Annotated in this window: 52 protein-coding genes (2 of these 52 cut by a window edge); 28 read left to right on the top strand and 24 right to left on the bottom strand. The window is 65.7% G+C overall.

The window, feature by feature from the left end; all coding sequences use genetic code 11:
• Positions 1–161, top strand: partial view of an acetyl-CoA C-acetyltransferase gene (locus DIZ22_RS05415; RefSeq protein WP_048936604.1) — the 3' end only. Its footprint begins 1,039 nt before the window's first position; the window shows 161 of its 1,200 coding nt (coding positions 1,040–1,200); its start codon lies off the left edge, out of view; it ends in the stop codon at positions 159–161.
• A 67-nt stretch (positions 162–228) separates the two neighbouring features.
• On the opposite strand, the gene DIZ22_RS05410 is transcribed toward DIZ22_RS05415, so the two are convergent.
• Positions 229–1,107 carry a DMT family transporter gene (locus tag DIZ22_RS05410; RefSeq protein WP_240626812.1) on the bottom strand — a complete coding sequence of 293 codons (879 nt, stop codon included), beginning with the start codon at positions 1,105–1,107 and terminating at the stop codon, positions 229–231.
• 125 nt (positions 1,108–1,232) lie between these two features.
• Here DIZ22_RS05410 and DIZ22_RS05405 point away from each other — a divergent pair, with 125 nt between their 5' ends.
• The 5 genes from DIZ22_RS05405 (at position 1,233) to DIZ22_RS05385 (ending at position 6,351) form a co-directional block, all read left to right on the top strand.
• Positions 1,233–1,619, top strand: coding sequence for a cytochrome c family protein (locus DIZ22_RS05405; RefSeq protein ID WP_048936606.1), 387 nt, complete (start codon positions 1,233–1,235; stop codon positions 1,617–1,619).
• 141 nt (positions 1,620–1,760) lie between these two features.
• Complete coding sequence (locus tag DIZ22_RS05400) at positions 1,761–3,014, top strand: CaiB/BaiF CoA-transferase family protein (RefSeq protein ID WP_048936607.1); 1,254 nt, start codon at positions 1,761–1,763, stop codon at positions 3,012–3,014.
• Positions 3,011–3,793 (top strand): SDR family NAD(P)-dependent oxidoreductase, encoded by a 783-nt coding sequence (locus tag DIZ22_RS05395; RefSeq protein ID WP_004212325.1) that lies wholly within the window; start codon positions 3,011–3,013, stop codon positions 3,791–3,793. The genes DIZ22_RS05400 and DIZ22_RS05395 overlap by 4 nt, the downstream gene beginning before the upstream one ends.
• A gap of 12 nt (positions 3,794–3,805) precedes the next feature.
• Positions 3,806–4,672, top strand: coding sequence for an enoyl-CoA hydratase (locus DIZ22_RS05390; RefSeq protein ID WP_048936608.1), 867 nt, complete (start codon positions 3,806–3,808; stop codon positions 4,670–4,672).
• A complete protein-coding gene (locus DIZ22_RS05385) occupies positions 4,669–6,351 on the top strand; it encodes an acyl-CoA dehydrogenase family protein (RefSeq protein WP_048936609.1) in 1,683 nt (560 codons plus the stop codon). The genes DIZ22_RS05390 and DIZ22_RS05385 overlap by 4 nt, the downstream gene beginning before the upstream one ends.
• A 46-nt stretch (positions 6,352–6,397) precedes the next feature.
• Here the strand turns inward: DIZ22_RS05385 and DIZ22_RS05380 are convergent, their stop codons facing one another.
• The 7 genes from DIZ22_RS05380 to DIZ22_RS05350 form a co-directional block, all read right to left on the bottom strand.
• The gene (locus DIZ22_RS05380) at positions 6,398–7,570 is read right to left on the bottom strand and encodes an acetyl-CoA C-acetyltransferase (RefSeq protein WP_122928021.1); all 1,173 of its coding nucleotides are present in this window, start codon (positions 7,568–7,570) and stop codon (positions 6,398–6,400) included.
• A 72-nt stretch (positions 7,571–7,642) separates the two neighbouring features.
• Positions 7,643–8,221, bottom strand: coding sequence for a 2-phospho-L-lactate guanylyltransferase (cofC, locus tag DIZ22_RS05375; protein ID WP_048936611.1), 579 nt, complete (start codon positions 8,219–8,221; stop codon positions 7,643–7,645).
• Complete coding sequence (gene cofD / locus DIZ22_RS05370; RefSeq protein WP_048936612.1) at positions 8,218–9,159, bottom strand: 2-phospho-L-lactate transferase; 942 nt, start codon at positions 9,157–9,159, stop codon at positions 8,218–8,220. Before cofD ends, cofC begins: the two co-directional genes overlap by 4 nt.
• A complete protein-coding gene (gene cofE / locus DIZ22_RS05365) occupies positions 9,156–9,878 on the bottom strand; it encodes a coenzyme F420-0:L-glutamate ligase (RefSeq protein ID WP_234415553.1) in 723 nt (240 codons plus the stop codon). The genes cofD and cofE overlap by 4 nt, the downstream gene beginning before the upstream one ends.
• 60 nt (positions 9,879–9,938) lie before the next feature.
• A complete protein-coding gene (gene npdG, locus DIZ22_RS05360; protein WP_048936614.1) occupies positions 9,939–10,604 on the bottom strand; it encodes an NADPH-dependent F420 reductase in 666 nt (221 codons plus the stop codon).
• Positions 10,594–13,014, bottom strand: a complete 2,421-nt coding sequence (gene cofH / locus DIZ22_RS05355) for a 5-amino-6-(D-ribitylamino)uracil--L-tyrosine 4-hydroxyphenyl transferase CofH (protein ID WP_048936615.1) — start codon at positions 13,012–13,014, stop codon at positions 10,594–10,596. Before cofH ends, npdG begins: the two co-directional genes overlap by 11 nt.
• A 51-nt stretch (positions 13,015–13,065) precedes the next feature.
• Positions 13,066–13,785 (bottom strand): TetR/AcrR family transcriptional regulator, encoded by a 720-nt coding sequence (locus DIZ22_RS05350; RefSeq protein WP_048936616.1) that lies wholly within the window; start codon positions 13,783–13,785, stop codon positions 13,066–13,068.
• Between the two features lie 95 nt (positions 13,786–13,880).
• Between DIZ22_RS05350 and DIZ22_RS05345 the strand changes: the two genes are divergently transcribed.
• The 10 genes from DIZ22_RS05345 to DIZ22_RS05300 are packed head-to-tail and all read left to right on the top strand — an operon-like array spanning position 13,881 to position 26,638.
• Positions 13,881–14,903 carry a phosphotransferase family protein gene (locus tag DIZ22_RS05345; RefSeq protein ID WP_048936617.1) on the top strand — a complete coding sequence of 341 codons (1,023 nt, stop codon included), beginning with the start codon at positions 13,881–13,883 and terminating at the stop codon, positions 14,901–14,903.
• A gap of 22 nt (positions 14,904–14,925) precedes the next feature.
• Positions 14,926–15,666, top strand: coding sequence for an SDR family NAD(P)-dependent oxidoreductase (locus DIZ22_RS05340; protein WP_048936618.1), 741 nt, complete (start codon positions 14,926–14,928; stop codon positions 15,664–15,666).
• A gap of 44 nt (positions 15,667–15,710) precedes the next feature.
• The gene (locus DIZ22_RS05335) at positions 15,711–16,940 is read left to right on the top strand and encodes an acyl-CoA dehydrogenase family protein (protein ID WP_004212312.1); all 1,230 of its coding nucleotides are present in this window, start codon (positions 15,711–15,713) and stop codon (positions 16,938–16,940) included.
• Between the two features lie 28 nt (positions 16,941–16,968).
• Positions 16,969–18,321, top strand: a complete 1,353-nt coding sequence (locus DIZ22_RS05330) for an MFS transporter (protein ID WP_170978340.1) — start codon at positions 16,969–16,971, stop codon at positions 18,319–18,321.
• 11 nt (positions 18,322–18,332) lie between these two features.
• A complete protein-coding gene (locus DIZ22_RS05325; RefSeq protein WP_048936619.1) occupies positions 18,333–19,868 on the top strand; it encodes an AMP-binding protein in 1,536 nt (511 codons plus the stop codon).
• Positions 19,869–19,873: 5 nt separating this feature from the next.
• On the top strand, positions 19,874–21,961 hold the full coding sequence (locus DIZ22_RS05320; protein ID WP_122928020.1) for a PQQ-dependent dehydrogenase, methanol/ethanol family: 2,088 nt from the start codon (positions 19,874–19,876) through the stop codon (positions 21,959–21,961).
• Entirely contained in the window at positions 21,948–24,023 is a 2,076-nt protein-coding gene (locus tag DIZ22_RS05315) for a 3-hydroxyacyl-CoA dehydrogenase NAD-binding domain-containing protein (protein ID WP_048936621.1), read from the top strand. The genes DIZ22_RS05320 and DIZ22_RS05315 overlap by 14 nt, the downstream gene beginning before the upstream one ends.
• Complete coding sequence (locus DIZ22_RS05310; RefSeq protein WP_234415552.1) at positions 24,020–25,171, top strand: thiolase family protein; 1,152 nt, start codon at positions 24,020–24,022, stop codon at positions 25,169–25,171. The genes DIZ22_RS05315 and DIZ22_RS05310 overlap by 4 nt, the downstream gene beginning before the upstream one ends.
• A 2-nt stretch (positions 25,172–25,173) precedes the next feature.
• Positions 25,174–25,590 carry an OB-fold domain-containing protein gene (locus DIZ22_RS05305; protein WP_048936623.1) on the top strand — a complete coding sequence of 139 codons (417 nt, stop codon included), beginning with the start codon at positions 25,174–25,176 and terminating at the stop codon, positions 25,588–25,590.
• A 7-nt stretch (positions 25,591–25,597) separates the two neighbouring features.
• Positions 25,598–26,638, top strand: a complete 1,041-nt coding sequence (locus DIZ22_RS05300; RefSeq protein WP_234415551.1) for an SMP-30/gluconolactonase/LRE family protein — start codon at positions 25,598–25,600, stop codon at positions 26,636–26,638.
• A 102-nt stretch (positions 26,639–26,740) separates the two neighbouring features.
• On the opposite strand, the gene DIZ22_RS22360 is transcribed toward DIZ22_RS05300, so the two are convergent.
• From DIZ22_RS22360 to DIZ22_RS05260, 9 genes are all read right to left on the bottom strand, one after another.
• Positions 26,741–26,863, bottom strand: coding sequence for a hypothetical protein (locus DIZ22_RS22360; RefSeq protein ID WP_272939628.1), 123 nt, complete (start codon positions 26,861–26,863; stop codon positions 26,741–26,743).
• A gap of 29 nt (positions 26,864–26,892) precedes the next feature.
• Positions 26,893–27,870, bottom strand: a complete 978-nt coding sequence (locus tag DIZ22_RS05295) for an NADPH:quinone oxidoreductase family protein (protein WP_048936624.1) — start codon at positions 27,868–27,870, stop codon at positions 26,893–26,895.
• 3 nt (positions 27,871–27,873) lie between these two features.
• Positions 27,874–28,515 (bottom strand): nuclear transport factor 2 family protein, encoded by a 642-nt coding sequence (locus DIZ22_RS05290; RefSeq protein WP_048936625.1) that lies wholly within the window; start codon positions 28,513–28,515, stop codon positions 27,874–27,876.
• 2 nt (positions 28,516–28,517) lie between these two features.
• A complete protein-coding gene (locus DIZ22_RS05285) occupies positions 28,518–29,525 on the bottom strand; it encodes an LLM class flavin-dependent oxidoreductase (protein WP_048936626.1) in 1,008 nt (335 codons plus the stop codon).
• 36 nt (positions 29,526–29,561) lie between these two features.
• Positions 29,562–31,961: a CoA transferase gene (locus DIZ22_RS05280; RefSeq protein WP_048936627.1), complete on the bottom strand. Its 2,400-nt coding sequence runs from the start codon at positions 31,959–31,961 to the stop codon at positions 29,562–29,564.
• Between the two features lie 141 nt (positions 31,962–32,102).
• Positions 32,103–32,744: a flavin reductase family protein gene (locus tag DIZ22_RS05275; protein WP_099233436.1), complete on the bottom strand. Its 642-nt coding sequence runs from the start codon at positions 32,742–32,744 to the stop codon at positions 32,103–32,105.
• Positions 32,745–32,747: 3 nt separating this feature from the next.
• Positions 32,748–33,569 carry an enoyl-CoA hydratase/isomerase family protein gene (locus DIZ22_RS05270; protein ID WP_122928019.1) on the bottom strand — a complete coding sequence of 274 codons (822 nt, stop codon included), beginning with the start codon at positions 33,567–33,569 and terminating at the stop codon, positions 32,748–32,750.
• A gap of 94 nt (positions 33,570–33,663) precedes the next feature.
• Positions 33,664–34,401 carry a TetR/AcrR family transcriptional regulator gene (locus DIZ22_RS05265; protein WP_010338988.1) on the bottom strand — a complete coding sequence of 246 codons (738 nt, stop codon included), beginning with the start codon at positions 34,399–34,401 and terminating at the stop codon, positions 33,664–33,666.
• Positions 34,402–34,603: 202 nt separating this feature from the next.
• Positions 34,604–36,649, bottom strand: a complete 2,046-nt coding sequence (locus tag DIZ22_RS05260) for a PQQ-dependent dehydrogenase, methanol/ethanol family (RefSeq protein ID WP_206364617.1) — start codon at positions 36,647–36,649, stop codon at positions 34,604–34,606.
• 247 nt (positions 36,650–36,896) lie between these two features.
• On the opposite strand from DIZ22_RS05260, the gene DIZ22_RS05255 reads away from it, so the two are divergent.
• The 3 genes from DIZ22_RS05255 to pncB all read left to right on the top strand — a co-directional run bounded on the left by DIZ22_RS05255 (position 36,897) and on the right by pncB (position 40,495).
• Positions 36,897–38,342 (top strand): carboxylesterase family protein, encoded by a 1,446-nt coding sequence (locus tag DIZ22_RS05255; protein ID WP_048936631.1) that lies wholly within the window; start codon positions 36,897–36,899, stop codon positions 38,340–38,342.
• Positions 38,339–39,106, top strand: a complete 768-nt coding sequence (locus DIZ22_RS05250) for an enoyl-CoA hydratase-related protein (RefSeq protein ID WP_048936632.1) — start codon at positions 38,339–38,341, stop codon at positions 39,104–39,106. Before DIZ22_RS05255 ends, DIZ22_RS05250 begins: the two co-directional genes overlap by 4 nt.
• An 84-nt stretch (positions 39,107–39,190) precedes the next feature.
• Positions 39,191–40,495 (top strand): nicotinate phosphoribosyltransferase, encoded by a 1,305-nt coding sequence (gene pncB, locus DIZ22_RS05245; RefSeq protein ID WP_048936633.1) that lies wholly within the window; start codon positions 39,191–39,193, stop codon positions 40,493–40,495.
• Here the strand turns inward: pncB and DIZ22_RS05240 are convergent.
• From DIZ22_RS05240 to DIZ22_RS05220, 5 genes are all read right to left on the bottom strand, one after another.
• Positions 40,492–41,502 carry an alcohol dehydrogenase catalytic domain-containing protein gene (locus DIZ22_RS05240; RefSeq protein WP_048936634.1) on the bottom strand — a complete coding sequence of 337 codons (1,011 nt, stop codon included), beginning with the start codon at positions 41,500–41,502 and terminating at the stop codon, positions 40,492–40,494. The genes pncB and DIZ22_RS05240 overlap by 4 nt on opposite strands.
• Positions 41,499–42,692, bottom strand: a complete 1,194-nt coding sequence (locus DIZ22_RS05235) for a sulfotransferase (protein WP_048936635.1) — start codon at positions 42,690–42,692, stop codon at positions 41,499–41,501. The genes DIZ22_RS05240 and DIZ22_RS05235 overlap by 4 nt, the downstream gene beginning before the upstream one ends.
• Positions 42,693–42,709: 17 nt before the next feature.
• Positions 42,710–43,882, bottom strand: coding sequence for a hypothetical protein (locus DIZ22_RS05230; protein ID WP_048936636.1), 1,173 nt, complete (start codon positions 43,880–43,882; stop codon positions 42,710–42,712).
• A 110-nt stretch (positions 43,883–43,992) separates the two neighbouring features.
• A complete protein-coding gene (locus DIZ22_RS05225; RefSeq protein ID WP_048936637.1) occupies positions 43,993–44,952 on the bottom strand; it encodes a transporter in 960 nt (319 codons plus the stop codon).
• A 67-nt stretch (positions 44,953–45,019) separates the two neighbouring features.
• Complete coding sequence (locus DIZ22_RS05220; RefSeq protein WP_080993522.1) at positions 45,020–46,579, bottom strand: inorganic phosphate transporter; 1,560 nt, start codon at positions 46,577–46,579, stop codon at positions 45,020–45,022.
• 199 nt (positions 46,580–46,778) lie between these two features.
• Here DIZ22_RS05220 and DIZ22_RS05215 point away from each other — a divergent pair, with 199 nt between their 5' ends.
• The 8 genes from DIZ22_RS05215 (at position 46,779) to DIZ22_RS05180 (ending at position 52,940) form a co-directional block, all read left to right on the top strand.
• Complete coding sequence (locus tag DIZ22_RS05215) at positions 46,779–48,413, top strand: Na+/H+ antiporter (protein WP_080993520.1); 1,635 nt, start codon at positions 46,779–46,781, stop codon at positions 48,411–48,413.
• Entirely contained in the window at positions 48,410–49,039 is a 630-nt protein-coding gene (locus DIZ22_RS05210; protein WP_048936639.1) for a TetR family transcriptional regulator, read from the top strand. The genes DIZ22_RS05215 and DIZ22_RS05210 overlap by 4 nt, the downstream gene beginning before the upstream one ends.
• A 98-nt stretch (positions 49,040–49,137) precedes the next feature.
• Complete coding sequence (locus DIZ22_RS05205) at positions 49,138–49,920, top strand: sterol desaturase family protein (RefSeq protein ID WP_048936640.1); 783 nt, start codon at positions 49,138–49,140, stop codon at positions 49,918–49,920.
• Positions 49,921–49,923: 3 nt separating this feature from the next.
• Positions 49,924–50,388 (top strand): VOC family protein, encoded by a 465-nt coding sequence (locus DIZ22_RS05200; protein WP_048936641.1) that lies wholly within the window; start codon positions 49,924–49,926, stop codon positions 50,386–50,388.
• Positions 50,389–50,467: 79 nt separating this feature from the next.
• Entirely contained in the window at positions 50,468–51,331 is an 864-nt protein-coding gene (locus DIZ22_RS05195; protein ID WP_048936642.1) for an SDR family NAD(P)-dependent oxidoreductase, read from the top strand.
• A gap of 93 nt (positions 51,332–51,424) precedes the next feature.
• Positions 51,425–51,940 (top strand): nitroreductase/quinone reductase family protein, encoded by a 516-nt coding sequence (locus DIZ22_RS05190; RefSeq protein ID WP_010338973.1) that lies wholly within the window; start codon positions 51,425–51,427, stop codon positions 51,938–51,940.
• A 16-nt stretch (positions 51,941–51,956) separates the two neighbouring features.
• On the top strand, positions 51,957–52,370 hold the full coding sequence (locus tag DIZ22_RS05185; RefSeq protein ID WP_122928017.1) for an EthD domain-containing protein: 414 nt from the start codon (positions 51,957–51,959) through the stop codon (positions 52,368–52,370).
• Between the two features lie 15 nt (positions 52,371–52,385).
• Entirely contained in the window at positions 52,386–52,940 is a 555-nt protein-coding gene (locus DIZ22_RS05180) for a nuclear transport factor 2 family protein (protein WP_048936643.1), read from the top strand.
• A gap of 174 nt (positions 52,941–53,114) precedes the next feature.
• Here the strand turns inward: DIZ22_RS05180 and DIZ22_RS05175 are convergent, their stop codons facing one another.
• Complete coding sequence (locus tag DIZ22_RS05175; protein ID WP_048936644.1) at positions 53,115–53,990, bottom strand: LysR family transcriptional regulator; 876 nt, start codon at positions 53,988–53,990, stop codon at positions 53,115–53,117.
• Positions 53,991–54,105: 115 nt separating this feature from the next.
• Between DIZ22_RS05175 and ilvD the strand changes: the two genes are divergently transcribed.
• Entirely contained in the window at positions 54,106–55,959 is a 1,854-nt protein-coding gene (ilvD, locus tag DIZ22_RS05170; RefSeq protein ID WP_010338969.1) for a dihydroxy-acid dehydratase, read from the top strand.
• 44 nt (positions 55,960–56,003) lie between these two features.
• Here ilvD and DIZ22_RS05165 read toward each other — a convergent pair whose 3' ends face one another.
• Positions 56,004–57,671, bottom strand: the 3' portion of a protein-coding gene (locus DIZ22_RS05165; protein ID WP_048936646.1) for a S9 family peptidase. Its footprint extends 480 nt past the window's final position; 1,668 of the gene's 2,148 nt are visible here — the last part of the coding sequence; its start codon lies off the right edge, out of view; its stop codon occupies positions 56,004–56,006.

Genomic DNA, 57,671 nt, shown 5'->3' with positions numbered 1-57,671 from the left:
GATCGGGCATTTCGCTCGGCCATCCGATCGGCGCGACCGGCGGACGCATCCTCGCCAATCTGCTGCGCGAGTTGCAGCGGCGCGACGGCCGCTATGGCCTGGAAACCATGTGCATTGGCGGCGGTCAGGGCCTGGCCGCCATCTTCGAACGGGCGGTCTGACCACCGCCTTTCGGAAGCCCCCTGGGCCGGCGTCGAGGCATGCGACGCCGGCCCATTTTTTATGTGGTCAGTCGACCGGCCTGCGGTCGGGCGAGAAGGCAATGATCGTCACGCCCAGCAGCGCCACGGTCCCACCTGCAATCATGCCGACCGTGATCGGCGTGCCGAAATAGAGCGAGGCGAAGACCGTCGACATGACCGGCGATGCCAGCATCAGCGGCATGATGGTCGAGATCGGATAGCGTTGCAGCAGCCAGGCGAGCGTCCCCTGCCCCAGCACCGTCGCGCCCAGGCAGGAAAAGGCGAACCAACCGGTCGGCACCCAGCCGACATGGGCCAGCCCCGCAATCGCCGGCCGTTCGAAAATCAGGGCAAAGGGCGCCAGCACCGCCGCGCCCATCAGTCCGTTCCACGCCTGGCCGTTCATCACGCTCACCCTGGTCAGCTTGCGCTGCACCAAGGTCGCGCCGCCCCACACCATCGCCGCGCTGGCCATCACCAATACGGCGGGCACCTCCGCCAATATATGCGGGTCGAACACCAGCGCCACGACCCCGGCAAAGGCCAGCAGCACGCCGACAATCTTGCGCCGGTTGAGCCGCTCGCCCAGCAGCAGCGCGCCCAGCAGCAGCGAGAAGGGCACGCTGAGTTGCCCGGCGATCGCCAGTGCCCCGACATTGGTCGCCATGAACAAAGCCAGGTTCAGCAGCAGCAGGAACAGCCCGCCATTGAGGAAACCATAGAGCATCAGCCAGCCGGTCCGCCCCGGCAGTGGACGCAGCGCCGGCGCACAGATCAGGAAGACCGTCCCCATGCGCAGCGCCACCGACAGCAGTGGCGCGGTCGCGTCCACCACCACCTTCATCGCGATCACGTTGAGCGCGAACATGATATTCACCAGCAACGCCAGTGCCATGCCGCCCGGTCCGAACCGATGGTTCGCCATGGGTCCGCCATCGGCCATTTCCGCATCCTTCCCGCTTCAACCGCCGTTCAGACTCAGACGGCTATTGGTTTATTTATGCACACTGGTATAGATTTTAGCCAGAGAAGAAGGGAAGAGGATTGAGGATGTCGATGAAGCATGTTTCGCGCGTGATGATGTTCGCTATGGCGGTCGCGACCACCGGCCCGGCGCTCGCCCAGGCTGGCGATGCGACCAAGGGCAAGGCGGTCTTCGCCCGCTGCGCCGTCTGCCACTCGGTCGATCCGGGCGTGAAGAAGCTTGGCCCTTCGCTCTCGGGCATATTCGGGCGCACGTCGGGCACCGTGCGCGGCTTCACCTATTCCCCGGCGATGCAGAAGGCCAAGATCCGCTGGGATGCCAAGTCGCTGGACGGCTTCCTTGCCAAGCCCAGCGCCGCCGTCCCCGGCAGCCGTATGGTCTTTGCCGGCCTGCCCAACCCGGCCGATCGCGCCAACCTGCTCGCCTATCTCGCCGGCGCCACCAAGAAATAGCACCAAAAGTATCCTATAGTGCAATAATTCTTGCCCTCCATTCCTGCACCCGCTATCAGAATCATCAACCGATGCAGCAGATAGACGGGGACAGGAGCGGATGGCGATGACAGCGGTCATGACGGACAAGGCAGGCAGCCGATGAGCGGCCGTGCGCTTGAAGGGATCAAGGTTCTCGACCTGTCGCGCGTGCTCGCGGGGCCATGGTCGACCCAGATACTCGCCGACTTCGGTGCCGACGTCATCAAGATCGAACTGCCCGGCCATGGCGACGATACCCGCGCCTGGGGGCCGCCTTTCCTGACCGGCGCGGATGGCCAGCCGGAAATCGGCACCAGCGCCTATTATCTGTCCTGCAACCGCAACAAGCGCTCCGCCGCGATCAACCTGGCGACGCCGCAGGGCGCCGAGCTGATCCGTCGGCTGGCGGCGGAAGCCGACATATTGGTCGAGAATTTCAAGGTCGGGGGCCTGCGCAAATATGGTCTCGACTATGCCAGCCTGAAGGCGATCAACCCGCGCCTCGTCTATTGCTCGATCACCGGCTTCGGCCAGACCGGTCCCTATGCCGACCGGGGCGGCTATGATTTCGTCGCCCAAGGCATGGGCGGCTTCATGAGCATCACCGGCGAAGAGGATGGTGGCCCGCTGCGCGCCGGCGTCGCCATGGCTGACCTGTCGACCGGCATGTTCGCCACCGTCTCCATCCTCGCCGCCCTGCGCCATGCCGAACGCACGGGCGAAGGGCAGCAGATCGACGTGTCGCTGCTCGATACCCAAATCGCGATGCTTGCCAATCAGGGGATGAACTGGCTGGTCGGCGGCATCGTGCCCGGACGCCTGGGCAATCGCCATCCCACCGTCGTCCCCTACAAGACGTTCGAGGTCGCCGACGGCATGATGATCATCGCGATCGGCAATGATCGCCAGTTCCGCGCCTTCTGCACGGAAATGGGCCATGCGGAACTGGGCACCGATCCGCTCTACGCCACCAGCGCCCAGCGCCTCATCAACCGCGACGCGATCGAGGCGAAGGTGCAGGAAATCGTCCGCCCCTTCGCCCGTGACGACCTGATGGCGCGCTTCGTGGCCGCTGGCGTCCCCGCCGGCCCGGTCAACAGCATCCAGGATGTGTTCGAGGACCCGTTCATCGACGCGCGCCAGACCGTCCATCGCTATCGCCGGGAAGAGGATGGGGTCGAGATCCCGACCGTCGCCTATCCCGGCAAGCTGTCGGCGACGCCGGCCGATTATCGTCATTGCCCACCGCGCGTGGGCGAACATAGCCGCGAAATATTGGGGGAATGGCTCGGCCTCGACGACGGTGTGCTTGACGCGCTGACGAGCGACGGCGCGATCGCCCAACGCCCCGTGAAGGAGAGGACACAGGCATGAAGATCGACCAGGGGGTAGCCGCCATCGTCACCGGCGGGGCATCGGGTCTGGGTGAGGCGACGGCCCGCGCCATTGCGGCGCAGGGCGCCAAGGTCGCGCTGTTCGACTTCAACGAGGAAACCGGGACGAAGGTCGCTGCGGACATCGGCGGCACCTTCTGCAAGGTCGATGTCACCGACGAGGCCTCGGTCGATGCCGGCTTTGCCAAGGCACGCGCCGCCCATGGCCAGGAGCGTATCCTGGTCAATTGCGCCGGCACCGGCAATGTCATCAAGACCGCCAGCCGCGACCGCGAGACCGGCGAGATCAAGGCCTTCCCGACCGACCAGTTCGAACGGATCATCCAGATCAACCTGATCGGCACCTTCCGCTGCTGCGCCAAGTCGGCCGCCGGCATGCTGAGCCTCGATCCGCTGGAGGACAAGGCGCGCGGCGTCATCATCAATACTTCCAGCGCGGCGGCGGTCGACGGCCAGATCGGCCAGGCGGCCTATTCCGCGTCGAAGGGCGGCATCGTCAGCCTGACCCTGCCGATGGCGCGTGACCTGATGGGCGAAGGCATCCGCGTAAACGCGATCCTGCCCGGTATCTTCGACACGCCGCTGATGGCGCGGGCCAGCGACAAGGTGCGCGATGCGCTGTCGGCCACCGTTCCCTTCCCCAAGCGTTTCGGCAAGCCCGAGGAATTTGCCGCGATGGCGCTGGCGATGATCGAGAATGACTATTGGAACGGCGAATATGTGCGGCTCGACGGTGGCCTGCGCATGCCGCCGCGCTGAGGGAGAGGGACGATGTCCGAAGAAGCGCAGCCCGAATTCGTGACCTACAATGTGGTGGACGGCGTCGCCTGGGTAATGCTGAACCGCCCCCAATATGGCAATGCCCAGAATTACCGGCTGCTCGGCCAGCTCGACGACGCCTTCAAGCGCGCGGTCGAGGATGACGGGGTCAAGGTGATCGTGCTCGGTGGCGAGGGCAAGCATTTCTCCGCCGGCCATGACATCGGCACCCCGGACAAGGACAGCCACATGCCGCGCACGCGCACCAGCATGTGGTGGGACCATCTGAACAAGGGCGGCGCCGAACGCCAATATGTGCTGGAACAGGACGGCTATCTGGGCCTGTGCCGGCGCTGGGCCGACATCCCCAAGCCGATGATCGCCATGGTGCAGGGCGCGTGCATCGCCGGCGGGCTGATGCTGGCCTGGGTCTGCGACCTCATCATCGCCTCGGAAGACGCATTCTTCCAGGATCCGGTGCAGCGCATGGCCCAGCCGGGGGTCGAATATTTCGCCCATGCCTTCGAACTGCCGACCCGCGTCGCGCGCGAACTGCTGCTGCTCGGCCGCCGCATGCCGGCCCAGCGCGCCTATAATTTCGGCATGGTGAACGAGATTTTCCCGCGCGAAACGCTGCGTGAGGAAGTGGCCAAGATCGCCGGCGAAATCGCCCAGCATGAACGGTTCGGCCTGGCCCTGACCAAGCAGGCGTTCAACTTCGTCGAGGATGCGCGCGGCAAGCGGCAGGTGATGGATAGCGTGTTCCATATGCACCATCTCGCCCATGCCCATAATCAGCTGATGACCGGCAATCTGGTCGGCGGCCTCGATGCCAAGGCAATGGCATCGGCGAACAAGAAGCAGGCGGGGGAAGGATGAGCGCGACCATGGAGATGGACAAGAATATCCTGGTCCTGCCCGATCTGCCGGCGCTGCTGTCCGGTGCGGCCGATGCCGCCCACGCCTTCGCCGCCGCCGCCCGCCCGCATGTGAAGACGCGGATCAGCAATGCGGACGGCAAGGTCGATCGCGTCCTCGCCGATGTCGAGCAGCATGTCGTCCACGGCTTTGGCTGGTTCGCCGCCTATGCCGAAATGCTGCGCGAAGTCGCCAGCTGGGCGGCCAGTCTCGACGCCCAGGGCAGCTTCGGCGAGATAGAGGCACTGCTCGCCCAGTTGCTCTTCGCCGAATATGGCGCGCAGATGCTGGGCGGCATCCCGATGAACCAGGGCGAAGTGATCCGCCCCACCGACCTCACCGACGATCTCTCTGCGCTCGACGCCCCGGCCTTGCGCACCCTCATCCGCAGTGGCGGCGGCCAGGCGGTGAAGAGCGCGATTGCCGGCCACCTGGTCGATGCGCGCGGCCGGGCGACGCTGGAAAATTGCGGCCTGGACGAGATGTTCGACATGGTGCGCGACCAGTTCTTCGCTTTATCGAACGAGAAGGTCGCGCCTTTCGCCCATGAATGGCATCTCAAGGACGAACTCATCCCGTTGCCGCTGGTCCAGGAACTGGGCGAGATGGGCGTGTTCGGCATGACCATTCCGGAGGAATTTGGCGGCCTTGGCATGGGCAAGACCGCGATGTGCGTCGTGTCGGAAGAATTGTCGCGCGGCTGGATCGGCGTCGGCAGCCTCGCCACCCGGTCGGAAATCGCGGCAGAACTGATCCTGACCGGCGGTACCGCCGAGCAGAAGGCCCATTGGCTCCCGCAGATCGCCAATGCCGCGATCCTGCCGACCGCCGTCTTTACAGAGCCTGACACCGGCTCCGACCTTGGCGCGCTGCGCACGCGCGCGACGCTCGCCGACGGCGAATATCGGGTCAGCGGCAACAAGACCTGGATCACCCATGCGGCCCGCGCCGACGTGATGACCCTGCTGGTCCGCACCGATCCCGACACCCGCAACTATAGCGGCCTGTCGATGCTGATCGCGCCCAAGCAGCGCGGCACCGTCGACGCCCCCTTCCCCACGCCCGGCATGAGCGGCGGCGAAATCGAGGTGATCGGCTATCGCGGCATGAAGGAATATGAGATCGGCTTCGACGATTTCCGCGTGCCCGCCGCCAATCTGCTCGGCGGAGTCGAGGGCCAGGGCTTCAAGCAGTTGATGGCAACCTTCGAAAGCGCCCGTATCCAGACCGCTGCCCGCGCCATCGGCGTCGCCCAGGCGGCGCTCGACATCGGCCTTTCCTACGCGCTCGACCGCAAGCAGTTCGGCCGGCCGATCTTCGACTTCCCGCGCGTCGCCAACAAGCTGGCGATGATGGCGGCGGAGATCATGGGCGCGCGCCAGCTCACCTATTTCGCCGCCCGGCGCAAGGATGAGGACAAGCGCTGCGATCTGGAGGCCGGCATGGCCAAGCTGATCGGCGCGCGGGTCGCCTGGGCGGCCGCCGACAATGCGCTGCAGATCCATGGCGGCAACGGCTTCGCCACCGAATATCAGGTCAGCCGCCTGCTGGCCGACGCGCGCATCCTCAACATCTTCGAGGGCGCCGGCGAAATCCAGGCCCAGGTCATCGCCCGCCGCCTGCTCGACGAAGCCAATTGAAGGATCGGCCCTTCCCCGCCACCGGGGAAGGGCCGATCCATTCCCCTCAGAGCCGTTCCACGATCGTCACATTGGCCATGCCGCCGGCCTCGCACATGGTCTGGAGGCCATAGCGCGCGCCACGATCGTGGAGGGCACTGACCAGCGTCGCCATCAGCTTGGCGCCCGATCCGCCCAACGGATGGCCCAGCGAAATCGCCCCGCCATGCACGTTGAGCCGCGCCGGATCGGCGCCCAGCGCCTTGGCCCAGGCCAGCGGCACCGGCGCGAACGCTTCGTTCACTTCATAGAGATCGATCTCGCCCAGCGTCATGCCCGCCCGTGCCAGCGCCCGCTCGGTCGCCGGGATCGGCGCCTCCAGCATGATGATCGGATCATGCCCCAGCACGGTCATTTCATGCACCCGCGCCAGCGGCGTCAGGCCATGGGTCTTGAGGCCCCGTTCATTGACGATCAGCAGCGCCGCGGCGCCATCGCAGATCTGGCTGGCATTGGCGGCGGATATCACCCCGCCCTCCTGCAACAGCTTGACGCTGGCAATCTTCTCCAGGCTGGCGTCGAAGCGAATGCCCTCATCCACCTTGTGGACCAGCTTTTCGCCCTCGGCGGTCTCGACCTCCAGCGGCACTATCTCCGCGTCGAACTTGCCGGCCTGCGTCGCCGCCGCCGCGCGATGATGGCTCTCCAGTGCATAGGCGTCGAGCGTCGCACGGTCGAAGCCATATTTGCGGGCCATCATCTCGGCCCCGCCAAACTGGCTGAACGGCGTGTCGGGATAGCGCGCCTCGATCCCCGGACTGCGATAGGTGCCGAACCCATGCTTGGCCGCCAGCGTCCAGGGCAGCCCCATCGGCACGCGCGTCATGCTCTCGACACCGGCGGCGATCACCACGTCCTGCACTCCCGCCATCACCGTCGCGGCGGCGAAATGCAGCGCCTGTTGCGACGAACCGCACTGGCGGTCGACATGGGTGCCGGGCACGGATTCGGGCAGGCCGCTCGCCAGCACGGCGTTGCGGGCGATGTTCGCCCCCTGCTCGCCGCCGGGACAGGCACAGCCCATGATGACATCCTCGATCGCGGCCGGATCGATCCCGCTGCGGCCCACCAGTCCCGCCAGCACGCGCCCGGCCAGGTCGGCAGGATGCACCCCTGCCAGCCTGCCGCCCCGCTTGCCACCGGCGCTGCGCGCCACGGCCGCAATATATGCCTCCGCCATCCGACTCCTCCAATTATATACCTAGATGCAATTTTATTGCCTTACCCCGCCCGTTCGGCAGGACCAAGGCAATTATGCACCAACGGAAAATATTTGGAGGTGCTCGGGCAGGTCGACATCGTCGGCGAGACCGGGCCGCCGGAGGATCGACACGCGATGCCCGGCTCGTTCCGCCTCCCCGAGATGGGCGGCACAGCTGCCCGGCCCGAAACGCAACGGGATAAGGCCGGGCCGTTTCAGCAACAGCGCGTTGGTCCCCTGCCCCTCTCGGTCGGTGGCGATCACGACATCGGCGGGTTCCTGCACCATCGCGCGCAGGTCCGCAGCCGCCAGCATCGGCAGGTCCGCGCTCAGGATCAGCACCGGGCGATCGGCCGGCAATGCCTGCATCGCCGCCATCAGCGCCGGCACATGGCCGGGTTCCCGCTCAGTCAGAACCCTCGCGCCCCGCTCGGTCGCGAAACCGCGTACCTCCGGGCAGACGCTGACGACATGCACGGCCGCATCCGGGATCGCATCGCGCGCCACTGCCAGCACATGCCCCAATAATTGCCGGCACAGCGCCGCCCGATCCCGTGGCCCCAGCACCTGCGACAGCCGGCTCTTGCCCTGCGCGAAGCTCTTGGCCGGGATCAGGATCGACAGGGTCATGGCGCCGCGCGCCGCAAGGCGGCCGCAAAATCGATCATCTGAGCGGCCAATGCCCGCTGCTGATCGACATTGCGCATCAATATGTCGGCACTGCGCACCGCCAGTCCATCGTCAGACCAGCCCTGCGCATCGACACCGTCCACCATCAGCCCGTCGATCAGCCCGTCATAATGGCGGGCGATCGTCGCCGGGGTCGTCGGCAGGCCCAGTTCGGTCATGATCTTGGCCGCCGGCCCCTTGACCGCCTGCCCGGCGATGAAGGGCGACAGCGCCACGCACGGTACGCGCCGCGCCACCAATCTGTCCCGCACACCCGGCACCGCCAGGATCGGGTCGATCGACAGGATCGGGTTGGACGGACAGAGGATGATCGCCTCCAGCGCCGGATCATCCAGCGCCGCCACCAGACCGGCACTCGGCCGCGCCGCTGCTGCGCCGTCGAACCGGATCGATTTGAAGCGCGGCCCGCATTGATGGCGCACGAAATAATCCTGGAAGGCCATTTCGCCCTGGTCGGTATCGATCATCGACCGGACCGGATCGTCGCTCATCGGCACGATCGCGGGCCCGATGCCCAGCCGCGCGGCGATGTCCGCCGTGACCGAAGACAGCGTGCCCTCGCGCAGCAACGCCGTGCGCAGCACATGGGTCGCCAGATCCCGATCGCCCAGGTTGAACCAGCTTTCGCCGCCCAGCCGCCTTGTCGCGTCCATGAAGGCCCAGCTTTCATCGGCCACGCCCCAGCCCCGCACGCTATCGTTCATGCCGGCGAGCGCATAGGTGACGCTGTCGATGTCGGGCGAGATATGCAGCCCCATATGGACGAAATCATCGCCCGTGTTGACGGCAATGGTCAGTGCGCCGGCCGGCACGACGCCGGCCAGGCCATTGGCCAGCTTGGCGCCGCCGACGCCCCCGGCCAGGGCCAGCACGCTCATGGGAACAGGTCCATCGCCGGTTCGCGGATCAGTTCGGCCGCGCTGCCCTCATTGCGGCCCCGCGCAATGCCCCGCGCCACGACGATCGGCCGGCCTTCGCCGGCCTGCCCCATGATCAGCGAGGCGGCGGCCGCCACCTCGTCGGCCAGGCCCAGTTCGCTGGTCTGCAACGGCCGACCATGCAGGTCCGGCTCGCCGCGCAGGTCGAGCAGGCCGCTCATGCCGGCGACGCCGATCGCCACGCCACAGGTGCCCTTGCGCCAGGCCCGGCCCAGGCTGTCGATGATGACCACCGCGATGTCGACGCCCAGCGCATCACGCACTGCCTGCCGCAGCGCCGCAGCGCTGCCATCGGGATCGAGCGGCAGCAGCAGCGCGACACCATCCTCATCCTGCGCGATATTGGATTGGTCGATCCCGGCATTGGCCAGAACCAGACCCAGCCGATGGCGCACGATCAGCACGCCCGGCCGGACCCGCATCAGTTTCTCGCTCTCCGACAGGATCAGTTCGACCAGCCTGGGATCCTTGTGGCATTGCGCTGCCAGATCGATCGCCTCGTCCGAGGGCGACACGCTGGCCAGCGGCACCGCGCGGCCCTCCGCCTTGGATATGATCTTCTGCGCCAGCACGACGATGTCGCCATCCTGCAGCGACAGGCCATTGGCATGGCAGGCCGACAGCAGCATGGCCGACAGATCGTCGCCCGGCGCAACCATGGGAACCCCGTTCAGGGCCGATAATGTGACGGCGGCCGGTGCGACTATCATGGATGCAGCTTACACTCCGGTGATGCGAATACCCGATCCGGGCACCTTGTACCGCCGATTGAGCGCAATCAAGACCGACGTAAGTCCTTCTGCAACAACCGAATTGCACAAAGGCCCGGCATTCCAGGCGCGCAGGCCGATTTCCTGCGCCAGTGCGACCACCTGGTCCGCCGCCTCGCTGTCGTCGGCACAGACCAGCACGTCGCACTCGATCTCCTCGTCCAGCTTGGTCAGGTGATGCGCGCTGATATTCTGGAAGGCGGACACGACGCGGACGCCATCGCCCAGCATCTTCTGCACCGCCTCGACCGCCGATCTGCCATCGGGCAACTGCACCCGGCTGACCTTGGGCGGCACCAGCGGCACGGTCACGTCGATCAATATCTTGCCCGCCAGCGCGTCGGCGACATCCTTCACCGTCGATTGCTGCGCAGCATAGGGCACGGCCAGCACGATGATGTCCGCCTGCGCCGCCGCATCGGGATTGGCGGCGCCGACGACCGAACTCCCGCCCAGCGTCGCGTTCATCGCATCGGCCGCTTCCTGCGCCCGCTCGGCGGTGCGGCTGCCGATGATGACCTTGTGCCCCTTGTGCGCCCAGCGCAGCGCCAGGCCGCCGCCTTCCTTGCCGGTCCCGCCAAGCACGGCGATCGTCGCCAAAGCCTCATTCTGCATATTCAAACCTCTCCTGGTTCGTATCGGCCTCGCGCCGCCGCTTGCGCGGGGGCGTCAGGACCATGGGTGTCAGTTCCGCCGCGGTCATTCCGCGTGCATGGATATCCTCGCTCACCCCGCCATAGGCGGTGCTGCGCTGCCGGGGCGTGCGGTCGATCGACCGGATCAGCGCCTCCATCGCGGCGGGTGGCATTTCCTGGCCATGCTGGGTGCCGGCCGCGCGCGAGATGCTCTCGTTCATCAGCGTGCCACCCAGGTCATTGGCGCCGCCCTCCAGGCAGGCCTTCACCCCTTCCGGCCCCAGCTTGACCCAGCTGGTCTGGATCGACCGGATATGCGGGTGCAGCGCCAGCCGCGCGACCGCATGCATCAGCCGCACCTCGCGGAAGGTCGGGCCATGGCGCGACTGGCCACGCACGCCCATCGGCGCTTCCATATGGACGAAGGGCAAGGGCACGAATTCGGTGAAGCCGCCGGTCCGCCGCTGCAGGTCGCGGATGCGGATCAGGTGCCTTGCCCAGTGGCGCGGCGTATCGACATGGCCGAACATGATCGTCGCGGTGGTGGTGAAGCCGACACGATGCGCGGTCTCGATCACCTCCAGCCATTGCGCCGTGTCCAGCTTGTCGGGGCAGATGATCGCCCGCACCTCGTCATCCAGTATCTCGGCCGCCGTGCCGGGCAGCGTGTCGAGGCCCACCGCCTTCAGCCGGCGCAGAAAGTCCTCGACCGGCAGGCCCAGCGTCGCCGCCCCCTGCCACACTTCCAGCGGGGAAAAGGCGTGGATGTGCATCTCGGGCACCGCCGCCTTCACCGCTCGGGCCAGGTTCAGATAGGTGTCGCCGGTATAATGGGGGTGGATGCCACCCTGCAGGCAGACTTCGGTGCCGCCCCGCTCCCACGCCTCGCGGGTGCGGCGGACCACTTCCTCCAGGTCCAGGTCATAGGGCTTGCCGCGCAGCGCCTCCGCCTTGTCGCCCTTGGAAAAGGCGCAGAAGCTGCATTTATAGGCGCAGATATTGGTGTAGTTGATGTTGCGGTTGACGACATAGCTGATCGTGTCGCCCATCTCCTGCATCCGCAGTGCGTCCGCACTGGCGCAGACATGTTCCAGGTCGGTTTCGCGCGCGGTGAACAGCGTCTCGATCTCGGCTTCTTCCAGCAGCGCCCCGGCCATCGCCCGGTCGACGATCGCCGCGATCACCGGATCGACCGGCAGCGCCGACGGACGCGTGACGCGCGGCTCCAGCGCGATGCCCGGCGACCAGCTATCCTCGCGCGCAAAGCCCATCGCATCGGCATGGGCCAGCACATGGCGGACCATCGCCTGGTCCTGCCAGCGGTCATTATCCTGCGCATAGGCGGGATAGACCGGCAGCCGGGCGACCAGCATCCGCCCTTCGCCCTCGGTCGCGGCGCGCAGCCGCTCGACCGCCGGCCAGGGGGCTTCCGGGTTCACATGGTCGGGCGTCACCGGCGACACGCCGCCCCAATCGTTGATCCCCGCCGCCATCAGCCGGGGGAAGTCCGCCGCCGACAGGTTGGGCGGCGCCTGGATATTCATCTCTGGCCCCAGGATCAGCCGCGCCACCGCGATCGTCCACAGCAGATCGTCCATGTCCGGCTCGGGCGCATTGGCCATCACCGTACGTTCCTTGGCCCGGAAATTCTGGACGATCACTTCCTGAATATGGCCATAGCCATCCTGCAGGTCGCGGATCGCCTCCAGCGCCTCGATCCGTTCCTCGCGCGTCTCGCCTATGCCGATCAGGATGCCAGTGGTGAAGGGAATGGCCAGTTCACCCGCCAGCCGGATCGTCTCCAGCCGCGCCGCCGGTTCCTTGTCGGGCGAGCGATAATGGGCGCCGCCCTTGCGGCACAGCCGGTCGGACACCGACTCCAGCATCAGCCCCTGCGACACCGATACCCGGCGCAGACCGGCCATTTCCTCGCGGGTCATGACCCCGGCATTGATGTGCGGCAGCAGCCCGGTCTCGTCGCGCACCAGCGCCGCCATTTCCTCCAGATAGGACAAGGTGCTGTCATGGCCGAGGCGCGCCAGTTCCTCGCGCGCTGCGGCGAAACGCAGTTCCGGCTTGTCGCCCAGCGTGAACAGCGCTTCGGTGCAGCCCGCAGCCTTGCCGGCGCGTGCCACCGCCAGCACTTCCTCGCGCGTCATATAGGCGTTCTCGCCCGGCCGGGGCGGCTGCGAGAAGGTGCAATAATGACAAAGATTGCGGCATAGCTGGGTCAGCGGGATGAAGATCTTGCGCGACCAGCTCTGCACCCGGCCATGGCCTTCGTCGCGCAGCGCCGCCGCCTGCGCCATCAGTTCGGCCAGCGGCATCGCCAGCAGCTCTGCCGTGCGCGCGTGCTCCGCTTCGCCGATCCTTTCCGTAACTGCCATCATCCCGCTCCGCTTGTTTCGTCTTCTATGTTCTGATTGTGATTGCGCCCCGGTTCAACCGACAGGGCCGGGTCGATCCGCAATAGCGCCGTCGCGTTGCCCCAATCCCTTGAGCATCGCCGCCGGCAGGTCCGCCGGCGCTTCCAGCAACGCCACCAGCGTCTGCAGGAAATGCTCGACACTCGCCTCGCTGCCCCACATCGGATGCGCGCGGCTCTCGTCCGCCAGCGCCCGCTGCCGCGCCGACAGCACGGCGCTCAGATACGCCCCCATGAACACGAAGCGCTGGTTCTGCAACGCCACCGGCAGATCCGCCATCATGCCCCGCAGATGATCGAGGCATCGGCCATAGGCATTGTTCCAGGCCGGATCGATCGCATCCAGCATCATGTCGCGATGGGTCATGGCAAAGATGACGATGAACTGGACATAATGGCTATCGGGCAGCGCCAGCACCGGCCGCACCAATATCTCCACCACTTCGCGGATCGAGCGCGGCCCGCCCTGCGCCTCCAGCCCGTCGAGCGCCGCATTGCGCTCCCGCTCCAGCGCCATCGCCCCGTCCATTACCAGCGCCCGGACCAGCGCCTCCTTCGACCCGAAATAGTAACTGACGGCACCGTGATTCTTCTGCCCCGCCGCCGCCGCAATCTCGCGCACGGTCACGCCATCCACGCCCTTTTCGGCGAACAGGCGCAACGCCACCTGCTTGATCTGCTCGGCAGCGGATCCGCGGGTGGCATCTTCGGCCTTGGCGAGTTGAAGTCTGACCATGAGTGCAATTTCTCATTGCAATGATGGTTCGTCAAGTGCATTATCCAATTGACCTAATCGACGGCTAACAGTCGAAAAAAGCGAGGGATGCCTAAGTGGAATCAGCGGTCGACATCGAGTCGCTGGCGGCGTGGATGACGGATCAGGGGCTTGGCTCCGGTCCGATCGACAACGTGACGCCGCTTGCCGGGGGGACGCAGAATATCCTGCTGCGCCTGACCCGCGACGGCCGCGACTATATCTTCCGTCGCCCGCCGGCGCACCCCCGCCCCAACAGCAATGAAACGATGCGGCGCGAGGCCCGACTGCTGCGCGCCATCGCCGGCACCAACGTGCCCCATCCCGCGCTGATCGCCGATTGCGGCGACGAAAGCGTGCTGGGCGTCGCCTTCTACCTGATGGAGCCGGTCGATGGCTTCAATCCGGTCGGCCAGCTGCCCATGCCCCATGCCGGATCGCCCGCGATGCGCCATGCCATGGGCCTGGCGCTGGTCGACGGCATCGCCGCATTGGGCGCGCTCGATCATCAGGCGCTCGGCCTCGCCGATTTCGGCCGGCCCGACAATTTCCTCGGCCGCCAGGTCGATCGCTGGCGCAGCCAGCTTGCCGGCTATGGCGAATTTGCCGACTGGACCGGGCCGCAGGCGCTGCCCAGCGTCGACGCCATCGCCGCCTGGCTGGAACGGCACCGCCCAGCCGATTTCACGCCCGGCATCATGCATGGCGACTATCATCTCGCCAATGTCATGTACCGCCCCGACAGCGGCGATCTTGCCGCGATCATCGACTGGGAACTGGCGACGATCGGCGATCCACTGCTCGACCTGGGCTGGGTGCTGGCAACCTGGCCCGACGGCAGCGGCGCCAGCACCGTGTCGGTCACGCCGTGGGAGGGGTTCCCGACGCCCGCCGAGCTGGTCGCCCGCTATGGCGCCGGCTCCGCGCGTGATCTGTCTGCGGTCGACTGGTATCATGTCCTCGCCTGCTACAAGCTCGGCATTCTGCTCGAAGGCACCCATGCCCGCGCCTGCGCCGGCAAGGCCCCACGCGACACCGGCGATCGGCTGCACAGCCGCGCCATCCACCTTTTCGACCGCGCCCAGGCGCTGATCCGCTGACATGCAGGAAGGATGTTCCCCCTTGGGCAATGAACTGGACTTCACCGGAAAGACGGTGCTGGTGGTCGGCGGATCGAGCGGCATCGGCAATGGCATGGCCCAGGCCTTTCTGAAGCGCGGCGCCCGCGTCCATGTCTGGGGCACGCGCGCCAGCGCCGCCGACTATGCCGGCGAGGAAGGGTCGGATCTGGACGGCATCGGCTATACCCAGGTCGATGTCAGCGATCCCGCCGCGATCGCAGCCGCGCCCGCCCCCTTCGATGCGCTCGACATCCTCATCCATTCGCAGGGCGCCGTCCTCTATCGCCGCCAGGAGTTCGAGGTCGACGGCTGGAACAAGGTGATGGCGGTCAATCTCAACTCCATCCTCCACATCTCCAACCGCTTCAGGGATGCGCTGGCCGCCACGAAAGGCGCCGTCATCGTCGTCAGCTCGATCGGCGGGTTCAAGGCGACCTTCGGCAACCCCGCCTATGCCGCGTCCAAGGCCGGCGCGGTCAATCTGGTCCGCGCGCTCGCCATCGCCTGGGCGGGCGAGGGCATCCGCGTCAACGGCATCGCCCCCAGCCTGGTCGATACCAAGATGACCAAGGTGACGATGGAGAATGACGAGCGGCGCGACCGCGCGCTGTCGCGCATCCCGCTCGGCCGCTTCGGCTCAGTGGAGGAGATGGCTGGCGTCGCCCTGTTCCTCGCCTCCCCCCTCTCCACCTACATCTGCGGGCAGACGCTGATCGTGGACGGCGGCCTCACGCTGACCTGATCCCCCTGCCCGCCTTCGCCCCATTTCCCAAAAGGACCGATCGCATGGATTTCGAATATTCCGACAAGGTGCAGGCGCTGCGGGCGCAGCTCACCGACTTCATGGACGCCCATGTCTATCCGATCGAGAAGGAACGGGATCATTTCCACCATGATCCCGCCCATCTGTGGCAGCGCTGGCCGGGCACCGAGACGATCAAGGCGAAGGCGAAGGAAGCGGGCCTGTGGAACCTGTTCCTGCCGCATGAATATGGGGCATGGAGCCCCGGCCTCACCAACCTCGAATATGCGCCGCTGGCCGAACTGATGGGCCGGGTGATCGGATCATCGGAATATTATAACTGCTCCGCGCCCGACACCGGCAATATGGAAGTGCTCGCCCGCTACGGCACGCCCGAGCAGCAGGAGAAGTGGCTCAAGCCCCTGCTCGCCGGCGATATCCGCTCCTGCTATGTCATGACCGAGCCGGGCGTTGCCTCGTCCGACGCCACCAATGTCGAAACGACGATCGTCGCGGATGGCGACGACTATGTCATCAATGGCCGCAAATGGTGGATTTCGGGCGCGCTCGACCCGCTGACCAAAGTCTATATCCTGCTCGGCCGCACCCCCAATGCGGACCGGCCGCGCCACCAGCAGCATTCGCAGATCCTGATCCCGGCCGACACGCCGGGGATAGAGATCGTCCGCCCGCTCGACGTGATGAACGCCGTCCATTCGCCAGGCGGCCATGCCGAAATGGTCTTCAAGGATGTGCGCGTGCCCAGGGAAAATCTGATCCTGGGCGAAGGACGCGGGTTCGAGATCGCCCAGGGCCGCCTGGGGCCGGGCCGCATCCACCACTGCATGCGCCTCATCGGCCAGGCCCAGCGCGCGCTCGAATATATGGCCCGCCGCGTCGATAGCCGCGTCGCCTTCGGCCGCAAGCTCGCCGACCAGGGCAGCATCCGCCAGGATATCGCCTTGTCCTTCTGCGAGATCGAGCAGGCCCGGCTGCTGACGCTCAAGGCTGCCGACGCGATGGACCGCCATGGCAACAAGGTTGCCAAGGATCTGATCGCCGCGATCAAGATCGTCGCCCCGCGCATGACCCAGACGGTCGCCGACCGGGCGATGCAGGTGTTCGGCGGCATCGGCATGGCCAGCGACTTCCCGCCAGCCGCCGCCTTCATGAATGCGCGCTACCTGCGCCTCGCCGACGGGCCGGACGAAGTCCACATGGCCCAGCTTGGCAAGCTCAAGATCGCCGAACTCAACGCACTGCCGCAACGCTGAACCCCGACACAGGGCGAAGGGAAGGATCATGCTGATGACCAGCCAGGAGAGAGCCCCGGACGGCGGCGACACCCAGCAACTGGGCACCGCTTGGTGGATGGTGGCGGTGCTGTTCGGCCTCTATGTCCTGTCCTGGGTCGACCGGCTGATCGTGTCGATGCTGGTCACGCCGATCAAGGCTCATCTGCTGCTGAGCGATGTCCAGGTCAGCATGATCACCTCGACCTCCTTCGCCATCTTCTATGCCATGTTCGGCCTCCCGCTCGGTTGGGCGGCGGACCGTTATTCGCGCCGCTGGATCATCTTCGGCGGGGTCGCGCTCTGGGCCGTTGCCACCACGGCCTGCGGCTTCGCGCAAAGCTATGAGGCGCTGCTGGTCGGCCGCATTTTCGTCGGCGTGGGGGAGGCGGCACTACTGCCCGCCGCCTATTCGCTGATCGCCGACGCCTTCCCGCCGCGCCTGCTGACCCGCGCCACCTCCACCTTCCAGATGGCGGGCAAGGTCGGCTCAGCAACGGCATTTGCCCTGGGCGGCGTCGCCATCGCCTTCGCCGCCGCGCATAGCGGCATCCATATTCCCTTCCATGGCCCGGCCCAGCCCTGGCAGTTGGTCATGATGATGGTCGGCGTGCCCGGCCTGCTCATCGCCCTGCTGGTCTTCACCTTCCCCGAACCCGGCCGCCGCGGCGCGACCAGGACCGCGCGCCCGGTCGCGGAAAAGGGCGCGATCGCCGGTTTCGTGCGCCAGAACTGGCGGCTGCTGGCGCTCATGCTGGTCGGCACATCCTGCCTTGCCATGTGCGGCTATTCGATGACCAACTGGGTGCCCGCCTATATCGAACGGCATTTCGGCTGGAAGCCGGTGCAATATGGCGTGGCGTTGAGCCTGATGAACATCGTTTCGGCCGTGTCGCTGGTGATCAACGGCTGGATCGTCGACCGCCTGTTCACGCGCGGCATGACGGATGCGCATCTGCGCTTCTACAGCTGGCTGATCCTCGGCTTCCTGCCGGTGATCGCCTATATGTTCTTCGCCACCAACGTCTATGTCTTCCTGGTCTGCTACTGCGTCGCGCAGTTCATCACCGTGCCCTTCATGGTCTATGTCTCCTCGATCATGGGGCTGATCGCACCGGCGACGATCCGCGCGCGGATGCTGGCCTTCTTCCTGTTCGTCTTCACCATATTGGGCCTGGGCGCCGGCCCGGCGATCGTCGCCGCGCTCACCCAATATGTCTTCCGGTCGGAAGCCGCGCTGGGCCAGTCGCTGGCGGTGGTCGTCACCGTCTGCTCGGTCGTCGCCCTCCTCTCCTTCCGCATGGCCCTGCGCTATCTCGCCCCCACCATCGCCGCGCGTGCCGTCCACGCACCGGCCGCCTGAAAGGACGCCTGATGTCACTCACCCTCCAGGCTGTCGCGCCCGACCGTCGCACCGACATGGCGCTGACCGACGAGCGCGTCTCGCTCGACTGGCTGCAACTGGATGATCGGCTGAACCGCGCCGCCAATGCCTTGAACGGCCTCGACCTGCATGAACGGCGCGTCGCCGTCTTCGCGCCCAACAGCGCAGAAACCGTGATCGCCTATGTCGCCTGTCTGGAGGCCGGCATTTCCAGCGTCCCGGTCAGCTTCCACCTCACCCCGTCGGAGGCCGCCTATATCCTCAAGGACAGCGGCGCCGTCGCCCTGCTGGTCGGCCCGGAAACGATGGAGGCGGGCCTCGCCGCCGCGGCCGAAGCCGGCGTCGCCACCGTCATCGGCTGGCGCTGTCCCGATCGCGAAGGCCTGATCCATTGGGAAGCGTGGCTCGCCGCCGCCTCAACCGCGGAGCCTGACCCCAGCGTCGCGCCGCTGCCCCATCTCCATTATACCTCCGGCACCACCGGCCGGCCCAAGGCGACCGAGACCCCGCCGCAATATTTCCCGCGCGTCGCCACGGTGCAGGCGCTGGCGGAAACGGTGCGCGCCCGCATCACCCCCTCGCCCGGCATCGCCGTCGGCCCGCTCTACCATACCGGCCCGCTTGGCATGGCCCGCAACGTGTTCGGCGGCATGAGCCTCATCACGGTCGAGCATTTCGACGCGGAAAGGGCGCTGGCGCTGATCGAGAAATATCGGGTCGCCGGATCGGTCATGGTTCCCACCCATTTCCAGCGCATGCTCGCCCTGCCGGAAGATGTCCGCGCGAAATATGACGTTTCCAGCATCCAGCGCCTCGCCCATACCGGCGCGGCCTGTCCCCGCGCGGTCAAGCAGGCGATGATCGACTGGTTCGGCCCGGTGCTGGTGGAGGCCTATGGCGGCACCGAGGCTGGCTCGACCACCTTCATCACCTCGCCCGAATGGCTGGAACGCCCCGGCTCGGTCGGGCGCGCCTTGGCCCCATTCGAAACCGTCATCTATGGCGATGATGGCGCGGTGCTGGGCGCCAACGAGGTTGGCCAGGTCTATTTCCGCGACACCAGCGGCCATGGCATCGTCTATCGCGGCGACCCGGAAAAGACCGCCGCCGCCCATATCGCGCCCGGCATCTTCACCCTGGGCGAAATGGGCTATGTCGATGATGCGGGCTATCTCTTCATCACCGATCGCGTATCCGACATGATCGTGTCGGGCGGCGTCAACATCTATCCGGCGGAATCCGAACATGTGCTGCTGCGCCATCCCAAGGTGGCTGACATCGCCGTGGTCGCCGCCCCCAATGCGGAAATGGGCGAGGAAGCCCGCGCGCTGGTGATCCCGCGCGATCCAGCCGATCCGCCCAGCGCTGACGAACTCAACGCCTTCTGCCGCGCCAGCCTTGCCGGTTATAAATGCCCGCGCGGCTACGAGATGGTCGATGACATCGGCCGCACCATCATGGGCAAGGTCAACAAGAAGGCGCTGCGCCAGCGCTTCTGGCCGTCCGACCGGACGATCGGGGGCTGATCTTCATGCGTCTTGCGTCCCTCACTCTGCCGCTTCTGGCTCTACTCGCCGCCTGCGCGCCCTCCGGTCAGGCCCGGCGCGACGGCACCGACTGGCCCGGCTATGGCGGCATCGACGAAAATCACTACAGCCCGCTGAAGGACATCAACGACCATAATGTCGGCCGGCTCGGCCTCGCCTGGTATCAGGATATCGACGGCGGCGGCTCCAGCCTGACCGCGCCGATCGCGGTCGACGGCATCCTTTATTATGCCTCGGGCTACAGCGTCGTTCACGCGGTCGACGCTGCCACCGGCCATGAACTATGGACCTATGACCCGCAAAGCTGGAAGGTCGCCGACCAGAAGATGCGCGGCGCCTGGGGCAGTCGCGGCATCGCCTATGACAATGGCGCCGTCTATGTCGGCACGATCGACGGCCGGCTGATCGCCATCAACGCCCGCACCGGGCACAGGCTCTGGTCGACCCAGACCATCGGCAAGGATGACGAACGCTATATCAGCGGCGCCCCCTGGGTGTTCAACGGCAAGGTCTTGATCGGCCATGGCGGCGCCGATTTCGCCCCGATCCGCGGCTATGTCACCGCCTATGACCAGAAGACCGGCAAGCAGCTCTGGCGCTTCTACACCGTGCCCGGCGACCCGAAGCTCGGCTTCGAGAATAAGGCGATGGCGATGGCCGCCAAGAGCTGGACCGGCGAATGGTGGAAATATGGCGGCGGCGGCACCGCCTGGAACGCCATGGCCTATGACCCCAAATATAATCGCATCTATATCGGCGTCGGCAATGGCTCCCCCTGGAACCAGAAGATCCGCAGTCCGGGCGGCGGCGACAATCTCTTCCTCTGCTCGATCGTCGCGCTCGACGCCGACACCGGCGAATATGTCTGGCATTATCAGACCAATCCGGGCGAGACCTGGGACTTCAACTCGGCGATGGACATGGAACTCGCCCGGCTGAAGATCGACGGGCAGGACCGCGACGTGCTGATGCACGCGCCCAAGAACGGCTTCTTCTACGTCATCGACCGCGCCACCGGAAAGCTGATCTCCGCCCGCAACATCGTCCCGGTCAACTGGGCCAGCGGCATAGACGTGAAGAGCGGCCGGCCGATCGAGAACCCCGCTGCCCGCTATCCCGGCGGCAAGGCGGCGATCGTCTATCCCTCGCCCTTCGGCGCCCATAATATCGAGGCGATGTCCTTCAATCCGGGCAGCGGCCTCGTCTATATCCCGACGATGGATCAGGGCCGCGTCTATATCGACCCGGCCGAGCCGCTCAAGGGCTGGAAGCATCTCAACGGCCAGCGCCTCAGCGTCGGCACCGGCGCGCCGCCGCCCGGCGTGACGCCCGATCGTCCCGCCACCAGCTTCCTGCTCGCCTGGAACCCGGTGACGCAGAGCGAGGCCTGGCGCATTCCCATGCCCGGCCTGCGCGGCGGCGGCGGCACCGCGACCACGGCCGGCAACCTGCTGTTCCAGGGCAATGCCGGCGGCAAGTTCGTCGCCTATGCCGCCACCAGTGGCAAGCCGCTCTGGTCGTTCGACGCCCAGACCGCGGTGATGGCTCAGCCGATCAGCTATCGTGCGCGCGGCCGGCAATATGTGACGGTGATCGCCGGCTCCCGCTTCCCCAGCGCCATCGGCCTGCCGCGCGAATGGAATTACCGCACCCAGCAATGGCGCGTCCTGACCTTCGCCCTCGATGGCAAGGCTGCGCTGCCCAAGGTCGATCCCGTCGACATGCCGGTGATCGACAATCCCGCTTTCGCCGTCGATCCGGCCAAGGCTGCTATCGGCGCCGCCGTCTTTGGCCAGCGCTGCTCCATCTGCCATGGCGCCAACGCCGTGTCGGGCGGCGCCGCGCCGGACCTGCTCCAGTCGGGCGTCCCGCTCGACACCGCCAGCATGAAGGATGTGCTGCACAATGGCATCCTGCGCGAACGGGGCATGCCGCGCTTCCAGGAACTGACCGACGAAGAGATCGCCGGGCTCCAGCATTATTTCCGCCAACGCGCCCGTCAGGTGCTGGCCGCGCAGTCCGCCGGCCAGCCGGGCGCCCAAACGCACAGAGGCTTGAATGAAGGTCAATGACGTCGTCACCTATGCGGTGGAAGGCTCCATCGCGGTCATCACGGTCAACTCGCCGCCGGTGAACGCCCTCTCCAACGCCGTGCGCCAGGGCGTCGCCATCGCGGTCGAGACCGCCATCGGCGATCCGGCGGTCGGCGCGATGGTGCTCATCTGCGAAGGCCGCACCTTCTTCGCCGGCGCGGACATCACCGAATTCGGCAAGCCGCCGGTCGAACCCACGCTGCGCAACCTGCAGCTGGTGGTGGAGAATGCCACCAAGCCGGTGATAGCCGCCATCCACGGCACGGCGCTGGGCGGGGGCCTGGAACTCGCGCTCGTCGCCCATTATCGCATCGCCGTTCCCTCGGCCAAATGCGGCCTGCCCGAAGTCAATCTGGGCCTGCTGCCCGGCGCTGGCGGCACCCAGCGCCTGCCCCGCATCGTCGGCGTCGAAAAGGCGCTGGACCTCATGACCGCCGGCAGCCCGGTCTCGGCCAAGGCCGCCAAGGATATGGGCCTGATCGACGAACTCGCCGCCGAAGGCCAGTTGCGCGCCGACGCCATCGCCCTTGCCCAGCGCGTGCTCGACGAAGGCCGCCCGCTGCTCAAGGTCCGCGACCGCACCGAGAAGCTGGACGAGGCACGCGGCAAGCCCGAAATCTTCGCCGATTTTCGCAAGGCCAATGCCCGCAAATTCCGTGGTTTCAACGCCCCCGAAGCGATCATCCGCTGCGTCGAGGCGTCCCTCGAACTGCCCTTTGACGAAGGCATGACCTTCGAGCGCCAATTGTTCAACGAGCTTCAGGCCGACAGCCAGTCCGCCGCCCAGCGCCATGTCTTCTTCGCCGAGCGTCAGGCCGCCAAGGTCGACAGCCTGCCCGCCGACACCGCCATTCTGCCGATCGCCAAGGTCGGCGTCATCGGCGCCGGCACCATGGGCGGCGGCATCGCGATGAACTTCGCCAATGCCGGCATCCCCGTCACCCTGGTCGAAACCAACGAGGACGCCCTGTTCCGCGGCCTGCGCATCATCCGTGGCAATTACGAAACCACGGCCAAGAAGGGCAAGATGAAGCCCGAGGATGTCGACACGCGCATGGGCCTGCTCACCGGATCGATCGCGATGGAGGATCTGGCCGATTGCGACCTGATCATCGAAGCGGTGTTCGAGCAGATCGACGTCAAGCGCGAGGTGTTCGCCAAGCTCGACCGGATCGCCAAGCCCGGCGCCATCCTCGCCACCAACACCTCCTATCTCGACATTGACGATATCGCCGCCGCCACCAGCCGGCCGAACAGCGTCGTCGGCCTCCATTTCTTCTCGCCGGCCAATGTCATGAAGCTGCTGGAGGTGGTCCGCACCAAGGACACGAAGCCGGAAATCATCGCCACCGCCATGAAGCTCGCCAAGACGATCGGCAAGATCGGCGTGCTGGTCGGCAATGGCTATGGTTTCGTCGGCAACCGCATCCTCGCCGCCCGCAATATACAAGCGGACCAGTTGATCCTCGAAGGGGCCACGCCCTGGGCGGTCGACAAGATACTGTACGACTTCGGCTTTGCCATGGGCCATTTCCAGATGCGCGATCTGGTCGGGCTCGATGTCGGCTGGAACCCCAAGACGACCAGCTCCGCCAATGTCCGGGAAATCCTCAACGAAATGGGCCGCCACGGACAGAAGACGAAGGGCGGCTTCTACGATTATGACGAGAACCGCAAACAGACCCCCTCGCCAGTCGCGATGCAGGTGATCGAGGATTTCGCCGCGAAGCAGGGCATGGTCCGCCGCGATGTCAGCGACGCGGAAATCCAGGATCGCATCCTCTTCGCCATGGTGAATGAGGGCGCCCGCATCCTCGACGAAGGCATCGCCTCGCGCGCGTCCGACATCGATATCGTCTGGATCACCGGCTATGGCTGGCCGAAATATCGCGGCGGCCCGATGTTCTGGGCCGATCTCCAGGGGCTTCCCACCGTCCTCGACCGACTCCGGGCACTGGAGGCTGCGCATGGCGCCGCCTTCACCCCCTCCCCGCTGATCGAACGACTGGTGGCACAGGGCAAGGGGTTCAAGGACGCATGATGAAGGGCAATAAAGTCGCCATCACCGGCATTGGCGAAACCGCGTTCCTGCGCAAGGGCGAGGAAACGGTGATGCAGATGATGACCCGCGCCAGCCTGGCCGCGATCGCCGATGCGGGCCTCACCCCCGCTGATATCGACGGCCATGTCAGCAACAAATATGTCGGCCACCCGTCGGAGGAGGTCGCCCATGCGATCGGCGCCGCGACCCGGCGCTTCACTGCCGTCGCCGACACGGCCGGCGGCACCGCCACCACCGGCGACGCGCTGCGGCTGGCGCAACTCGCGATCGAGGCCGGGCTCGCCCGCCATGTCCTCGTCCCCTATGCCATCCGCTCGACCAAGCCGGGCGGCGTCTATGGCTTCCACGCGCGCGAGCCGCAGAAGGCGGGGCTGGAAATGCCCGCCGGCTTCTTCGGCCAGCCCACCTATTTCGCCACCATGGCCAATCGCTACGCCCATGAATTCGGCATGAGCGAGGAAGAACTGGCCTCCGTCTCGATGACCTACCGCGCCTGGGCGGCGCTCACGCCGAGCGCCCAGAAGCGCGATCCGATGGACCTCGACGCCTATCGCCAGACGCCGATGATCTCGACCCCGCTGCGGGTCGCCGACTGCTGCCTCACCACTGATGGCGGCGGCGCCTATGTGGTGAGCGCGGTGGAGGCTGCCCGCGATCTGCCCCATCCGGTGATAGCGGTGCAGGGCGTCGGCATCGGCTACAATAATTACCCCCATGGCGTGCTGTTCACGCAGAAGCCCTGCACCTTCGACTATCCCGGCTGGGATTCGGCGGCGCAGGCCTATGCCATGGCCGGCGTCGATCCCAAGGATCTGGACCTAGCCCAGGTCTATGACGGCTTCTCCATCTCTGCGATCGTCCAGACCGAGATGCTGGGCCTGTGCGATCGCGGCGAAGGCGCGCGCTTCTATGCCGCCGGCCATGCTAAACCGAGCGGCCGGATGCCGGTCAACACCAGCGGCGGCCATATGTCGGGCGGCTATGTCCCCGGCATCAACCTGCTGATCGAGGCGGTGCGCCAGCTGCGCGGGCAGGAAGGCGATCGCCAGGTGCCCGACGCCCGCCTCTGCGCGGTCGCGGGCCTGGGCGGCAATAATCATTCCACCACCATCCTTGCGAGGGACTGACCATGGGTATTCCCATCTATCCCGTCCATCTGGAAGACCCGCTGTTCCAGGGCTTCTACGACGGCCTCGACGCCGGCGAACTGCGCATCACCGCCGACGCCGAAACCGGCGAATGGGTCTGGTATCCGCCCGAGGTCGTCCCCGGAAAGCCCGATGCCGTGCTGGAATGGCGCCCGGTCTCGCCGGAGGGCAAGGCCTATAGCTTCACCACCGTGATCCGCAGCCTGCTGCCCGGCGACCACAAGGCCGAAGTCCCCTACACCGTCATCCTGTTCGAACCCGACGATGCGCCGGGCGTGCGGATCGCGGGCATATTGGTCGATGACGACGGCGTCGATCCGGCCTGCGACATGCGCCTGCGCTTCCGCCCGGTCGAGGCGGGCGATCACCGCATCGCCGGCTTTGCGCCGGTTCGCTGACATGCGGGTGGACCGGCGCACGGCCATGCTTGGCGGCGCGGCGCTCGCGCTCGCCGGCTGCACCCGCGCCGGCACGCCGCGCGCATCTACGGCCCCGGCGCCCCTGACCCCGGCCGATTTCAGCCTGGTCATCGACGGCCTCGACCATGCCGAGGGTGTCGCCAGCGCGCCCGATGGCCGCCTGTTCCTGTCCAACAGCGGCGGCGCGATCGGCGTGCTGGCGCCGGGCCAGCCGCTGCGGCAGGTCGGCGCCCCGCTCGCCGCCAATGGCGTCGCCGTCGATGCGCAGGGCCGCGTGATCGTCGCCAATATGGGCCTGCTCAAGCAGCAGCCCGGCCCGCTACAGCGCATCAGCCTCGAAACCGGCACGGTCGAAACGCTCGTCTCGGAACTGGAGGGGCGCCAGCTCGTCGCCTCCAACGGTCCCGCCACCGCGCGGGACGGCAGCATCTATTGCACGCACAGCAGTTGGGGGCCGGTCGCCAATATCGGCACCACCACGCCGGCCGGTTTCATCTACATGGTCCGGCCCGACGGCAGCGCCGCGATCGTCGCGCGCGACCTGCGCGGGGTCAACGGCCTCTGCCTCGACCGGGACGAACGCCATCTCTATGCCTCGCTGACCGCCGAAGGCCGCATCCGCCGCTGGCGCCGCAACGCCGACGGCACCCTTGCCGACCCGCAGGATTTCGGCCCGCAACTGGGCACCGTCGTTCCCGACCAGACGGTCAAGGCCATCCTGGCTCTGCCGCCGCAGGAAAAGGCGGCGCTGGGCTATTGCGACGGCATCGCCTTCGACATGGCCGACAATCTCTGGATCACCCTGCCCTTTTCCAACCGGCTGGTTGCGCTGACGCCGCAGGGTCGGCAGATCGACATCCTGCATGATCCCGCCGGCGAAAAGATCGCGATGCCCACCAATCTCTGCTGGGGCGGGCCGGATCGCCGCACGCTCTATGTGGTCTCGCGCGGCAAGGGCATGATCGTCCAGGCGCGCACCGCCATCGCCGGCGCCCCGCTCGCCAACTGGCCGACTGACCGGGCCTGATCGCCACTTTCCTACATCGCGCTTTTCTGCTCCACACTCTGCGATGGACCAGCCGATCTGCTTCAATGCCAGGCATGACCCAAGGGGCGCGTCGCTGTCGCCTCATCGACGCGCACGCATGACCCGTTTGTCGCGTGACTGTCGCGTCGGCGTGACTTTGGCGGCGCGTTTGCGCCGCAAACCGCCCAGATTTTCGATGATCAACGGTGTGAACTTCGCGGCCATGACCTGAGCCTGACCCTGTAATGACCCGATCAGGCCATCTCGATCACCACCTTGCCCTGCGCCTTGCGATCCATGATCCAGCGGATCGCCGCCCGGCTCTCGTCAAAGGCGAACCGCGCGCCGATCGCCGGCCGCAGCCCGCCCCGTTCATACCAGTCATAAAGCTGCGCCATATTAGCGGCATGGATGTCCGGCTCGCGCCGGCTGTGCATCCCCCATGTCACGCCGACGATCGACGCCGTCTTCACCAGCGGCAGGTTCAATGGGATCGCGGGAATGGTCCCGGCGGCAAAGCCGACCACCAGATAGCGCCCGTCCCAGCCCATGGTGCGGAATGCCGGCTCGGCCAGATCGCCACCAACCGGATCGAAGATCACATCGACGCCGCGCTCCCCGGCCAGCGCCTTCACCGCTTGCTTGATGTCGACCTGCGCATAATTGACCGTCTCGTCCGCGCCATGCGCCCGCGCCAGATCCAGCTTCTCCGCGCTGGAGGCCGCCGCGATCACCCGCGCGCCCATGCGCTTGCCGATCTCCACCGCCGCCAGTCCCACGCCGCCCGCTGCGCCCAGCACCAGCAGCGTCTCGCCCTCCTGCAGTCGTCCACGCTGGCGCAGCCCGTGCAGTGCCGTCGCATAGACCATGGTGAAACCGGCCGCGACGTCGAAGCCCATCGCGTCGGGAATGATGCTGGTGCGAAAAGCCGGCGCCACCGCCTGCTCGGCAAAGGCACCCTGAAACGGGATCGCCGCCACCCGGTCACCGATCCGAAAGCCGCTGACGCCCTCGCCGATCGCGTCCACCACCCCGGCCGCCTCGCCGCCGGGAATGAACGGCAATGGCGGCTTGGTCTGGTAGAGATTCTGGATCATCAGCGCGTCGGGGAAATTGACGCTCGCCGCCCGCACCGCCAGCCTGATCTCGCCCGGCCCCGGCTGGGGCACGGGCACGTCGCGGAACGCCAGTTGCTCGGGCGCGCCATGCGCCTCGCACATCAGCGCCCGCACGGATCAGCTACCCAGAAACTGCTGGCGCATCTTGTAATAATCGTCGCTCGGATATTTCTCGCTATGCTGCCCGGCCGGCCAGTCGGCATAGGGCGTCTGCGCGGGTTCGGGCGGCGAGGTATAGTCGGACAGGCCCCGGCGACGGATGATCTTCCACACTCCGTTTCGCCGCTCCAGATCGTCGAGATAGCGGCCCTGGAAAAAGACATCCTCCTCGCCTCCGCCTTCCTTGCGGTCGCGCCGATGCTGCGCGAAATAATAGCATTCGGAAAAGGCCTTGTCCCCCTTCACATCGACCGAGACGTTGGTGATGTGGTGACAGGCATATTTCAGCGTCGACACGATCTTGAAGGCGAAGCCGACGAAATCCGACGACTTGCCCTCGAACTTGCCATGTTTGTGCGTCGATTCCGGCCAGAACAGCGATCGCAGCAGCGCCTCATCCGCCCGGTCATTGGCTCGCGCATAGGCATAGAGGGTTTCGGTGATCGCCTGCTTGGACTCGATGATGTCCAGCCGCTGGGCCATGTCCATGCCGCTTGCCTTTCCCCTGGGCGCGGCGGCCGATGCCTCGGCGGCGGCGGCCATGCCGATCGGCAGCGCCAGCATGGCGGCCAGCGTGCCCCGACGATTGCGTTCTTCCATGCTCATTCTCCCGGATTTTCCAGCAGGCCCGGCTCGGCGCGCAGGCGCGGCAGCACTTCCTTCTCGAACAGGCGCAGGCTGCGCCACGACACTTCGGGGTCCAGCCCGCCCAGCAGCGCGTGGAAGGTGACGGCCGTGCCCCGGCCCAGCCCCTTGAGATATTCAAAACATTCGTCGGGCGTCAGCACCTTGATGTTCGGCATCGCCTTCAGCCCCTCGATCGTTTCAGCGGGCTGATAGCGTGTCTGGCCGGTGCCGCGCTCCTTGGCCCATTCGGCATAGGCGTTGGTCGCATAGGCGACATGCGGCGCCACCAGCGGCCAGTCGCGGTCCGGATCGTCGGAAACATAGAGGAAGCTCGCCGCCGGCTTGCGCAGTTCCTCGGGCGGCGGGAAGCCGGCCTTTTCCCGCTCTTCCTTGTAGAGGGTGAACAGGTCGGGATGGCCGGGGAAATATTGATAGCCGCCCTTGGCCGCGCGGATCGCCGACTTGTCGGTCGACCCGCCCATGTAGATTTTCGGCCCGCCCGGCGTTGCCGGGGCCGGCGTCACCCGCACGGTGCGCTCGCGAAACTCGAACGGCTCGCCGGTCCAGGCCTGCTTCAGCGTGGCCATCGCCTCGTTCATGATCGCCAGCCGCTTGGTGATGTCCTTGCCGAACATCTCGAACTCATGCGGGCGATAGCCCATGCCGGCGGTCAGCCACACCCGGCCGGGCGCGATATTGTCCAGCACTGCCAGATCCTCAGCCAGCCGCAGCGGATCATGCATGGTGACGACCAGTGCCGACAGGTGCGCGACGATAGTGTCCGTCGCCCCCAGGATCGACGCCGCCTGCACCATGGAGGACGGGCAATAGCCGCCCTCCGCGCCATGATGCTCGGCCAGGAACACCTGGGTGAATCCCAGCTTGTCGGCCCATTGTGCCTGCTCGATCGCGGTGCGGTAGAGCACGGGATGCGGCGCGCCGAAATCCGGCCGGTTCATGTCGTAACGAAGGTTCAACTGCACCCTTTGGGTTCCTCTTCCCGATTATCTGTTGTTGGTTCAGGCGGCCGAGACGCGCGACTGGATACGGCCGGTCACGTCCGCCGCCTGCATCGCCTTGCCGCTGTCGATCAGCGCGTCGATCGCGTCCGGCGCATAGCCGATCTCGGCCAATATCTGCCGCGTATGCTCGCCCAGTCGCGGCGCGGACTTGCGCGCATGGCCCGGCGTATCGCTCAGATGGATGAAGCTGCCGAACTGGCGGACATGGCCATACATGGAATCGAAATTCTCGATCACCCGATTGCTGGCCATTGCCCAGTCCTGCCACAGCGCCTCGCGCACCCAGCTTTTCGCCGCCGGTATCTCGCACGGTACACCCGCCGCATCGAGCAGGGCGAAGGCCTCCGCGCTCGTCTTGTCGACAAACCTGGGCTCCAGCGCCGCGAGCAGCGCCGCGTCATGCAGCGACCGTTCCTTTGGCGAAGCAAAGCGCGGATCGTCGACCAGCCCGGCCTGACCGACCGCCTGCGCCAGCGCCGCGAAGCGATCATCCTGCCGGCAAGCTATGCAGATCCAGCCGTCGCTGGTGCGGTAAAGCCGGTCGAGCGCATTATAGCCCGCCTGATCCTTGTCGAGGCGGAAGCCGTAGACGACCTGCTTGTCGGCATCCAGGAAATGCTCGGACGTGGTCCACAGGCTCGAATGGAGCTGGGGTATCTCCATATAGTCGCCGACGCCGCTGATCGCGCGCCGCTCCAGTCCCATCAATATGCCCGCCGCGCCCAGGAAGCCGTTATTATAATCTTCATTGCCGAACACCGACCGGGTCGGCGGATTGCCCGCGCCGCCGCCTTCATAAAGCAGGCCGGTCCAGCCCGATACCAAAGGCGCAAAGCTCTTGAGCAGCGACTTTGGCCCCTTGGAGCCATAACCGGGCAGATAGACATAGAGCAGGCGCGGATTGATCTTCGACAGCGCCTCATAGCCGATGCCCAGCTTGTCGGCCTTGCCGGGGCGCAGATTATGGGTGACGACATCGGCCTGCGCCACCAGCTTCAGCGCCGCCTCCAGCGCCTCGGGCTGCTTCAGGTTCAGCACGATATCGCGCTTGCCGCGCTGCGCCGCGTCGAAACAGTCGGGCAACGGCCGCATCTGGTCGCCGTCGGGCGTCTCCACCTTGATGACATCAGCCCCCAGATCCGACAACAGCCGACCGCCAAAGCCGACCGCGAAGAAGGACGAGAAGTCCACCACCTTGATGCCTTCGAGCGGCCGGTCGATCGGCTTGCCCGCCGCCGCCAGTTCGCCCCGCTTGCGCGCGATCAGATCGGCCAGCAAGCCATTGTCGGCGCCGATCATCGGCGCCGGTCGCGGCGCGGCGCAGGGCGTGCGATCGAACCGCACGGCAGGCGCCGCCTGATAGATGGTGCCGAATTCCGCGTCCGGCAGCGCAATCCGTTGCCCGACAAACTCCACCTGCTCGTCCAGCAAGACTTCGGCCGGCTCCAGCACCGGCAGCGCCGCCACATCGGCCGCCTGGAACAGCGCGATCCATTCGGCCCGCGGGCGCGCCTTGAACGCATCGAAAATCTCGACACGGGCGATATGATATTCGTCGTCGCTCAATGGCACCGACATTTCCGCCACACCCTTGACCACCGACACCCGGTCACCAAAGCCCAGCTGGTCCATCGCCGCCTTGAAGCCGCCCTGGCCACCAGTATGGATCTGCAGGAACAGGCCGTCGCCGCATTCGAACATGCCGGTCACCAGCCGGGTCCGGCCAAACCGGTCGACCGCGCCGGAATCCCCCGCCTTGATGTAGGAAATCCCCTCTTCCTGCCACCAGTTGTTCATCGGCGACTGGGCCAGCATCGCGTCGAGCAGCGAGGATTCGACCCTCTGCCCCTTGCCGCTCGACCGCCGCGCCCGGATCGCCGTCAGCGCGCCGATCACGCCCAGAAACGCCTGACCATAATGAAGCGCGGGATGCCCCAGATAGACCGGCCCCTCGCGGAACGGACTGGACTTGTCGATCATCGTGCCCAGCAGCGCCGCCGCCAGCCCCTCGCCGCGCGGCCGGTCGGCAAAGGGCGTGTCCGCGCCATAGGCGGTCAGCGCCGACACGATCAGCTCCGGATAGTCGCGCGCCAGGCTCTCACCGTCCAGGCCAAGCGCCTTCGCTTCTCCCTCTTCCAGTGCATGGATGAAGATGTCCGCTCCGCCGAGCAGTCCGCGGAGCGCCGCCCGGTCGTCCGCATCGGCCACGTCCAGCTCGACACTGCGCTTGGACCGGTCCCAGCTCTTGCGGGTCAGTTCATGGGCGAAATAGGCGCCGCCGCGCGGCTCGACCTTCAGCACGTCCGCGCCATGGTCGGCGAGCAGCATGCCTGCGATCGCGACCGGCATTTCGGTCGACAGCTCGATAACGACAAGATGGTCCAGAGGGCCGGGCATCACGCACTCCTGTTTGGCGGTCTGCGCCGCCTCTTGTTCGGATCTGGCCGGTAGTGCGCGGAATCGCGCCTCCGACCTTTCCCTTGAAACAGACACGCTTTTTCCCGGCAGCGCAAGTAATATTGCACTATAGGTTCAAATTCATTCCTTGCCCGTCAGCCGTGCCGGATCATAGCGCGGCCGGTCCATCTGAAAACTGTCGCCATTGCGCACATACCAGCCACTGCCATGGGTGCGGCCGATCAATTTCATCGCCGGCGTGTCGAAATAGACCCGCTCACGATCGGTGATGAACTCGTCGCGGATATGTGCCATGACGATCTCGCCGATGATCACCGTCTGCATCGTGCCGATGTCCATCGCCGCGACCTTGCGGCATTCGAAGCTGACCGGGCTGCTGGCGATCAGCGGCGGCGCGACCAGCACCGACGGCGCGGTCTCGATCCCGGCATAGTCGATCTCGCTGACATCGGCCGGCGCATCGACGCTGCAATGGTTCATCTTCTCGGCATCATCCTCGCACACCAGGTTCACGACGAACTCGCCGGTGGCGATGATGTTGGCAGCCGTGTTCTTCAGGCCGCGTGATACCGGCTCCTTGAGCAGGCCCAGCGCCACCAGCGGCGGCTCGGTGCCGACGCAGTTGAAGAAGCTGTAGGGCGCGGCATTGACCACGCCCGCTTCGGACCGGGTGGTGATCCAGGCGATCGGGCGCGGGGTGATGGTCGAATTGACGATCTTGTAGCGGGTCGCCATCGGCAGGCTGCGCATGTCGAACTGCATGACTTATTCCTTCGCCCCAGTTGCAGCCTTCGCGGCAGCCTTCGCCGCTGCGCGTGCCTTGAACGCCTCGCGAGCGCGGGGCACCTCCTCCCCCGCCTGGCAGGTATGGCAATAGACCAGTTCCAGCGCATGATTGGCCGACAGGTCGCCGCTTTCCGCCTGATCCAGCAGCCGCTTGGTCAGTTCGACCGCATGGGCATTGCCGCCGCCAATCGTCGCGCCCAGCGCCAGCGCCTGCGCGACCGCCTCGCCCGGCGGCACCAGCCGGCTGACCAGCCCCAGGCTCAATGCCTCGGCCGCCTCCAATGTCCGCCCCGAAAAGATGATCTCGGCCGCGCGTGCCCGCCCCAGTTGCCGGGTCAGGAACCAGGCCGCCCCGCCATCGGGCACCAGCCCGAAATCCAGGAACGGCGCACCGAACCGCGCATCCTCGGCAGCGAAGATCATGTCGCAGGACATCGCCAGGCTCCAGGACACGCCATAGGCGCCCCCCTCCACTGCTGCCACGGTCGGGATCGGCAGCGCGCGCAGCCGGCGGATGATCCGCTGCCCCATCTCCAGCCGCGCCGCCAGCCGCAGCGCCCCCTCGCCCCGCGCCGGCGGCAGCTTCACGTCGCCGCCATTGCTGAAATAGCCCTCCGCCCCGCACAGCAGCAGCATCCGCGCCGGCGTCGCATTTTCCAGCTGGTCGAGCGCGGCGGAAAACTGCTCCCACATGGCGAAGGAGACGGTGTTCTTCGCGCGCGGCCGATTGAGGGTGATGACGGCCACGCCATCCGCGCGCAGCTCGAACAACAGTTCGGGGTCTTCGCTCGGCGCGCTCATCTCACTCTCCCATGCTGATGCCCATGTCGGGCTTGGGGCATGCCTAGACGAGGCGCACACCATGATGCAAGAAAATTTGCATCATGGTGCAGATTCAAGCCGCTTTCGTCTTGGTCTTGGGCGACATGGGCAGCGCGTCCATCCCGCGCTCGGCAATATCCTTGATCAGCGCTTCGACTTCCTTGCGCGCCGCGCCCTTCAACGAACCGAGCAGGCAGGACAGATAGCTGCTGACCAGCCGGACGATCACCTCATCATCGGGTATGCGGCCCTGCGCCCAGTCGTTGATGGTCGCATATTCGAAGCGCACCAGATCATCGACCAGCTTGTCGACCTGCACCCAGGGCTGAAGTTGCTTCGTGGCGTCGAGCGCCTCTATCCACTGCTTGTTATGATGGATGGCGGGCGAGTGCATAGCGGTCCAGATGTCGCGGTCGACATCCGAACTGAAATAGAGCGCCATGATCGCCTTGATATAATTACGGATCTTCCGGTTGCGCTGGACGACCGAAATCATGCGTTCAAGATTATGCTGCATCGTGCCGGGCGGGCTCGAATAGACGATGCGGCTGACATATTCGTCGAAATATTCCTGGATCGCGGTGGCGATCATGCGCTCGCGGGTCTGGAAGGCGTTGTAGAGGGTCCGCTTGGCGACACCCGCGCGCTGGCCGATCTCGTTCATGCTCAGCGCCGCGATCCCCTGTTCGGCGATCACCTTGCGCGTTTCCTCCAATATCCGGCGACGGCGTTCGATGATCGCCGGACTGGAATAGGTCTGCGGCCGATCGCCATTTTCCTTGAGGTCAGCCATGTCCTTGTCCGTCGTCAAATTCGCTCATCCTCCCCGAGGCGCGCCCGGCGGGGGCACGTAACCGACGATCATAGCGCAATTGCATGAACGTGCAAATTTGATGCCTCACGGCTGGACTTTGTGCAAGCCCCCGCTCGGCGCAGACAAGGAGCCCCGCCTCCCAATGAAAGGAGGCGGGGCGAAGCAGCATCCGCCACAAGGGGACGGATGCCATGGGAGGTCAGTTCGCCTTGGGCGCGGTTTCCCGCGCGCGCTGGCGGATATAATGGCGCAGCCCTTCCAGATCGGCGTCGCTCATTTGCTCGAAGGCGCCCATGCCGCGCGCCATCAGCGCCCCGTCATGCACCACCGACTTGAACGTCTCCGCGTCCAGCGGCACCGCCGACTTGCGCAGGTCGGGCGCGGCGCCGCCCGCCATCATGCCCGCGCCATGACAGATGACGCAGCTGCTATTGTAGATGCCGGCGCCGACCTTGGCCTTGGCGACGTCGACGGTGAAGGCCGGATCATCCTGTATCGGCTCGTCCACCGGCTCGAACTTGGGCAGCGCCTTGGTGCCGCCGATCGCAAAGGTCAGCACCCGACGTTGCTGCTGGCGATAATCCCAGTTGGGGACGTTGGGGAAGCTGCTGCGGAACCCGGTGATCACCGACACATATTGCTTGCCGCCGACCGTGTAGCTGATCGGCGCCGACAATATGCCGTTCTGCGCCGGGAAGGACCAGAGCTTGCGCCCATCGGTCGCGGAATAGGCGTTGAAATTGCCGTCATTCGTGCCCTGGAACAACAGGCCGCCGCCCGTCGCCATGATACCGCCATTGAACACGCCGGGTTGCGGCACCGACCAGGCGACCTTGTTGTTGGCGACATCGAAGGCGACCAGCTTGCTCACCGCAGCGGGCGGCACCAGATTGGCCGGCGGCGCGCCCAGCCCGGTATTGACCATCATCCCCGGCTTGTAGGTCCAGTCCTTCACATTGGCCGGATCGACGAACACGCGGCCGCCCTCCATCACCGGAATATAGCTGAGGTTCGTCTTGGGACTGAACGCCATCGCCTGCACGCCATGCGCGCCATTGGGGAAGGGATACATCATGAACGGCTTGCCGTTCGGATATTGCGCCTCGGGATTGATTTCGGGCCGGCCGGTGACCGGGTCGATCCGCTTGGCCCAATTCTGCTTTGCGAACTCGCCGGCCGAGATGAACTTCCCGGTCTCGCGGTCCAGCGCATAGAAAAAGCCATTCTTGGGCGCGTGCATCAGCACCGACCGCATCTTGCCGCCAATCTCGATATCGGCCAGCTCGATATCCATCGCATCGTTGAAATCGTGGCTGTTTTCCGGGTTCACCTGATAGTGCCAGGCATATTCCCCGGTCTTCACGTCGATCGCCACGATCGAGGCGAGATAGAGATTGTCGCCACCACCGGGCGAACGGATCTTCTGGTTCCACGGCCAGCCATTGCCGGTGCCGAGGTAGATGCGGTCATATTTGGCGTCATAGGCCATGGCGTGCCACACAGTGCCGCCCCCGCCGAACTTCCACCATTCGCCGGTCCAGGTCTTGGCCGCCGCCTCCATCGCCTTGTTCTCGAAGCCCTTGGCCGGATCGCCCGGCACCACGAACCAGCGCCACGCCTTCTTGCCGGTCTTGGCGTCATAGGCGGTCACATAGCCGCGGGTGGGGCTGTAATCCGCGCCGCCAAAGCCGACCACAATCTTGTCGCCGGCCACCCATGGCGGGCCGGTGATATAGCCATTTTCCGCCTCGTCGAGCGTCTGGACCGACCAGCGCGGCTTGCCGGTCTTGGCGTCGACCGCGATCAGCCGGCCTTCGCGCGTGGCGGTATAGATCAGCCCGTCCTTATAGGCGATGCCGCGCGTGCCCCAGCCGGCGCGCATCCGCCATTTCGCCTCGGGCTGGCTCGCCACATCGGGGTCATATTGCCAAAGCAGCTTGCCGGTCTTTGCGTCGAGCGCATGGACGACCGACAGGCCGACCGCAAAATAGAGGACGCCATCTATCGCCAGCGGCTGGGTATAGCTGTCATAAGTGTCGATATCATAGGACCAGGCGAGGCCGAGCTTGCCGACATTGTCGGCGCTGATCTGGTCGAGCGCGCTATAATGCTGCTCCTTGTCGTCGCCGCCAAAGCTGGACCAGTTGGCGGTCGGTCCGCCCGGCGCTGCGCTGTCCGCGCCGCAGGCGACCAGCCCGCTTGCCAGGGCCAGGATCGCCACGGCCGTCGACACTCTTCCCTTCATGTTCTCATCCTTCTCCGTGCGCCCCTGTTCGCGCCTCTTTATATTGCACCTTGGTGCAGATTCATGACCCTGTCAACGCGCCTGCGCGCTTGACAGCGATAAACGTCTCCAACATTATTATGCACCACAGAGCAAAATTGACGAGGGGATGATGGAGATGGTGCAGCGCCCTGTCGCCTGCGCGGCCGCGGCCGTCGCTTTATGGGCAAGTCTTGGAAATGCCGCCCCTTCTTCGGCACCGCCCCGATTGTCCACCGCGTCCGGTCCGATCCGCGGCGTGGTGCGCGACGATGTCCGCTTCTTCGGCGGCATTCCCTATGCCGCGCCCCCGGTCGGCGCCAATCGCTGGCGCGCACCGCAACCGGTCCGCGCCTGGAAGACCGAGCGTGACGCTACAGGCTTTGCGGCCGATTGCCCCCAGCCACGGCGCAAAGAGGACACCGCCTTCCCCCAGGATGAAAATTGCCTGACCCTCAACGTCGCCTCGCCCGACCTTGGCGCCCGCAAATTGCCGGTGCTGTTCGTCGTCCATGGCGGCGCCTATTTCGTCGGCTCGGGTCGGGAGCCCTTCCGCAACGGCATGCCGCCGCTGGTCAAGCAGGGTGTCGTCCTTGTCGCGCCCAATTACCGCATCGGGCGGCTCGGCTTCTTCGCGCACCCGGCGCTGACAAACGAAGCGCCCAAGGCAACCGCCAATTTCTGGCTGATGGATCAGGTCGCGGCGCTGCGCTGGGTCAGGCAGAACATCGCCCGCTTCGGCGGCGATCCCGACAATGTGACCATCATCGGCTGTTCGGCGGGCGGCTCCAGCATCAATGCGCTGATGGCGACGCCGATGGCCAGGGGCCTGTTCGCCCGCGCCAGCGCCCATTCGGCCGGCGGCCTGTTCAACGCCAACCGCCCCCTGCCCCAGGCGCAGGAGCAAGGGCTGGCCTTTGCCCAGCGCACCGGCGTGACCGGCAATAGCGCGCCATCGCTCGCTGCCCTGCGCAGGCTCAGCGTGGCACAGGTGCTGGCCGGCGACAGCGGTGCGCCGGACTTTGGCGCAACCGTCGATGGCAGCTGGCTCCCCGCTCCCCTTTCCACCCTGTTCGCAAGGGGCCAGATCGCGCATGTCCCGTTGATCAGCGGATCGACCAGCAACGAAGCCAGCGTCTTTGGCCTGATGGGCTTTGGCCGGGCCGAAATGGCACGTCGCTTCGGCATCGATCTGTCAGCCGTGTCCGCCAGCTATGGCCTGTCCGACGAGGCGGAATTGCTGCGCCAGGTGCAGACCGACTTCCTGTTCACCTCGGCGGCGCTCGGCATGACCCAGCTGGCGGCCCGCGCCGGCCTGCCGACACGCGCCTATCAGTTCGATTTCGTGCCGCCCGACCAGCGCAGTTCGAAACCCGGCGCGGACCATTGCGCCGACCGGCTGTTCTGGCTCGGCCAGTCTCCCTCGGCCGATACGGAAAGCCGGGAGCTCGCCAGGACCATGTCGGGCTGGATGCTGAACTATGTGCGGAGCGGCGATCCCAACGGCCCCGGCCTGCCGCCATGGCCCGCCACGCAAGACGGCCGCACTGACCCGCTGGTCATCGGCCAGCATATCGCCGCCGCCCCGGACTTTCGCGCCCGCCAGCTCGCCCCCTGGTTCGACAAATGGCAGCGGGAAAGCGGTCAGACCTTCGGCTGGACGCCCACGCCATGACCCTTCGGCTGGAGCATGACGGCGCAGTGGCGATCGTGACGCTCGATCGCCCCGACCGGCGCAATGCCTTCACCATGGCGATGCGCGGCGAGATCGCCACGCTGTTCGACAATCTGGCCCAGGATGATGGGATCCGAGCAGTCGTCCTGACGGGTGCAGGCGGTCATTTCTGCTCGGGCGCCGATACCGGCGAGATGGGTGCCGCCGACAGTGCCGCTTTCCTCAAGCGGATGCGCGCGCTCCACCGCATGATCCGCGCCATCGCCGCCACGCCCAAGCCCGTCATCGCAGCGGTCGACGGCGTCTGCGTCGGCGCCGGCTGGAGCCTGGCGCTCGCCTGCGATCTGATCCTCGCCAGCCCGAATGCCAGCTTTGCCCAACTCTTCGGCCGGATCGGCTATGCGCCCGACGCCGGCGCCATCTGGCAGTTGACCCGGCTGGTCGGCCCGATGCGCGCGAAGGAAATCGTCTATAGCGGCCGGACGCTCGACGCAGACGAAGCCTTGCAGCTCGGCCTCATCCTCTCGATCGAAGCAGACCGCCCAATCCGAGACGCGGCGATCGACCTGGCCACCCGCATTGCGCAGGGGCCGCCAGTCGCACAGGCGATGAGCAAGCAATTATTCGAGGCGACCACGCTATCCTTCGACCAGTTCCTCGACCGCGAATTCTTGGTCCAGCCCTTCCTCGCCACTACCGCCGATCATCGCGAGGGACTGGCCGCAACGCGAGACAAGCGCGCCCCGAACTTCATCGGCCGATAATCCCTTCATCAGCCTTGCCATCATGATCTCCATGGGGAACGGTGCAGCACGCCCCTGTCAATTTTGCTGTCCATCAGGTTCTTCATGGTCTTCACCGATATCGCCACCCGCACCTACAACCATAATTGGCGGCTCGACCCGATCGTGCGCAGCCTGCTCGACACCGATTTCTACAAGCTGCTGATGCTGCAGATGATCCGGCAGCAGCATCCCGATGTCCAGACCACCTTCAAGCTGATCAACCGCACCCACCATGTGCGCCTGGCCGACATCATCGATGAAGGCGAACTGCGCGCCCAGCTCGACCACGCCCGGTCCCTACGCTTCGGCAAAAAGGAACTGATCTGGCTGGCGGGCAACAGCTTCTATGGCCGGACCCAGATGTTCAGCCCGGATTTCATCGCCTGGCTCGCCGACTTTCGCCTGCCGGAATATGAGCTGCGCCAGGTCGATGGCCAATATGAGCTGCGCTTCCACGGGCTCTGGATCGAGACGATGATGTGGGAGATCCCGGCCCTCGCCATCATCAACGAATTGCGATCGCGCGCGGCGATGAAGGGGCGTGGCCGCTTCGCGCTCGACGTGCTCTATGCCCGTGCCAAGGCGAAACTGTGGGAAAAGGTCGAGCGCCTGAGCGCCCTGCCCCATCTCGTCATCTCCGACTTCGGCACACGCCGTCGCCACGGCTTCCTGTGGCAGCGCTGGTGCGTCGAGGCGCTCAAGGAAGGTCTGGGCGACCGCTTCATCGGCTCGTCCAACGTGCTGTTGGCGATGGATGCCGATCTGGAAGCGATCGGCACCAATGCCCATGAACTGCCTATGGTGCTGGCGGCGCTGGCGCCGGACGATGCCGCACTGGCCCGCGCGCCCTATGCGGTTCTGGAACAATGGCAGGCCCATTATGGCGGCAATCTGCGCATCGCCCTGCCCGACGCGTTCGGCACCGCCGCCTTCCTGAAGGACGCACCTGACTGGGTGGCCGACTGGACCGGTTTCCGTCCCGACAGCGCGCCACCGATCGAGGCGGGGGAGCAGATCATCCGCTGGTGGCAGGAAAAGGGGCGTGATCCGCGCAACAAGCTGCTGATCTTTTCCGATGGCATGGACGTCGACAGTATCGAGGCAACCTATCGCCATTTCCATGGCCGCGTGCGCATGAGCTTTGGCTGGGGCACCAATCTCACCAATGATTTTCGCGGCTGCGCCCCGTTCGAAACCGACGGGCTCGATCCGATCTCACTGGTGTGCAAAGTGGTGGACGCCAATGGCCGCCCGGCGGTGAAGCTGTCGGACAATCCCGCCAAGGCGACCGGCGATCCGGCCGAGATCGACCGCTATCTACGCGTGTTCGGCGGCGACGGGCGAAAGGCGGTCGCCGTCCAGGTCTAGCCACAACGGACATGCACCTTGGTCTCTTCATTGGTCCCGCGCAGAGTCGCCATCATTGCCGGCAGCTGATCCAGCGCAATCGCGTTGCTGATGATCGCCTTGGGGTCGACATGCCCCTTGTCCATCTGGTCGGCGATGTGCAGGAATTCCGCCATTCGGTAGCCGACGGCAAATTGCAGGTTGGCGCATTTATAGGATGCCAGCGCCGGAATGACCGCATCCGGCGCCGTGCAGAAGCCCAGCGACACGATCCGCCCGAATGGCGCGACATGGTTCACCGCCCGCCCCAGCATTCCGTCCACCCCGACAGCCTCGAACACGATCCGGGGCGCGCCGCCCAGCGCTTCGATCACCTGCCCCTTTTCCTCGTCACCAAAAGAGAAGAAGGCATTGGCACCCATGGCGATCGCCAGATCACGCCGCCGGTCGGATCGCGACAGGACTACGATCCGCCCCGCTCCTAATCGCCGCGCCCAATAGATGGCATAGAGAGCGACCGTGCCCCCGCCGAGCACCAGCACCGGGTCGCCGGGACGGATATCGGCAAAGCGCGCGCCATACAGGCTGACGGCCAGCGGCTCGATCAGCGCGCCATCGGCCAGGGACAGGGTTTCGGGCAGGCGTACCGCCGCACCGGTCGGCACCACCGCAAATTCGGCAAAGCCCCGCATCGCGCCGCCCGGCTTCGCCCCGCACAATACCGGATTGCCATGTTCCTGGCAGGGAGTGCACTGGCCGCAGCCGATCGAGGGCATGACCGCGACCCGGTCGCCAGCACGAAAGCGATCGACACCCGCGCCGACGTCCACCACTTCGCCGGCATATTCATGGCCGATCTGCACGCCGCGGCCATAATCCCATATGCCGCCCCTCGTCATCGAAAGGTCGGTGCCACAGATGCCGCAGCGGTGGACGCGGATCAGCAATTCCCCCATGGCCGGTCGCGGATCGGGCAGGTCGGCGATGACGATCGGCTGGCCATCGCCCGGATAGATGGCCGCCTTCATCGTCCTGCCTCCGCCAGGTCGAAGCGCGCTACATAATCGCCGAACGCCGACCGCACCTCTTGCGCACTCATGCCATAGTCAGCGATCGAATAGCGATGAACGCCATGCTGCATCTCGGGCTTGTCCGCGATCCGCTGTGCCATGGCCATGCGCGTCGCATCGGGCATCTCCATGCCGATAAAGGCATAGATGCGCTCAAGCACGGCCATGGGCTGCGCATGGAAATCGCCATGGACGATATCGAGCAATTGGCCCGGATGGCGTTCCGCCACCTTTTCCGCCTTGCGCACGGCATGGGACCATTTGGCCGTTTCGCGTGCCAGCATCAGCGCGCCGCGCTCGGCCGCCCGCCCTTCCTCCATCGCCCCATGCCCCGCCATCAGCAGCGACACGAGCGAAGGCAAGGCCTTGGCCGGATCGCGATGGGTCTGGATCACCTTTGCATCGGGAAAGACGGCAAAGAGCAGGTCAAGATTTTCGATATGGCCGGGATTTTTGAGCAGCCAGCGCTTGTCCGGGTCGTTGGCACCGATCAACTGCACACAGCGGCGATAATGGTCATAGCCGGCTGCCTCGCTCTGCGCGCACCACCAGGCGTCATAGCTCGCCGCCGACCAGCCGCAGTTCCACAGGTTGGAGACAAAGGACTGACGCAGCAGCATGCAGCATTCATGCACTTCCTCGGCCGCGACATGATGCGCGGCCCGCTTGGCTGGTGCATCGACATAGCGCCGCTCCAGCAAGGCGACCGAACGGCGGAAATCGGCATCGTCCTGCCAGCTTTCGACCGGTGGACGCGGACGCGGCGTATCGAGCAGCCAGCTTTGCAACCCCTGGAAGCGCGGATCGACCGCCATCAGCCGATGCAACGCCGTGGTCCCGGTGCGCGGCACGCCGGTGATGACGACAGGGCTCAGGATCGGCCGGGCATCGAAGCCCGGATGCGCCTTCATCGCCGCGATCGCACTTGCCCGGCCGCGCAGAACGCCGACCACATGCCCCCAGGCAGTGCGCCGCCCCGCCGCGGTAAAGCGCGGATCATAATCCATCGACTGGAGCAGCACGCGAAGCCCCGGCAGATAATCGTCGGGGCCAAAATCATCATGGCCGGTTTCCGCCGTCACCAGATCGTGCAACTGGTCGAGCGCGGCGGCGAAGCGTAGCGGCGGTTCATATCCGTTCGACATCATTGGCAATCCCCTCCCCTTCACCAGCGCCGCCGACGCTGGCAGGCCCGCACCCGCAGCCGCAACTCCTCGGCGCGCTGCTGCGGCGTGACGATCGGCGTGTCGGCGGGCAAATGGATGCGCAACGCGTTCAGCTTCACCCGCGTGATGCTCGGCACCGGCGCGCTGTCGCAATCATACCAGCGGCCATAGATGCCGCCTTCGCGATAGCCGGCAGGATCGAGCCAGTTGGGCACGCCGGGGTCTTCCAGCGCGATGACGGCCCGATATTTGCCGTCACGGCTCAGCTTCGCATAATGGCCGTTGCTGCTTGACAGGCGATAGACATATTCCAGCGCGTTGAAATAGGGGTCGTTGAGCTGGATATTCCAGTAGGGCGCATGGGCTGGGATATCGGTCTCGATGATCAGCGCCTCATCGGCGTCGAACTGGAAGCAGGCCGGCCAGTAGACCTGCTTGGCGAGCGCGCCGGGCATCCGCACCGGCTCGAACCGGTTGAAACCAACCCGCTCCTTCACGCCATTCTGCATCGGATAATAAAGCCGCGTCTTGCGACCGGGGAATTTGGCCATTTCCCGGATGCGCGCGACAATCTCCTCCGGCGACAGGCGCGGCTTGGGTGGCACCGGATCCAGACATTCGATCGTCAGTTGCGGATCGACCTCGTTCAGCCAGTCATAGCTGCGATAGCGCACCATCAGCCCGCCCGCCTGGGGATCGATTGGCGCCCATTTGCCAGCATAGCCCGCCGGGCGCCGGGCGCTCAGGATCAGTTCGAAATGCTCCCCCGGCTCCAGCCCCAGATCGCTGTCGTCCACCTCATGATGGCCATTGGGTCGGGGCATTTCATCGACCGTCCCGGACAAGGCCCTTTGGGTGGTGAAGCTCAATATCTTGCAACTGCCCCGATTGCCGGCGATGCGGTAGGTCAGATCCCCGCGGATCGGCGACTGGAGGTAGATATCGTCCGGATTGGGCTGGAGCGTATAGACCGGGTTCCACAAGGGGGCCCAATCGGGATGCTCCGGCGTGGCATGGAAATAGGCGAAATAGGCATAGGACAGGCTGGTCATCGTCTGGCGATAGACGTCGGCGCGATAGGCCGGATCGTCGGGGCGCCAGGTGTCGCCAAGATTGGCGACCGCACTCTCCAGATCAGTCAGATAGGCCAGGATGTCGGGTTCGATGATCATGATGGCATGCCTCTCCTCTGCCACTGGCGGGCAGCATATAGATAGTATTCACTATCATTTGATTTTAGGAGAGGCCCCGGCCCGAGATCGCCGGCGCGATGGATCGCGGTTCAGCGCCGCATGAACCCCATCCAGCGCAGCAGGCAATAGCTCACCCCCGCCGCCCCGGCCGCCACCAGCGTCGCGGTCAGCGTGCCATGCGACGCACCGGCAAAGGGCATGCCCCCAGTGTTCATGCCGAACAGTCCGGTGACCAGGGTCGCCGGCAGCATCAGCGCGGTGATGATCGACAGGATGTAGAGATTCTGGTTGGTCCGCTGCGCCGCCTGTATGTCCAGTTCGTCGCGCAACAGCCGTAATTGCGCTTGGCCCTCCAATATGTCGGCGTCCAGCGCCTGCAGCCGCTGGGTCAGTTTCTCGACCGTGGGCAGCAGCGCGTCCGGCAGTTCCTCGTCCCGCTCCAGCCGCTGGAACACGCCGCGGGCGCCGGCCAGCAGCCGATGCAGTTGCGCGAGCCGGCGGCGAATGTGGACCAGGTCGCGCGGCTGGGGCGGATGATGCCCCTCCAGAAAGGCATCCTCGGCGCGCTGGATGTCCGCCGACAGGGTGCGGCTGATATCGGCGATATTTTCGGCAATGGCGCCGACCAGCAGGTCCAGCGCCTGCGCCCCGCCGATCACCCCCTTCGTCCGCTCCAGCCGATGACGGGCGATGTCGGCGCAGCGCAGCGGATGCAGCCGGGTGGTCAGCATCAATGTCGGCGTCAACGCCATGCGCAGCGCGCCGACCCGCGCGGTATCGGCCACATCGAAATCCCGCTCGAAATCATGCAGGACGCAGCCGACCGTGTCGCCATCGACCAGCGCCCGCTGATGCGTATCGGGCGACAGGATCAGTTCGCGCACCGCCTCGGGCAGCATCGCCGCCCCCTCGATCCATTGCCGCGTGCCATGATCGGCCAGGTTCAGGTGCAGCCAGCGAAAGCCGCCCGTCGTCCCGCCATCGCAATGATCGACCGCCCTGATCGCATCAGGCGCGAAGTCCAGCCCCCAGATCAGCCCTGGCCCCATGCCCGGAACCGGCAAGACGATAGGGATCAGCGGGTCATTCCGGTCGCCGATATGCCGCTCCTGTCGATCAGAAGATCTGCGCGAAGACGATATATAGCAGCCCTGCGAGCAGGATCGAACAGGGCAATGTCAGCACCCAGGCCATCAGCAGGTTGCGCACCGTCGCCATCTGCAGACCCGATCCATTGGCTGCCATCGTGCCCGCCACGCCCGACGACAGGACATGGGTGGTCGATACCGGCAGGCCCATATGGTCCGCGCCGAAGATCGTCGCCATCGCCACCAGTTCGGCCGAGGCTCCCTGCGCATAGGTGAGGTGCGTCTTGCCGATCTTCTCGCCCACCGTGACCACGATCCGCCGCCAGCCGACCATGGTGCCCAGGCCCAGCGCAAAGGCGACGGCAATCTTCACCCAGGTTGGAATGAAGCGGGTGCCGGCATCAAGCGAGCCCTTGTAGGTCGTCAGCGCCTTCATTTTCGCTTCGGAAAGACCTGCCGCCTTTTCCTTGCCCAGCCGCTTGATCGCTTCGGACGCCAGATACATGTCGTTGCGGATGTTGGAGACAGCAGCGGCCGGCACCTGCGCCAGCGATCCATAATTCATCACCTGCCGATCGACATCGGCGATCAGCACCGACAGCGCCGGCATGGTCGTGTCGGCAAAGCGCTTGTCGGCGATATAGCGCGTGACCTGCGCGCGCGCCTCGACCGGCTGCATCATGGCGGGCGCGCGCTGGCCTAGCGCCGCCGTGGCGGCAATCGAATTGGCGTGGAATTCGGTGGTGTAGCGCGCCGGCACCGCGCGGTTGAGTGCATAGGCAGTCGGCACCGTGCCGATCAGGATCAGCATGATGAGGCCCATGCCCTTCTGCCCGTCATTGGAGCCATGGGCGAAGCTGACGCCGGTGCAGGTGAAGATCAGCAGCGCACGGATCCACAATGGCGGCGGCATGCCATTTTGCGGCTCGCGATAGAGCGCCTTGTTGCGGACCAGGACTTTCATCGCCACGAACAGCAGCGCCGCCAGGCCAAAGCCGATCAGCGGCGAAAAGAGCAGTGCCTGGCCGATCTCGGTCGCCTTGCTCCAATCGACGCCGGACGTGCCGCTCTTGCCATGCAACAGCGCATTGGCGACGCCGACGCCGATGATCGATCCGATCAGCGTGTGCGAGCTGGACGACGGGATGCCCAGCCACCAGGTGGCGAGGTTCCATAGGATCGCCGCGATCAGCAGCGCGAACACCATGGCAAAACCGGCGCTGGACCCGACCTGCAGGATCAGTTCGACCGGCAGCAGCGACACGATGCCGAAAGCGACCGCACCGGTCGACAGCAGCACGCCCAGGAAATTGAAGAAGCCCGACCAGACCACCGCGATATTGGCCGGCATCGCATTGGTGTAGATCACCGTCGCGACCGCATTGGCGGTGTCGTGGAAGCCGTTCACGAATTCGAAGCCCAGCGCGATCAGCAGCGCCAGGAACAGCAGCAGGAAGGGCAGATAGGCGGTCGGCGCAACGCCCACAGCCGTCGCATCGCTATAGACGCTGTAGACGACATAGATCAGCGCGGCGATGATGGCGGCGCCAAAGCCGATCGAGCTGGCCATGCCCAGCCCCTTGTCCATCTCGGGCCGGCGTGCCCAGTCCATTGCCACGCTTGCATTCATCGAATCGTCCCCGAACGGCAAATAATATTAACCGTCTAGGTCCGCTGCATGACAGCCGCGTTGCGGTGCTGAAATCGAAGGAAAATTCGCCCCCGGCGCTTGCCCATCGGCAATCCGTCCGCCTAGGGTCGCTCCACATATAAGTTGGAGCGAAGATTTGGACGTCATTTCGGTCGTATTATTCCTGTTGCTGGCTGTCGTCGTCAGTGGCGCCTTGTCGCGCATGATGCCGATTTCCATCCCGACACCTCTGGTCCAGATCGCCCTTGGCGCGATCATCGGGCTGTCGACATCGCACAGGGTCGCGCTCGATCCCGAAATATTCCTGCTCTTGTTCCTGCCGCCTCTGCTGTTCCTCGATGGCTGGCGCATTCCCAAGGATGAACTGCTCAAGGACGCCTCGACCGTGGTCGAACTGGCGCTGGGACTGGTGCTGACCACCGTCATCGGCATGGGCTTCTTCATCAACTGGATGATCCCGGCGATGCCGCTCGCCGTCGCCTTCGCCCTCGCCGCCGTGGTCTCGCCGACCGATCCGATCGCCGTGTCCGCCATCGCCGCGCGCGTGCCCATTCCCAAGCGCATGATGCACATCCTCGAAGGGGAATCGCTGCTCAACGACGCATCCGGCCTGGTCTGCCTGCGCTTTGCCATTGCGGCGGCGCTGACCGGCAGCTTCTCGGCCGGCGATGCCGCGCTCAACTTCCTCTGGCTCGCCTTTGCCGGCATCGCGATCGGCGTCGGGGTCACGCTGGTCGTGTCGCGCGCCAAGGCCTGGGTCACGCGCCGCTGGGGCGAGGAAACCGGGTCGCAGATCCTGGTCAGCCTGCTGATCCCCTTCGGCTCCTATATCCTGGCCGAACATGTCCATGCCTCCGGCATTCTCGCCGCCGTCGCCGCCGGCGTAACCATGACCTTCGCCGAAATCTCGCGCGAGGCGATGGCCGAAACCCGGATGCGCCGCAATTCGGTGTGGGACACGATCCAGTTTACGCTCAACGGCATCATCTTCGTGCTGCTGGGCGAACAATTGCCCGGCATCCTCGCCGAAGCGAAGCGCACGGTGGCGCTGACCGGCCATAGCGAACCCGGCTGGCTGGCACTCTACACGGTGGCGATCGTCGTCGGCCTCGCTGCGCTGCGCTTCCTGTGGGTGTGGCTGTCGCTGCGCTTCACCATCCTGCGCAACCAGTATCGCGGCGTCGATGGTCCGCGCCGGCCCAACTGGCGGCTGGTGGCGGCGACCTCCTTCGCCGGCGTGCGTGGTGCCATCACCCTTGCCGGTGTGCTCACCCTGCCGCTTGCGCTCAACGACGGCACGCCCTTCCCCGCGCGCGATCTTGCCATCTTCCTGGCCGCCGGGGTCATCATCCTGTCGCTGATCCTGGCCAGCGTCGCGCTGCCGCTGCTGCTCAAGAATCTCGACATGCCGGCCGAAGCCAGCAAGGCCGCGGAAGAGGACGCCGCCCGCATCGTCACCGCCGAGGCAGCAATCCAGGCGATCGAGCGGCATCAGCATGACCTGGCCGAAACCCATGGCCATGCCGAACGCTATGCCGAGGCTGGCGCGCGCGTAATGGACCTGTATCGCGAGCGGATAGAGGCCCTGGGGGCCGCCGAAGCCGACAGCCTGCGCGCGCAGGGCGCCCTGTTCCGCGATTTCCGCATGGTCGGCGTCGCGGCGGAACGCGCCGCCCTCCTCACCCTGCTGCGCAGCCGCAAGATCGGCAGCGAGGTCGGGCGCAAGCTCACCCGTGAGCTTGACCTGTCCGAAGCGCGCCTGCGCACATGAACGGCGGCGATGCGAACAAGCCGGCCCGGCGGCCGCGCCGATCCTCGGCGGAGGTCGCCAGCCGGCTGATCCTGGCAGCGCAGGAGGAATTTCGCCGCCATGGCTATGCCGGCGCGACCACCGCCGCCATCGCCCGCGCCGCCGATACGACCGAGGCGCAACTGTTTCGCAGCTTCGCGTCCAAGGCCGCCCTGTTCCAGGAAGCGGTGTTCCGCCCGCTCAGCCAGCATCTCGAACGCTTCAATGCCGATCATCCGGTGCCGCAGGACGATGCCAGCCGCGCCGACACCGCGCGTCTCTACATCGCCGAACTGCAACGTTTCGTCACCGAGCATGAGGCACTGCTGCGGGCGATGATGCTGGCCGGAGGCCCGGCGGGGGACAGCGGCAATCCGATCGAGAGCCTGGCCGCCTATTTCGAGCAGGGCGCCGCCGTCCAGTCGGCCCGGATCGAGGGTACGCCGCGCGTCGATCCACGCCTGATGGTCCGCGCCGCCTTTGCCGCAGTGCTCGCAAATCGGCTGTTTCGCGACTGGCTCTATCCGGCGGGCCTGGCGGACGATGCCAGCATCGACGCAGCGATCGCCGATTTCGTGCTGGACGGGATCAACGCCAATCGCGGCTGAGCGCCCGCCCGCATTTCCAGCCTATGTGTCAGCGCCGACAAAATCCCCGGCCCATCCCGTGATAGCAGGCCCTTCTGTCTGCAACGGGAAGGACCGGCGTGCTGGAATATCTGGGAAAGGGCGAGCATCTTCTCTCGCTATGGCTTGGCCTGTTTGTCGCGACCGGGATCGGCGCAGGCATCGTCAGCGGCTATTTCAAGGCGCGCAAGATCCAGCCGCGCGGCTTCAAGTGGAAGATTTTCCGGAACGAGGCCGGCTTTGCCGTCATCAACCTCGCCATCACCGGCCTGCTGCTCGGCACGATCAAGACCAGCCTGGTCGAAATCGGCGCGATCAGCTTCAATCCGGCGCCCGCCGTCTGGTGGACGATCGCGCTCGAATATGCGCTCTATTTCTTCCTGTTCGACACCTATTTCTACTGGCTGCACCGCTGGATGCACAAGGAACCGGTCTATAGCTGGGTCCACAAGCTGCACCATAAGTCGACCTCCCCCAACCTGCTCACCACCCTGTCGGTCAGCCCGCTGGAATCGCTGATCAATGGCGGCTTCGTGCCGCTGTTCCTGACCGTCTTCACCGTCCATGATGCGACCGTCGCGCTGATCGTCCCCACCAACATCATCATGGGCCTCTATGTCCATTCCGGCTATGAGATGCTGCCACGCTGGTGGAACCGCAGTTGGGCGACCAAATGGTTCATCTCCGCCACCTTCCACGATCAGCATCATCGCTATTTCACCGGCAATTTCGGTGGCTACACGACGATCTGGGACCGGCTGTGCGGCACCATGCGTCCGAAGTTCGAGGCCGATTTCGACAAGATCAAGCAGCGCCGGAAGACGGATGACGCCCCGGTTAGCACCGCCAGCGAAACTGCCTGATCCATGCGCGACATCGCCCTTCTGCTCGCCCTGCTGCCCGTTGGCGCGGCCCCGCTTCATGCCCAGACGGCGCCGCCGGTCGGCGCGACCCTGATGGCGCCCGGCCTGCCCGTGGCCAATCTCGACAAGGCGCTGCGCTTCTATCAGGTCGCGCTCGGCCTTGTCCCTGCCACCACGCTGCAACATGGGCCAGTGACCGAAGTCATGCTCTGCGCCGATGGCAAGGCCGGCCGGCTGACCCTGATCCTGCTGCACGACCAAGCGCAGAAGGCGCCGCCGGCCGAAAGTAGCATCGCCAAGATCGTGCTGCGCGTGCCCGACCTGTCGGGGGTTGCATCCCGCATGCAGGCGGCAGGCTATCCGGTCGGTGCGATCCGCGCATCGGGCAAGGGGCCGGCCATATTGATGATCCACGACCCCGACGGCCATGAACTGGAACTGGTCGGCAATCCGCCGAACCCGGCCTAACGCCAAAGCGATATCTCCGCCCCCTGCATGGTCAGGTGCGGGTGGCCTGGGTTAGCCAGATGCCTCAAGGAGAGAATGGATGAGCCAGACACCCAAGGTCGCGGTCGTCACCGGCGCCAGCCGAGGCGCAGGCCAGGGCATTGCCACCGCACTCGGCCAGCATGGCTGCATCGTCTATGTCACCGGGCGCTCGGAAAAGGCCGGCGACGCCCCCCTGCCCGGCACCATCTACGAAACCGCCGCCGCCGTGACGGCCGCCGGTGGTCAGGGCATCGCCGTGCGTGTCGACCATGGCGATGACGAGCAGACCCGCGCGCTGTTCGACCGGGTGTGCGCCGAACAGGGGCATATCGACATATTGGTCAATAATGTCGCCGCCATCCATGACGAACTCACTTTGCCGGGCCGCTTCTGGGAAAAGCCGCTGAAGCTGGCCGACATCATCACCGTCGGCATCCGCAGCTCCTATGTCGCCAGCTATCATGCCGCGCCGATGATGGTCGATCGCGGCCAGGGGCTGATCGTCTTCACATCGGGGTCGGGCGCCTCCCATTATGTCTATGGCCCCGGCTATGGCGCGCACAAGGTCAGCCAGGACAAGATGGCGGCCGACATGGCCATCGACCTGCGCGATACCGGCGTCACCGCCCTGTCGATCTGGATGGGCGCGCTGCGCACCGGGCGCCTGCTGCAACTGATCGCATCGGACCCGGCCAAATATGCTTATCTGGAAAAGATGGTCGAAACGCCCGAGTTCACCGGCCATGTCATCTGGGCGCTGTCGCAGGATCCGGCATTGGCGGATCATGCCGGCCAGACGCTGATCGGCGCGGAACTGGCCGAACATTATGGCCTGCGCGACGTGGGCGATCGCCAGCCGCCCTCCTATCGGCAAAGCTATGGCGTCGCGCCGCTGCCGCAATATGACCGGATTATCCGCTGACCCGATCGGCCAAGCATCGCCATGGCGACGCCCTTTTCAGGTCCGCCGGGCGCCCGGCTGGTTTACACCGAAGTTGACAGAGAGGAGGCCGTCATGAGCGACGACAGTTCCGCCGCCATCCGCGACACGCGCAAGGACTGGATCAGCGAGCATCGCGACATGTATCTGCGATCGGGCGGGGCGCAGGGCCATATCATGGACATCACCGCCGTCGGCGGCCATGGTTTCACCACCCACTGCATGATCCGCTATACCGGCCGCAAGAGCGGCAAGACCTTCATCACCACCCTCATCTATGGCGATATCGGTGGCGAAGTGGTGATCGTCGCGTCCAAGGGCGGCGCCGACCATCATCCCGCCTGGTATCTCAACATCCGCGACAGCGAGACGGTCGACTTCCAGGTCGCGACCCAGGCCTTCCGCGCGACCTGGCGCGAGCCGCAGGGCGAGGAACGCGATCGGGTCTGGGCCTTCATGTGCCAGGTTTTCCCGGCCTATGCCGGCTATCAGCAGTCGACCGACCGCCTGATCCCGCTGGTGATGATGAAGGCGATTGAACCGATCGACGGCTTCAAGGCGTCGGACGCTACCGGCGAACGGCAATATTGAGCGCGGGAGGAGAGCCATGATCAAGCAGATCGTCTTCCTCAGGAAGCGTGACGATCTCTCCATGGACCAGTTCATGGACTATTATGAGAACCAGCATTCGTGCCTGTCGCAGAAGATGGGCGCCAAGCCTGCCCTGCCCAATGCCCAGCGCTATGTCCGCCGCTATGTCACGCCCCAGCCCAACCCGCTGACCGGTGAGATCATTGATCCCGGCTATGACTGCATCATGGAAATCTGGTGGAACAGCCTGGCCGATTATCAGGCCGCGATGAAGGGCCTGTCAGACCCTGCGATGCTCGACATCCGCAAGGCCGACGAACTGCAACTCTTCGCCAGCAACAGCAACCCCGTCTGCCTGGTCGAGGAACATGACAGCCCGATGGGGCCAAATGGCGAAATGATGCAGGTGCAACTGGTGCCGCAGGACTGAAAGGGAAAGCTGGAGATGGACCTTGAACAGGAAGTCGCCGCGTTGCGCGCCACCGTGCGCGACCTGCAGGACCGGCAGGCGATCCGCGATTGCATCCTGCGCGAATGCCGCGGACGCGACCGGCAGGATGTCGACATCATCAACAGCTGCTGGTGGGAGGATGGCGTGGACGAGCATGGCCCCATCATCACCCGCGCGCCCGAGTATGCGGCGCGGGCCAATATGGGCCATGGCAAATTCTTCCTGTCGACGAGCCACAACATCACCAACCATCTATGCGAGATCGACGGCGACACCGCCTATTGCGAAAGCTACACGGTCGGCGGCCTGTTCTGGCAGGATGGCAAGACCACGACGATCGCCTTTGGCCGCTATATCGACCAGTTGGAGCGGCGCGGCGGCGAATGGCGGCTGCTCACCCGTCGCTGCACGATCGAGATGACCGCCGACACCGATGCGAACTGGGTCTATTCCGCCAATGTGAAGGGCTTCCTCAAGCCCCACTGGAGCAGGGAAGACGCCTCCTACCAGCGCCCCGTCATCGCCTCGACCCAGGGCGAACGCTGGTAGCCCGGCGTGGCGAATTTCAGCACTAAAGCGCCCCCGCAGAAAAATTCTGCTTGCTTCACATAAGGTTCATGGACCGGACCTATAGATGTGGCTGTCACTTCTTTCCCCCTTGGAGTGACACCTCCCTGAACCTCGGCCCCGTCGCATCCCTTGTGCGACGGGGTCTCTTTCTGTTCAGGCCATGGCGCGGGCGACGCCCAGCAGCCCCGCCAGCGTTGCGCCGTCATCGTCCCGCCGCCAGGCAAGGCCAGTCTCCAGGATCGGCGCATCCTGCAGGTCGAGATAGCGCACGCCGGTCCGCGCGAGGTTGCGCAGCGACGCCGGCACCAACGCGATGCCCATGCCCGCCGACACCAGGCTGATGATCGTCTGCATCTGGATCGCCTCCTGCCGGATCAGCAGCGGCTGCCCCCGCCCGGCCAGATAGCCGCTCACCAGATCATGGAAGGCCGGCGCCACCCTGCGAGGGAACAAGATCAGCGGCCGGTCGAGCCAGGGATCGCCCTGCGCCTGATCGTCCGCCACCCAGCCCTCCGGCACCGCCACCACCAGCGGCTCACGCAGCAAGGGCATATAGGCGAGCGCGTCGGGTAGCGCGCCATCGGGCGCGATCAATATGCCGGCATCATTCACCCCGTCGATCAGGTCGGCAATCTGCACGTCGCTGGTCGCCTCGGTCAGCGCGATCTCCACCTCCGGGAAGCGGGCGGCATAATCGCGCACCAGCGCGGGCAACAGGCTATAGTCGGCGGTGCTGACAAAGCTGAGGCCGATCTGCCCCGCGCTGCCGTCGCGCAGGCGACGGGCGATGTCCGGCAGCGCGCTCACCGCCTCCACCGCCGGACGAACATGCTCCAGCCATTGCCGGCCAAAGGCGGTCAGCGCAACATTGCGCTTCGACCGGGTAAAGAGCGGCCCCCCCAGCTCCCGTTCCAGCGCCAGGATCGACTGGCTGAGCGGCGGCTGGGTCATGCCCAGGCGCTGCGCCGCCTGACCGAAATGCAGCGTGTCGGCAACAGCCAGAAAATGACGCAGCGGGCGAAGGTCCATGGCAATAAAGTCTCCTTCCGACCTTATATCGCTTCAATAATATATTTCACAACCTTTGCGCAAAGGCGTAGGGGGCAGCCATTGCAGGGAAACAAGATTACAGGAACGGCGCAAAATGCCTCATTATCGTTCACGCACCAGCACCCACGGCCGTAACATGGCGGGCGCGCGCGGCCTCTGGCGCGCCACCGGCATGAAGGACGAGGATTTCGGCAAGCCGATCATCGCCATTGCCAATTCATTCACACAGTTCGTGCCCGGCCATGTCCATTTGAAGGATCTGGGCCAGCTGGTCGCGCGCGAGATCGAGGCGGCCGGCGGCGTCGCCAAGGAATTCAACACCATCGCGGTCGATGACGGCATCGCCATGGGCCATGACGGCATGCTCTATTCGCTGCCCAGCCGCGATCTGATCGCCGACAGCGTCGAATATATGGTCAATGCCCATTGCGCCGACGCGCTGCTGTGCATTTCCAACTGCGACAAGATCACGCCGGGCATGCTGATGGCCGCGATGCGCCTCAACATCCCCGTCATCTTCGTTTCGGGCGGCCCGATGGAAGCCGGCAAGGCCGATATTCGCGGCAAGACCGTGGCGCTCGACCTGGTCGACGCGATGGTCGTCGCCGCCGACGAAAATTACACCGACGAGGAAGTCGCCGCGATCGAGAAGGCGGCCTGCCCCACCTGCGGCAGCTGCTCGGGCATGTTCACCGCCAACTCGATGAACTGCCTGACCGAAGCGCTGGGCCTGTCGCTGCCGGGCAATGGCTCGATCCTGGCGACCCATGCCGATCGCGAGAAGCTGTTCCGCGAGGCCGGCCACACCATCGTCGATCTCGCTCGCCGCTGGTATGAGCAGGACGACGCATCCGCCCTGCCCCGCAACATCGCCTGCCATGCAGCCTTCGAAAATGCGATGAGCCTGGACATCGCGATGGGCGGATCGACCAACACGGTGCTGCATCTGCTCGCCGCCGCGCATGAGGGCGGCGTCGATTTCTCGATGGCCGATATCGACCGGCTGTCGCGCCGCGTGCCGTGCCTGTGCAAGGTCGCCCCGGCCAAGCAGGACGTGCATATGGAGGACGTCCACCGCGCCGGCGGCATCATGGCGATCCTGGGCCAGCTCGAACGCGCCGGCCTGCTCGACACCAGCCTGCCGACCGTCCACGCCACCACCATGGGCGAGGCCATCAACCGCTGGGACATCAGCCGTACCAACAGCGAGGCGGTGCAGGAGTTCTTCAAGGCCGCGCCCGGCGGCGTGCGCACCACCCAGGCCTTCAGCCAGAATAATCGCTGGAAGGAACTGGACATGGATCGCCAGACCGGCGTGATCCGCAGCGCCGAACATCCCTTCTCGAAGGATGGCGGCCTGGCCGTGCTGTTCGGCAATCTGGCGCCCGAGGGCTGCATCGTGAAGACCGCCGGCGTCGACGACAGCATCCTGACCTTCCATGGCACCGCGCGCGTCTATGAAAGCCAGGACGCGGCGGTCGCGGGTATCCTGGGCAATGAAGTCAAGGCAAACGACGTCGTCGTCATCCGCTATGAAGGGCCCAAGGGTGGCCCCGGCATGCAGGAAATGCTCTATCCTACCAGCTATCTGAAGTCGAAGGGACTGGGCAAGGCCTGCGCGCTCATCACCGACGGGCGCTTCTCCGGCGGCACGTCGGGCCTGTCGATCGGCCATGTTTCGCCCGAGGCGGCCGAGGGCGGCCTGATCGCGCTGGTTGCGACCGGCGACCCGATCCTGATCGACATCCCCAATCGCGGCATCCAGCTGCTGGTCGACGATGCCGAACTGGCGAAGCGCCATGAGGAGATGGTCGCCCGCGGCAAGAAGGCGTGGAAGCCGTTCGGCCGCAAGCGCAACGTCTCGCCCGCCCTGCGCGCCTATGCGGCGCTCACCACCAACGCCGCGCGCGGCGCGGTGCGCGACGTCAGCCAGGTCGAAAAGGACTGATGGAAAAAGGCCCGGTCGTTCATCGACCGGGCCTTTTTTTTTGCTTATTGCGCCTTGGCCGCTTCGGGGGCCGCGATCGGGCCGCCCTTCACTTCCGGCGCGCCTTTCAGATAATGGGCCAGCCAGCCCTGCACCTCGCGGTAGAATTGGCGGCTATCCTCCGGCTTGGTGATCCAGTGCCAGGCATCGGGGAAGATCAGCAGGCGGCTTGGCACCTGCATCCGCTGCAAGGTCGACCAGGTTTCCAGCGTGTTCGCCAGCGGCACGCGGAAATCGCGCTCACCCGCGGTCAGCAGCATCGGCGTCTTCCAGTCCTTGCCATAAGTGATCGGGCTCTGGTCACGCCACACCGGGCTGTCGCCCCAGGGCGGACCGCCGCTCGCCACTTCGCGGCCATAGTTGAAGTCGCTGGTGCCCCACTGGGTCAACAGGTCGACTTCACCGGCATGGCTGACGATGCACTTGTAGCGGGTGGTGGTCGCCTCCATCCAGTTGGCGAGATGGCCGCCATAGCTGGCGCCGCCGATACAGGCATTGGCCGTGTCGATAAAGGCATAGCGCTTGCCGGCCTCATCCACTGCCTGGTTGATCTCGTTCGCCGGGCCACGCAGCGGATCGAGCTTGATCGCGCGCGAGAAGGCCTCGCCATAGCCGGTCGAGCCGGTATAGTCGGTCATCAGCACGACATAGCCGGCGCTCGCGAGCAGGTGATAATTCCAGCGCAGGCCGATCTGGTCCATGTTGGACGATGCCGGGCCGCCATGCATCAGCACCATCAGCGGATATTTCTTCGCCGGGTCGAACGCCGGGGGCGTGACGATCATGTTGTGGATGCGCCGGCCCTTGTCGGTGGTGAACCAGAAATGGTCCGGGCTGGCCCAGTCGATCGTTGCGGCGAGCGCCGTGTTGACGTTTGTCAGGTTCTTGTGCCGCTTGGCCGCCGGGTCGATCCGCACGATTTCCGCCGGGTTCACCGAACTGCCATAGCTGGCGATGATCTGCGTCGACTTGGCGTCCGACGGAATGTCGATGCCGGCATAGCCGCCGACCTTGGGCGCGATCACCAGTTCAGGCGTGCCGCCGCTCACCGGCACACGATAGAGATTTTCCATCCCCGCGTCCGGCACGGTCAGATAGAGGCTGCGGCTGTCAGGCGTCACGGCATAGCTGTCCACCGCGCGATCGAAGCCGCCGGTCAGCAGCGTCGCTGCCCCGCCCGCCGGCCAGGCAACCCGGTGCAGCTTGGCCAGATCATAGACTTCCTGGCCCTGCGTGTTGAACTGGAAGATCAGGCTCTTGCCGTCCGGCGTGAACTTCATGTCGCCATATTCGCCCGGCGTCGGCGTCACCAGCACCGGCTCGCCGCCATCAGCCGGCATGCGATAGAGGCCGAAATTGACGCGGGCGTGCGCCGCATTCCAGCGTTCGGTGGTGGCGGTGAAGATGATTTCCTTGCCGTCCGGGCTCCAGACCGGCGCCAGCGTCATGCCGCCGTCGCTCTGGGCATTGCCGCCAAAGCCATCGGCCTGCGCCAGCTTGGTGGCGGACAATATGTCGCGCGCCGGCGCACCCTCGGCCAGCGGCTGGACCCACAGGCTCGGCCGCTTGTCGTCCAGCCAGTCGTTCCAGTAGCGGATCGGGAAATGCTCATAGACGCGCATATTATATTTGCGCGCCTTGCGCTCCTCGGCCGTCTTCTTGTTGGCGGCGGC

The organism is Sphingobium sp. LF-16 (assembly GCF_003711185.1).
Taxonomy (GTDB): domain Bacteria; phylum Pseudomonadota; class Alphaproteobacteria; order Sphingomonadales; family Sphingomonadaceae; genus Sphingobium; species Sphingobium yanoikuyae_A.
The sequence above is the reverse complement of the archived record's forward strand: the minus strand, read 5'-3'. Positions and strand labels throughout refer to the sequence as shown.

Coding starts and splice junctions, on each gene's coding strand:
- DIZ22_RS05410 (WP_240626812.1), bottom strand. CDS start 1,107: ATGGCGAACCATCGGTTCGGACCGGGCGGCATGGCACTGGCGTTGCTG.
- DIZ22_RS05405 (WP_048936606.1), top strand. CDS start 1,233: ATGTCGATGAAGCATGTTTCGCGCGTGATGATGTTCGCTATGGCGGTC.
- DIZ22_RS05400 (WP_048936607.1), top strand. CDS start 1,761: ATGAGCGGCCGTGCGCTTGAAGGGATCAAGGTTCTCGACCTGTCGCGC.
- DIZ22_RS05395 (WP_004212325.1), top strand. CDS start 3,011: ATGAAGATCGACCAGGGGGTAGCCGCCATCGTCACCGGCGGGGCATCG.
- DIZ22_RS05390 (WP_048936608.1), top strand. CDS start 3,806: ATGTCCGAAGAAGCGCAGCCCGAATTCGTGACCTACAATGTGGTGGAC.
- DIZ22_RS05385 (WP_048936609.1), top strand. CDS start 4,669: ATGAGCGCGACCATGGAGATGGACAAGAATATCCTGGTCCTGCCCGAT.
- DIZ22_RS05380 (WP_122928021.1), bottom strand. CDS start 7,570: ATGGCGGAGGCATATATTGCGGCCGTGGCGCGCAGCGCCGGTGGCAAG.
- cofC (WP_048936611.1), bottom strand. CDS start 8,221: ATGACCCTGTCGATCCTGATCCCGGCCAAGAGCTTCGCGCAGGGCAAG.
- cofD (WP_048936612.1), bottom strand. CDS start 9,159: ATGAGCGTGCTGGCCCTGGCCGGGGGCGTCGGCGGCGCCAAGCTGGCC.
- cofE (WP_234415553.1), bottom strand. CDS start 9,878: ATGGTTGCGCCGGGCGACGATCTGTCGGCCATGCTGCTGTCGGCCTGC.
- npdG (WP_048936614.1), bottom strand. CDS start 10,604: ATGCAGAATGAGGCTTTGGCGACGATCGCCGTGCTTGGCGGGACCGGC.
- cofH (WP_048936615.1), bottom strand. CDS start 13,014: ATGATGGCAGTTACGGAAAGGATCGGCGAAGCGGAGCACGCGCGCACG.
- DIZ22_RS05350 (WP_048936616.1), bottom strand. CDS start 13,785: ATGGTCAGACTTCAACTCGCCAAGGCCGAAGATGCCACCCGCGGATCC.
- DIZ22_RS05335 (WP_004212312.1), top strand. CDS start 15,711: ATGGATTTCGAATATTCCGACAAGGTGCAGGCGCTGCGGGCGCAGCTC.
- DIZ22_RS05330 (WP_170978340.1), top strand. CDS start 16,969: ATGCTGATGACCAGCCAGGAGAGAGCCCCGGACGGCGGCGACACCCAG.
- DIZ22_RS05325 (WP_048936619.1), top strand. CDS start 18,333: ATGTCACTCACCCTCCAGGCTGTCGCGCCCGACCGTCGCACCGACATG.
- DIZ22_RS05320 (WP_122928020.1), top strand. CDS start 19,874: ATGCGTCTTGCGTCCCTCACTCTGCCGCTTCTGGCTCTACTCGCCGCC.
- DIZ22_RS05315 (WP_048936621.1), top strand. CDS start 21,948: ATGAAGGTCAATGACGTCGTCACCTATGCGGTGGAAGGCTCCATCGCG.
- DIZ22_RS05310 (WP_234415552.1), top strand. CDS start 24,020: ATGATGAAGGGCAATAAAGTCGCCATCACCGGCATTGGCGAAACCGCG.
- DIZ22_RS05305 (WP_048936623.1), top strand. CDS start 25,174: ATGGGTATTCCCATCTATCCCGTCCATCTGGAAGACCCGCTGTTCCAG.
- DIZ22_RS22360 (WP_272939628.1), bottom strand. CDS start 26,863: ATGGCCGCGAAGTTCACACCGTTGATCATCGAAAATCTGGGCGGTTTG.
- DIZ22_RS05290 (WP_048936625.1), bottom strand. CDS start 28,515: ATGGAAGAACGCAATCGTCGGGGCACGCTGGCCGCCATGCTGGCGCTG.
- DIZ22_RS05280 (WP_048936627.1), bottom strand. CDS start 31,961: ATGCCCGGCCCTCTGGACCATCTTGTCGTTATCGAGCTGTCGACCGAA.
- DIZ22_RS05275 (WP_099233436.1), bottom strand. CDS start 32,744: ATGCAGTTCGACATGCGCAGCCTGCCGATGGCGACCCGCTACAAGATC.
- DIZ22_RS05270 (WP_122928019.1), bottom strand. CDS start 33,569: ATGAGCGCGCCGAGCGAAGACCCCGAACTGTTGTTCGAGCTGCGCGCG.
- DIZ22_RS05260 (WP_206364617.1), bottom strand. CDS start 36,649: ATGAAGGGAAGAGTGTCGACGGCCGTGGCGATCCTGGCCCTGGCAAGC.
- DIZ22_RS05250 (WP_048936632.1), top strand. CDS start 38,339: ATGACCCTTCGGCTGGAGCATGACGGCGCAGTGGCGATCGTGACGCTC.
- pncB (WP_048936633.1), top strand. CDS start 39,191: ATGGTCTTCACCGATATCGCCACCCGCACCTACAACCATAATTGGCGG.
- DIZ22_RS05240 (WP_048936634.1), bottom strand. CDS start 41,502: ATGAAGGCGGCCATCTATCCGGGCGATGGCCAGCCGATCGTCATCGCC.
- DIZ22_RS05235 (WP_048936635.1), bottom strand. CDS start 42,692: ATGATGTCGAACGGATATGAACCGCCGCTACGCTTCGCCGCCGCGCTC.
- DIZ22_RS05230 (WP_048936636.1), bottom strand. CDS start 43,882: ATGATCATCGAACCCGACATCCTGGCCTATCTGACTGATCTGGAGAGT.
- DIZ22_RS05225 (WP_048936637.1), bottom strand. CDS start 44,952: ATGGGGCCAGGGCTGATCTGGGGGCTGGACTTCGCGCCTGATGCGATC.
- DIZ22_RS05220 (WP_080993522.1), bottom strand. CDS start 46,579: ATGGACAAGGGGCTGGGCATGGCCAGCTCGATCGGCTTTGGCGCCGCC.
- DIZ22_RS05210 (WP_048936639.1), top strand. CDS start 48,410: ATGAACGGCGGCGATGCGAACAAGCCGGCCCGGCGGCCGCGCCGATCC.
- DIZ22_RS05200 (WP_048936641.1), top strand. CDS start 49,924: ATGCGCGACATCGCCCTTCTGCTCGCCCTGCTGCCCGTTGGCGCGGCC.
- DIZ22_RS05195 (WP_048936642.1), top strand. CDS start 50,468: ATGAGCCAGACACCCAAGGTCGCGGTCGTCACCGGCGCCAGCCGAGGC.
- DIZ22_RS05190 (WP_010338973.1), top strand. CDS start 51,425: ATGAGCGACGACAGTTCCGCCGCCATCCGCGACACGCGCAAGGACTGG.
- DIZ22_RS05185 (WP_122928017.1), top strand. CDS start 51,957: ATGATCAAGCAGATCGTCTTCCTCAGGAAGCGTGACGATCTCTCCATG.
- DIZ22_RS05180 (WP_048936643.1), top strand. CDS start 52,386: ATGGACCTTGAACAGGAAGTCGCCGCGTTGCGCGCCACCGTGCGCGAC.
- DIZ22_RS05175 (WP_048936644.1), bottom strand. CDS start 53,990: ATGGACCTTCGCCCGCTGCGTCATTTTCTGGCTGTTGCCGACACGCTG.
- ilvD (WP_010338969.1), top strand. CDS start 54,106: ATGCCTCATTATCGTTCACGCACCAGCACCCACGGCCGTAACATGGCG.